The sequence below is a fragment of the Microcoleus sp. A003_D6 genome, from assembly GCF_036702825.1.
GTDB lineage: Bacteria > Cyanobacteriota > Cyanobacteriia > Cyanobacteriales > Microcoleaceae > Microcoleus.
Genome location: NZ_JAUBWA010000013.1, coordinates 1 through 57,671 on the forward strand (window position 1 = coordinate 1; position 57,671 = coordinate 57,671).

48 protein-coding genes and 1 tRNA gene (1 of these 49 running past the window's edge) are annotated in these 57,671 nt (G+C 46.3%); 29 read left to right on the top strand and 20 right to left on the bottom strand.

Features of this window, described 5'->3' with window-relative positions; all coding sequences use genetic code 11:
* Nucleotides 1–128 (top strand): IS4 family transposase (locus tag QUB70_RS06035; protein ID WP_332979069.1); only part of this gene is annotated, 128 nt, incomplete at its 5' end.
* A 362-nt stretch (nt 129–490) separates the two neighbouring features.
* Here QUB70_RS06035 and QUB70_RS06040 read toward each other — a convergent pair.
* Together QUB70_RS06040 and QUB70_RS06045 are read right to left on the bottom strand one after the other, a co-directional pair.
* Nucleotides 491–1,102 carry a hypothetical protein gene (locus QUB70_RS06040; protein ID WP_332978984.1) on the bottom strand — a complete coding sequence of 204 codons (612 nt, stop codon included), beginning with the start codon at nt 1,100–1,102 and terminating at the stop codon, nt 491–493.
* Nucleotides 1,103–1,310: 208 nt separating this feature from the next.
* Nucleotides 1,311–2,390: a M23 family metallopeptidase gene (locus tag QUB70_RS06045; RefSeq protein WP_332978985.1), complete on the bottom strand. Its 1,080-nt coding sequence runs from the start codon at nt 2,388–2,390 to the stop codon at nt 1,311–1,313.
* 161 nt (nt 2,391–2,551) lie between these two features.
* Here QUB70_RS06045 and QUB70_RS06050 point away from each other — a divergent pair, with 161 nt between their 5' ends.
* Nucleotides 2,552–3,256 carry a phosphatase PAP2 family protein gene (locus QUB70_RS06050; RefSeq protein ID WP_332978987.1) on the top strand — a complete coding sequence of 235 codons (705 nt, stop codon included), beginning with the start codon at nt 2,552–2,554 and terminating at the stop codon, nt 3,254–3,256.
* A 161-nt stretch (nt 3,257–3,417) separates the two neighbouring features.
* Here QUB70_RS06050 and QUB70_RS06055 read toward each other — a convergent pair whose 3' ends face one another.
* Nucleotides 3,418–4,302: an aspartoacylase gene (locus QUB70_RS06055; RefSeq protein WP_332978988.1), complete on the bottom strand. Its 885-nt coding sequence runs from the start codon at nt 4,300–4,302 to the stop codon at nt 3,418–3,420.
* 184 nt (nt 4,303–4,486) lie between these two features.
* Here QUB70_RS06055 and QUB70_RS06060 point away from each other — a divergent pair, with 184 nt between their 5' ends.
* From QUB70_RS06060 to QUB70_RS06090, 7 genes are all read left to right on the top strand, one after another.
* Nucleotides 4,487–4,855 (top strand): DUF433 domain-containing protein, encoded by a 369-nt coding sequence (locus QUB70_RS06060; protein ID WP_442927718.1) that lies wholly within the window; start codon nt 4,487–4,489, stop codon nt 4,853–4,855.
* Between the two features lie 3 nt (nt 4,856–4,858).
* Nucleotides 4,859–5,221: a DUF5615 family PIN-like protein gene (locus QUB70_RS06065; protein ID WP_332978989.1), complete on the top strand. Its 363-nt coding sequence runs from the start codon at nt 4,859–4,861 to the stop codon at nt 5,219–5,221.
* A gap of 335 nt (nt 5,222–5,556) precedes the next feature.
* Nucleotides 5,557–9,054: a leucine-rich repeat domain-containing protein gene (locus QUB70_RS06070; protein WP_332978990.1), complete on the top strand. Its 3,498-nt coding sequence runs from the start codon at nt 5,557–5,559 to the stop codon at nt 9,052–9,054.
* Nucleotides 9,055–9,120: 66 nt separating this feature from the next.
* Nucleotides 9,121–9,633, top strand: coding sequence for a dihydrofolate reductase family protein (locus QUB70_RS06075; protein WP_332978991.1), 513 nt, complete (start codon nt 9,121–9,123; stop codon nt 9,631–9,633).
* Nucleotides 9,634–9,700: 67 nt separating this feature from the next.
* Nucleotides 9,701–10,117 carry a XisH family protein gene (locus QUB70_RS06080; RefSeq protein ID WP_332978992.1) on the top strand — a complete coding sequence of 139 codons (417 nt, stop codon included), beginning with the start codon at nt 9,701–9,703 and terminating at the stop codon, nt 10,115–10,117.
* Entirely contained in the window at nt 10,105–10,440 is a 336-nt protein-coding gene (locus QUB70_RS06085) for a XisI protein (RefSeq protein WP_332978993.1), read from the top strand. Before QUB70_RS06080 ends, QUB70_RS06085 begins: the two co-directional genes overlap by 13 nt.
* A gap of 41 nt (nt 10,441–10,481) precedes the next feature.
* Nucleotides 10,482–10,751, top strand: coding sequence for a hypothetical protein (locus tag QUB70_RS06090; protein ID WP_332978994.1), 270 nt, complete (start codon nt 10,482–10,484; stop codon nt 10,749–10,751).
* A gap of 116 nt (nt 10,752–10,867) precedes the next feature.
* Here QUB70_RS06090 and ileS read toward each other — a convergent pair whose 3' ends face one another.
* The 5 genes from ileS to QUB70_RS06115 all read right to left on the bottom strand — a co-directional run bounded on the left by ileS (nt 10,868) and on the right by QUB70_RS06115 (nt 17,432).
* A complete protein-coding gene (ileS, locus tag QUB70_RS06095) occupies nt 10,868–14,449 on the bottom strand; it encodes an isoleucine--tRNA ligase (protein ID WP_332978995.1) in 3,582 nt (1,193 codons plus the stop codon).
* 290 nt (nt 14,450–14,739) lie between these two features.
* Entirely contained in the window at nt 14,740–14,880 is a 141-nt protein-coding gene (locus QUB70_RS06100; RefSeq protein ID WP_332978996.1) for a hypothetical protein, read from the bottom strand.
* A 155-nt stretch (nt 14,881–15,035) separates the two neighbouring features.
* On the bottom strand, nt 15,036–15,446 hold the full coding sequence (locus QUB70_RS06105) for an Npun_F0494 family protein (RefSeq protein ID WP_332978998.1): 411 nt from the start codon (nt 15,444–15,446) through the stop codon (nt 15,036–15,038).
* A 72-nt stretch (nt 15,447–15,518) separates the two neighbouring features.
* The gene (locus QUB70_RS06110; RefSeq protein ID WP_332978999.1) at nt 15,519–16,229 is read right to left on the bottom strand and encodes a DUF4276 family protein; all 711 of its coding nucleotides are present in this window, start codon (nt 16,227–16,229) and stop codon (nt 15,519–15,521) included.
* 3 nt (nt 16,230–16,232) lie between these two features.
* A complete protein-coding gene (locus QUB70_RS06115; protein ID WP_332979000.1) occupies nt 16,233–17,432 on the bottom strand; it encodes an AAA family ATPase in 1,200 nt (399 codons plus the stop codon).
* 154 nt (nt 17,433–17,586) lie between these two features.
* Between QUB70_RS06115 and QUB70_RS06120 the strand changes: the two genes are divergently transcribed.
* The 5 genes from QUB70_RS06120 (at nt 17,587) to QUB70_RS06140 (ending at nt 23,238) form a co-directional block, all read left to right on the top strand.
* Entirely contained in the window at nt 17,587–19,074 is a 1,488-nt protein-coding gene (locus QUB70_RS06120) for a catalase (protein WP_332979002.1), read from the top strand.
* 82 nt (nt 19,075–19,156) lie between these two features.
* Entirely contained in the window at nt 19,157–19,438 is a 282-nt protein-coding gene (locus QUB70_RS06125) for a hypothetical protein (RefSeq protein WP_332979003.1), read from the top strand.
* 125 nt (nt 19,439–19,563) lie between these two features.
* Complete coding sequence (locus QUB70_RS06130) at nt 19,564–20,004, top strand: peroxiredoxin (protein ID WP_332979004.1); 441 nt, start codon at nt 19,564–19,566, stop codon at nt 20,002–20,004.
* 295 nt (nt 20,005–20,299) lie between these two features.
* Entirely contained in the window at nt 20,300–22,954 is a 2,655-nt protein-coding gene (locus QUB70_RS06135) for a C39 family peptidase (RefSeq protein WP_332979006.1), read from the top strand.
* An 86-nt stretch (nt 22,955–23,040) separates the two neighbouring features.
* Nucleotides 23,041–23,238: a hypothetical protein gene (locus QUB70_RS06140; protein ID WP_332979008.1), complete on the top strand. Its 198-nt coding sequence runs from the start codon at nt 23,041–23,043 to the stop codon at nt 23,236–23,238.
* On the opposite strand, the gene QUB70_RS06145 is transcribed toward QUB70_RS06140, so the two are convergent.
* Together QUB70_RS06145 and QUB70_RS06150 are read right to left on the bottom strand one after the other, a co-directional pair.
* On the bottom strand, nt 23,219–24,121 hold the full coding sequence (locus QUB70_RS06145) for a PEP-CTERM sorting domain-containing protein (protein WP_332979009.1): 903 nt from the start codon (nt 24,119–24,121) through the stop codon (nt 23,219–23,221). The genes QUB70_RS06140 and QUB70_RS06145 overlap by 20 nt on opposite strands.
* Before the next feature lie 666 nt (nt 24,122–24,787).
* Nucleotides 24,788–25,003, bottom strand: coding sequence for a hypothetical protein (locus tag QUB70_RS06150; RefSeq protein WP_332979010.1), 216 nt, complete (start codon nt 25,001–25,003; stop codon nt 24,788–24,790).
* A 563-nt stretch (nt 25,004–25,566) separates the two neighbouring features.
* Between QUB70_RS06150 and QUB70_RS06155 the strand changes: the two genes are divergently transcribed.
* The 8 genes from QUB70_RS06155 (at nt 25,567) to QUB70_RS06195 (ending at nt 38,206) form a co-directional block, all read left to right on the top strand.
* Complete coding sequence (locus QUB70_RS06155) at nt 25,567–27,495, top strand: ferredoxin--nitrite reductase (protein ID WP_442927719.1); 1,929 nt, start codon at nt 25,567–25,569, stop codon at nt 27,493–27,495.
* A gap of 115 nt (nt 27,496–27,610) precedes the next feature.
* The gene (locus tag QUB70_RS06165; RefSeq protein WP_332979012.1) at nt 27,611–28,933 is read left to right on the top strand and encodes a CmpA/NrtA family ABC transporter substrate-binding protein; all 1,323 of its coding nucleotides are present in this window, start codon (nt 27,611–27,613) and stop codon (nt 28,931–28,933) included.
* 158 nt (nt 28,934–29,091) lie between these two features.
* On the top strand, nt 29,092–29,961 hold the full coding sequence (gene ntrB / locus QUB70_RS06170; protein ID WP_332979013.1) for a nitrate ABC transporter permease: 870 nt from the start codon (nt 29,092–29,094) through the stop codon (nt 29,959–29,961).
* Between the two features lie 102 nt (nt 29,962–30,063).
* On the top strand, nt 30,064–32,088 hold the full coding sequence (locus QUB70_RS06175; protein WP_332979015.1) for an ABC transporter ATP-binding/substrate-binding protein: 2,025 nt from the start codon (nt 30,064–30,066) through the stop codon (nt 32,086–32,088).
* A gap of 104 nt (nt 32,089–32,192) precedes the next feature.
* The gene (locus tag QUB70_RS06180) at nt 32,193–33,917 is read left to right on the top strand and encodes a nitrate ABC transporter ATP-binding protein (RefSeq protein ID WP_332979016.1); all 1,725 of its coding nucleotides are present in this window, start codon (nt 32,193–32,195) and stop codon (nt 33,915–33,917) included.
* A gap of 363 nt (nt 33,918–34,280) precedes the next feature.
* Entirely contained in the window at nt 34,281–36,488 is a 2,208-nt protein-coding gene (locus tag QUB70_RS06185; RefSeq protein WP_332979018.1) for a molybdopterin oxidoreductase family protein, read from the top strand.
* A 460-nt stretch (nt 36,489–36,948) separates the two neighbouring features.
* Nucleotides 36,949–37,257: an RNA recognition motif domain-containing protein gene (locus tag QUB70_RS06190; RefSeq protein WP_332979020.1), complete on the top strand. Its 309-nt coding sequence runs from the start codon at nt 36,949–36,951 to the stop codon at nt 37,255–37,257.
* 490 nt (nt 37,258–37,747) lie between these two features.
* Entirely contained in the window at nt 37,748–38,206 is a 459-nt protein-coding gene (locus QUB70_RS06195) for a phosphate-starvation-inducible PsiE family protein (protein WP_332979021.1), read from the top strand.
* Between the two features lie 76 nt (nt 38,207–38,282).
* Here QUB70_RS06195 and rimM read toward each other — a convergent pair whose 3' ends face one another.
* From rimM to QUB70_RS06210, 3 genes are all read right to left on the bottom strand, one after another.
* Nucleotides 38,283–38,924 carry a ribosome maturation factor RimM gene (rimM, locus tag QUB70_RS06200; protein WP_332979022.1) on the bottom strand — a complete coding sequence of 214 codons (642 nt, stop codon included), beginning with the start codon at nt 38,922–38,924 and terminating at the stop codon, nt 38,283–38,285.
* A 190-nt stretch (nt 38,925–39,114) separates the two neighbouring features.
* Nucleotides 39,115–39,747, bottom strand: a complete 633-nt coding sequence (locus QUB70_RS06205; RefSeq protein ID WP_006632834.1) for a response regulator — start codon at nt 39,745–39,747, stop codon at nt 39,115–39,117.
* Between the two features lie 181 nt (nt 39,748–39,928).
* Nucleotides 39,929–41,203 carry a molybdopterin molybdotransferase MoeA gene (locus QUB70_RS06210; RefSeq protein WP_332979025.1) on the bottom strand — a complete coding sequence of 425 codons (1,275 nt, stop codon included), beginning with the start codon at nt 41,201–41,203 and terminating at the stop codon, nt 39,929–39,931.
* A 112-nt stretch (nt 41,204–41,315) separates the two neighbouring features.
* Here QUB70_RS06210 and QUB70_RS06215 point away from each other — a divergent pair, with 112 nt between their 5' ends.
* The 4 genes from QUB70_RS06215 to cobO all read left to right on the top strand — a co-directional run bounded on the left by QUB70_RS06215 (nt 41,316) and on the right by cobO (nt 43,989).
* Nucleotides 41,316–41,951 (top strand): hypothetical protein, encoded by a 636-nt coding sequence (locus QUB70_RS06215; RefSeq protein WP_332979026.1) that lies wholly within the window; start codon nt 41,316–41,318, stop codon nt 41,949–41,951.
* A gap of 129 nt (nt 41,952–42,080) precedes the next feature.
* Entirely contained in the window at nt 42,081–42,659 is a 579-nt protein-coding gene (locus QUB70_RS06220; protein WP_332979027.1) for a Uma2 family endonuclease, read from the top strand.
* Between the two features lie 68 nt (nt 42,660–42,727).
* Nucleotides 42,728–43,306 (top strand): Uma2 family endonuclease, encoded by a 579-nt coding sequence (locus QUB70_RS06225; RefSeq protein ID WP_332979028.1) that lies wholly within the window; start codon nt 42,728–42,730, stop codon nt 43,304–43,306.
* 59 nt (nt 43,307–43,365) lie between these two features.
* Complete coding sequence (gene cobO / locus QUB70_RS06230) at nt 43,366–43,989, top strand: cob(I)yrinic acid a,c-diamide adenosyltransferase (protein ID WP_332979030.1); 624 nt, start codon at nt 43,366–43,368, stop codon at nt 43,987–43,989.
* A gap of 247 nt (nt 43,990–44,236) precedes the next feature.
* Here cobO and QUB70_RS06235 read toward each other — a convergent pair whose 3' ends face one another.
* The 6 genes from QUB70_RS06235 to ribBA form a co-directional block, all read right to left on the bottom strand.
* Complete coding sequence (locus tag QUB70_RS06235; protein WP_332979031.1) at nt 44,237–46,885, bottom strand: CHASE4 domain-containing protein; 2,649 nt, start codon at nt 46,883–46,885, stop codon at nt 44,237–44,239.
* Nucleotides 46,873–47,370 carry a hypothetical protein gene (locus QUB70_RS06240; protein WP_332979073.1) on the bottom strand — a complete coding sequence of 166 codons (498 nt, stop codon included), beginning with the start codon at nt 47,368–47,370 and terminating at the stop codon, nt 46,873–46,875. Before QUB70_RS06240 ends, QUB70_RS06235 begins: the two co-directional genes overlap by 13 nt.
* 750 nt (nt 47,371–48,120) lie before the next feature.
* Nucleotides 48,121–49,125, bottom strand: coding sequence for an RNA polymerase sigma factor, RpoD/SigA family (locus QUB70_RS06245; RefSeq protein ID WP_332979033.1), 1,005 nt, complete (start codon nt 49,123–49,125; stop codon nt 48,121–48,123).
* Nucleotides 49,126–50,149: 1,024 nt separating this feature from the next.
* Nucleotides 50,150–51,886, bottom strand: coding sequence for an ATP-binding protein (locus QUB70_RS06250; protein ID WP_332979035.1), 1,737 nt, complete (start codon nt 51,884–51,886; stop codon nt 50,150–50,152).
* Between the two features lie 245 nt (nt 51,887–52,131).
* The gene (locus QUB70_RS06255) at nt 52,132–53,565 is read right to left on the bottom strand and encodes a pentapeptide repeat-containing protein (protein ID WP_332979036.1); all 1,434 of its coding nucleotides are present in this window, start codon (nt 53,563–53,565) and stop codon (nt 52,132–52,134) included.
* A 47-nt stretch (nt 53,566–53,612) separates the two neighbouring features.
* A complete protein-coding gene (gene ribBA / locus QUB70_RS06260) occupies nt 53,613–55,367 on the bottom strand; it encodes a bifunctional 3,4-dihydroxy-2-butanone-4-phosphate synthase/GTP cyclohydrolase II (protein WP_332979037.1) in 1,755 nt (584 codons plus the stop codon).
* 170 nt (nt 55,368–55,537) lie between these two features.
* On the opposite strand from ribBA, the gene QUB70_RS06265 reads away from it, so the two are divergent.
* Complete coding sequence (locus QUB70_RS06265; RefSeq protein WP_332979038.1) at nt 55,538–56,116, top strand: DNA-methyltransferase; 579 nt, start codon at nt 55,538–55,540, stop codon at nt 56,114–56,116.
* A gap of 142 nt (nt 56,117–56,258) precedes the next feature.
* The gene (locus tag QUB70_RS06270) at nt 56,259–56,669 is read left to right on the top strand and encodes a ribbon-helix-helix domain-containing protein (RefSeq protein WP_332979039.1); all 411 of its coding nucleotides are present in this window, start codon (nt 56,259–56,261) and stop codon (nt 56,667–56,669) included.
* Between the two features lie 115 nt (nt 56,670–56,784).
* Here QUB70_RS06270 and QUB70_RS06275 read toward each other — a convergent pair.
* Nucleotides 56,785–56,857: transfer RNA gene (locus QUB70_RS06275), tRNA-Phe, on the bottom strand.
* A 134-nt stretch (nt 56,858–56,991) separates the two neighbouring features.
* On the opposite strand from QUB70_RS06275, the gene QUB70_RS06280 reads away from it, so the two are divergent.
* Nucleotides 56,992–57,671: the 5' portion of a glycosyltransferase family 39 protein gene (locus tag QUB70_RS06280; RefSeq protein ID WP_332979041.1), read on the top strand. The gene runs 1,960 nt beyond the window's last position; 680 of the gene's 2,640 nt are visible here — the first part of the coding sequence; its start codon is at nt 56,992–56,994; its stop codon lies beyond the right edge, outside the window.

Here is a 57,671-nt window from a genome sequence, read left to right on the forward strand (position 1 = left end):
AATTGGGAGGTTTTTTGGGACGGAAACATGATGGTGTTCCAGGAGTTAAGACTTTGTGGCGTGGATTGAGAAGATTGAATGATATTACGATGGGTTGGCTGCTATTTAATCAACTAAAAACAACTTGAATTGGTATTTGTTCAGGGGGTAAAATAGCTGTGATGACAAATTGTGTTGATGAGATGAGTGATAATTTCGCTCGCGCTACCACCGTGAGCCAATAGCAGAAAAACATTTTATTCTGTTTGTCCAAAATGTGCGTTCACAGAAAAACCCCGATCGCGCTTGAGCAAATTCATTGAAACAGAGAGACATCAATGAACACTCTTTGCAGAAGAATTCGTATTTGATCGGAAGCGAGATTCCCAGTCGCTCTTACATAAGTAGTTACTTTTGTCAACTTTTTTGTTAAGAAAGATGTTTATAAAGCATAGCTTATTAAGGGGGCTAGGGGGAATCTGATTCTATGCAGCCTCATAAAAAATTGGTATCAGGGGTTCGCTGCATTTATTAAATATTTTAAAATGCCAATAATTTGACTAATATTATCAATGAAATAATCATTTAGATCGACTTCCATAATTTGATTGCTAAGTCGTAAAAATTTCCAATTTGTCCCTGTTGTGACCGCTCCATATATTTCGGAAATATTATTGTTTTTTCTTTCATTAAATATTTGAGCCGCAATCATTTCTGCCATACATTGTGGAAGGCCAGCTTGGATATTATCATTTTTAGCTTCTACTAAGGCGACAACAGGGGCTTTGATTAGCAGTTGTTCGGGAGAACGACTAATCATAAAATCACAGAAACCCGTTAATCCTTTTTCTAAATCTACATTAAACTCTTTTCCTGAAAACAAGCTAATTTGATACTTAAACTGCTTTCTCAATTCTACTAAAATAGGTGTGACAATTAATTCTGAGCGAGCTTTTTCGGTATTAATTGCTAAAGCCAAAGAAATATTTTCTTGCAGAGTTTGGCTGAGAAGGTCGCTATACTCGGATTCGGGTAAATTGGCAAAAATACCAACTTTGTCAGCAATGGTTATGCCAAAGTTGGTTTCAATCATTTCTAGGTTGGTGAATTGGCTGTATGACATTTTTAAGGTTTTGTGTATTTAGTTGTGATTTTTAGGGCGGGCTCGCGTGCCCACCCCACAAGAGTTGAAATTAACCGGGACTCACTTAAACGTCTCGCTTTCCTACCTTGAATACATCTGCGTTTATCTGTGTTTGTCTGCCTTACATCTGCGGTTTCTGTATCAATGAAAGATTTATGCAATTCAAGTCTATTGTAGAACTTAGCCACTACCGCAACTCAACTTCTCGCTTGACTTCTGCCAAAACTCGATCGCCCCGCGTCAACCGGTATTCGGCCCGCCAAACTCCGGGAGTCAGAGGAGAGTTTGTACTGTTTCTTTTGCCGACATAACCCAACCAAGTGCGGCTGGGGGCTTTAATTTCATTGGTCTGGTCAGCGATAGTTTGGCCGTTGGGGGCGAATAATTTGTATTGTTCCCGATCGCCCTTGAGCACTCCGTAACTTTGCACCCAAAACAACAAAGCTGGACTGTTTGCAGGCAGTTTAGTCTCGGAAAATTGTCCTGCCCAAACAGCGTTCTCGTCCGGCGGCTTATTGGCAAAACCTGCGCGAATTAAACCTGTGGAAATATAGTCTAGAGGCTTGTCCCAAATTGGATTGCGGGCGATGTTGCAGCCTACCTTCGCGTCGGGGCCGACAAAGGGATCTACGGGTTTGCCTTGATAGCGAAAAGTTACGTGTACGTGGGGGAAAGATGCCATCCCAGAGTTCCCCACCATGCCCAAAACTGTGCCTTTTTCTACCTGCATCCCCGGTTTGACGGCAACGCTGCCTTTGCGGAGGTGGCAGTATTGGGCTTCCCAGCCTGCGCCGTGGTCGATTACCATGCCGTTGCCGCATTCTGTGCCTGCGATGGTGGCTTTGTCTGTATCGTTTTGTAAACGCCGATCGACCACACCATCTCGCGATCGCAAAACTTTGCCCGCAGCGGAGGCAATAACTGGAACTCCTTTTGCCATTGCTTTGGCGTCGGGAATGGCAAAGTCTGTGCCGTCGTGGCCGTTGTAGGTTTGCCGCCCGCAGCCAAAATCGACGGCGGTGGGGCCGGGTTCTCGATCGAAATACAGCAGTACAAAACAGTCTTTGCCTAGGGTACAGGCGATCGGCTGACCGAATTGCGGGTTGTTCGGCTTTTGGGCGACGGCGGTGGAGACGAGACGCTGGGCGATCGTGTTGGCTTCGGCGATCGGGGCACTTACTCCGCTGTTACTAGCACAGCTAGAAAGACTTGTCAACCCTACGGTCAACAAAATTGCAGAAATGTGTTTTTTTGATAGTATAGTCATTCGCCGGTGGGATGTAAAAGCTGAGGTGGGTAGTGAAAAATCAATTAATGATTCAGAATAAAGTTGCTCAGGAATGTAGACGATCGGTAAGGCGTTTTCGTTTCCGATAATTGTTGTATTATTTTATGTTGAAACTTTTAAAACTTTAAATTACTTAAAAAATGCGTTCTAAAATTCGATCGCTCATTTCGATAATTCGGCTTAGCGGCCTTGCTGTTGCAGCTTTGGCGATGTGGGGATTTGCCACTATTGCCGAAGAGGTGTTGGAAAAAGAAAGTTACGCTTTCGATACCTCTATTTTACTAGCTCTGAGGAAATTGCACACTCCGTTGCGCGATCAAATAATGCTGGGTTTTACCTTTTTGGGCGAGCCGAAGTTGCTGCTAGTGATTTGTCTGAGCTTGGGTATTCTTTTGCTAACGCGCAATCACCGCTCGGAAGCGGCAACTATTGCGCTCGCGGGTGGGGGAGCGATCGCTTTAAACCTACTGTTAAAAAAACTGTTTGCCCGCGCTCGACCTCAACTTTGGGAACGCACGGTTGATGTGAGATTTTACAGTTTTCCTAGCGGACACGCAATGATTTCAATGGTTATTTACGGTTTGCTAGGATATTTCTTGGGTTCGCGCTTTCCCAAGCAGCGCTGGTTGATTTACAGTTTGACAGTTGTATTAGTTGCTGCTATTGGTTTCAGTCGGCTTTATCTAGGAGTCCACTGGCCTACCGATGTTATTGCCGGTTACGCAGCAGGTTTAATTTGGCTGATGGCGTGCATTTTCAGTTTGGAAGTCTGGAAGCAGTTTCGCGCTTCTAGTGCTGTTCCTGAAGAGAATTTTTTGTCGCCCGATCGCTCAAATGACTGTTGAGTGATATTATGTCCGCTGGCATCAATATCTAGCGGGGACGGGTTTATTTATCCCTTGAGTTAGTTTCAAATATTTAGGGTTAAACCCGCCCCTACAGCTAAAACATTCTTCAAAGGAAGTTACCAAACAAGATATAATAACTGATGACTGATGACTGATGACTACTGACTAACAACTGTTTGCTTTTGAGTAAAACACATGGCAATTCCTTTTTCGTAGTAAGCCGCCTCGTTAATGAAAATTGGATAAACGGTCGATTTACCTTCATACAAGACCGACTCGCCGTCAAAGGTCAAAAACATCGGATCGCCGGGATTGAGGGCTTGATAATCTCTGGATTGAAGCTGAGGATGAATCATTGCCTGAATTTCTCCCTGCTCGTTTCTGGGATAGTCGATCGCCCGAATGCTTTGATAAACAGTCAGGGGATTCTTTGCAGCAGGCATCGTGCCTTGATTGTAGGCTTCTACGCAGTCTAAAATTGTGCCGATAACTTGCTCGGTTTGCTGAAATAAAGACGCATCCAATACGCCTTGCGGCACTGCACCAACTTCCAGCGTACCGCCTAATTCGGAAAGCGATCGCAGCAAAGGACTATCATGATTCTTGGTTGCCGAAGCCAGTAGCTTCAGGTGGGGATACACAGAGGTTAAATAAGCTGCTAGTTGCAGGTTAAATGGATGATGGCTGGCGAGAATAAATGTTAGCCCCATGTTGGATGTGGTGCTGTGCAAATCGATAATTAAGTTGGGCTGATGAGTGTTTTTTGAGCTAAAAATGCCGTAGATTTCTTTCGCCCGCTGCGATTCATAGCTGGAGAGATGGGGATTTTCTAAATCTTGCTTTCTAAAGCAGCGGTTGAGGTCGATATCGACGTAGCGTGTCCCGATTTCGCAGGCTTTGGGATTGGCTAGCAGGGCGATTGTTTCAAAAGTCGATCGCCCAATTAACTCTGGCGCGCGATCGAATTTCTTCACGAGGTAAATTCCTGTGAGTTCGTTTCCGTGGGTTCCTCCCACTATGGCAACACGTTTAATTTGGTTCATAAAGAAATAACTTCCTATGCCAAGCGTAGCACCCTTTGTCATCTCTTGGTAACGTAAATCGCAGAAACCGGGTTTCTCTCTGTATTTCTCGTCACCCAACCAAAAACTCGTAGAAACCCGGTTTCTCGCCCATCCCTAGTTTCTTAGCTCATGCCTACGATCGCTATTCCAGATCGTGAGTATAATGGTAGATGGTAAAAGAGGGATTGTAGATATGGAACTGAATGAGTATTTTGATTTTTTATCGCTTGATGATATTCGCATCAAAGGACATCGCATCGGGATTGAGACGGTACTGTATGAGTATCTGTATCGGGAACGCACCGCCGAAGAAATTCAGCAACTATACCCATCTCTAACTTTGGCAGAAGTTTATACGACTATTTTGTATTATTTACTTAACAAAGAATCAGTAAGTCGATATTTACAAGATTGGTTAGATTGGTCGCATCAGCAGCGAAAGATGCAAGCAGCAAATCCCCATCCTGCTGCGGAAAGATTGCGAAAATTGAAAGCTGAACGGGAAAGACAATCTGTTATACAGGGTGTTTAAGGAATGGCGCTTAAATATTTGATGGACGAGAATGTTACGCCTATTTATGCTACACAACTTCGGCGAAAACGCCCTGATTTAGTAGTTTGGGCAGTGGGTGAAATTGGTACACCCCCAAAAAGCACTCTCGATCCGGAGATTTTGGTGTGGTGTGAGGAGCATAGCTTTATTTTGGTGACAAACAATCGCAAGTCAATGCCCGTACATTTGGTAGATCATCTGGCTCAAGGTGGTCATATTCCAGGGATTTTCGTTTTGAATCAGGATTTAAGTATTGGGCAAAATATTGAGGAATTGATTTTGATTGTTGATGGTTCATTTGATAACGAATACCAAGACCGAATCATTCATCTGCCTTTAACATAAACAGGACTAATGGACGGGTGACCAGAAACCGGGTTTTTGCGAGAATTATTGGTGACAAGCGTAGAAACTCAAAAAAACCCGGTTTCTTAGATTGTCGCGCGGGTGGCGAGAAACCGGGTTTTTGCGAGCATTCTTGGTGACAGGCGTAGAAACCCGAAAAAACCCGGTTTCTTAGATTGTCGCGGGTGGCCAGAAACCGGGTTTTTGCGAGAATTGTTGGTGACAGCGTAGAAACTCAAAAAAACCCGGTTTCTTAGATTGCGATGCGCGTACAACTCCCCACTAACCAAAAATTCCTGTCACAATAAAATGAATCCTACCGAGAGACAAAGGGCATGACGCGAGAGGAAGCAGTGCGGCGAATTCACCGGGCGGCCGAGGAAAAATTGACGGAACTGGATTTGTCGGGGCTGGAGTTGGAGGAATTGCCGCCGGAGATTGGCAAGTGCACGCAGCTTGAGACGTTGGTGTTGGGGAAGGTGGAGAAAGGGGAATGGATTGATGGTAAATTGACTCCGAAACTAATCACCAATCACTTAATCGCACTGCCAGAGGAATTGCGATCGCTCGTAAATTTGCGATCGATCGACCTCAGTGGCAATCCATTCGGAAAAATGCCAGAATTGCTGCTGAGAATGAAGCAATTAGAGAGTTTAAATTTAAACAGCATTGGTTTAAAAGAAATTCCACAAGAGATCGGCCAACTGTCCAATCTTACAGAGCTTAACTTCCGTTACAATCAAATAATACAAATCCCAGAAGTGCTTGGCCAACTGTCGAACCTGACAGTGCTTCACCTCTTTAACAATCAGATCGCTCAAATCCCACAAGCGCTCGCTCAATTATCCAATCTGACAGAGCTTTACCTCAGCAGCAATCAGATTGCCCAAATCCCCAAAGCGCTCGCCCAACTATCGAATCTGACAGTGCTTCACCTCTGGCACAATCAGATTACCCAAATCCCAGAAGCGCTCGCCCAACTATCGAATCTGACAGAGCTTGTCCTCTGGCACAATCAGATTACCCAAATCCCAGAAGCGCTCGCCCAACTATCGAATCTGACAGAGCTTGTCCTCAGTCACAATCAAATAACACAAATCCCAGAGGCGCTCGGTCAACTGTCGAATCTGACAGAGCTTGTCCTCAATCACAATCAAATAACACAAATCCCAGAGGCGCTCGGTCAACTGTCGAATCTGACACAGCTTAACCTCAGTCACAATCAAATAACACAAATTCCAGAGGCGCTCGGCAAACTGTCGAATCTGACACAACTTGTCCTCCATAACAATCAGATCGCCCAAATTCCAGAAGCGATCGCCAAACTATCCAATCTGACACAGCTTTACCTCAGCAGTAATCAGATCGCCCAACTCCCAGATGCGATCGGTCAACTGTCTAATCTGACACAGCTTTACCTCTTTAACAATCAAATAACACAACTCCCAGATGCGATGGGTCAACTGTCCAATCTGACACAGCTTGACCTCAGAAGTAATCAGATCGCCCAAATTCCAGATGCGATCGGTCAACTGTCGAATCTGACACAGCTTGATCTTAGAAGAAATCAGATCGCCCAAATTCCAGATGCGATCGGTCAACTGTCCAATCTGACACACCTTGACCTCAACAACAATCAGATTGCAGCCATCCCAGAGGCGATCCGCAGCATGGAGAAGCTGGAAAAACTGGATTTGCGGGGTAATCCGATGCCAATTCCACGGGAAATCATGGGCGGAAGCCGATTCGGAGATCCTGGTGATTTGCGTACCATTCTCGACTTCTACTTCCAAACCCGCGATCCCAACGATACCGAAGAACTCAACGAAGCCAAACTTTTGATTGTCGGCGAAGGCGAAGCGGGAAAAACCAGCCTAGCCAAAAAACTCCTCAACCCCGACTACGAACTCGAAAAACAAGAACCCAGCACCGAAGGCATCAATGTAATCCGCTGGGAATTCCCACAAGCCAACGGTAAACCTTTCCGCATCAACCTCTGGGACTTTGGCGGACAGGAAATCTACCACGCCACGCACCAATTCTTCCTCACCGAACGTTCCCTCTACATCCTCCTCGTCGATAACCGCCGCGAAAACCCCAACCTCTGCTACTGGTTGAATATCATCGAACTCCTCAGCAACAAGAGCCCCGTTTTCCTCGTCCAGAACGAAAAACAAGACCGCCGCTGCGAAATCAACGTTTCCCAACTGCGCCGTGACTTTGACAACCTCATAGAAAAACCCGTCCCCATCAACCTCGCCGACAATCGCGGACTCGCAGCCCTCCAACGCGCCCTACAAAACCGCATCGTCACCCTCGACCACATCAGCACGCCCATCCCCAAACGCTGGGCAAACGTCCGCCACATTTTGGAAAACTATTCCCAACGCCAAACCCACATCGAAATCAGTGAATTTTACAATATCTGCATCGGTCAAGGCTTCAACAAGTCGGATAAACCCGCCATGCTGAGTCTCAGCAAATACCTCCACGACTTGGGTATTATCCTCCACTTCCAAAAAGACCCCATCCTCAAAAACATAGTCATCCTGCGTCCAGAATTAGCAACCAACGCTGTTTACAAAGTCATCAGCAAGAAAGAAATTACTGACGAAAAAGAAGTCGCCGACAACGCGGAAGTCATCGCCAACTGCGGGTATTTTACCCAGAAAAACCTCAAGCAAATCTGGTGCGAAAGAGAATACCAAGACTTGCACGACGAACTACTCCACTTAATGAAACATTTCAAACTGTGTTACGAAATCCCCGGCCAACCCGGACAATACATCGCCCCGCAACTTCTCCCCCTCGCAACACCCAATTACACCTGGGACGACATCGATAACCTGATTTTGCGCTACGAATACGACTTTATGCCCAAGGGCATCATTACCCGCTTCATCGTAGAAATGCACCTGTTAATCTACCGCCCTCAATCTTTCTTACCAAAGGGTAGGGGGGATATCGTGTGGCGCGATGGGGTCATCCTTACCGATGGTTATGGCAAAGCCGAAGTCATCGAGGATTATCACAAACGAGAAATCCGCATTCGAGTTTCTGGGAAACAGAAAAAATCTATTTTAGAGCGCATCCGCCACGAATTGTGGAAGATTCATAATACTTATGACGATCGTCTAAAATACAAAGAATTAATCCCCTGCAACTGTCGCGAATGCAAAGGCAGCCTAAACTCCCACCTCTACGATTTTGATGCTTTGCGTCGCCGTTTGGAGAAGGGCAAGTACGAGGTTGAATGCGAAATATCTTATGAAAAGGTCAACGTGCGCGGCTTAATTGAGGATTTCCCGGATTACTCGCAACAACCGGAAAAAGAGCGAGTTTCGGGAATCGATCCACCCGATCCTGTAGATGCTTCTGGTTCTCAGCAAATTGTCTACAACGTTCACTTAGGTAATAACAAAATGACTCAAGATTCTTCCCAAACAAACAATTTACAAGGTGCTAATCTTTCCGGGATTAACGCCACCCAATTCAAAGATAATGCCCAAGTTAAAGATACCACATTCATTCAAAACAATAACGCGAATACCGCCGAACTACTAAAACTAATTTCATCGATGCGTGAAACCGCCACGCAGTTCCCAGAAGACATCCGCGAGGGAGTAATTATCGATATTGAAGATGTCGAAGCGGAAGTCAGGAAACCGGAAAACGAATGGAGTAAAGCCAGATTAAAGAAAAGCTTAACAGCTCTTGTCGCGGTGGCTGGTATTCTCGGCACTGGTGTGGGAGGCGCGCTTGATATTGCTAATAATGCGATCGACCTCGGTCAAAAAGTGGGTATCGAGCTCCACCTACCGTCAGGACGCTAAATCCTTTAAAATTAAGGTGACTGGGGCGATCGTCGCCCCAATAGCCCCAAAAACCTCGGTGTTGCCATGCGAAAAATTGTACTATACATTGCATCTAGCTTGGACGGTTATATCGCGCGATCGAATGGCGATATTGACTGGCTGTTTACAGACCAAAATTACGGCTACACTAAATTCTTAGATAGCATCGATACGGTTCTCATGGGTCGCAAAACTTACGAACAAGTTCTAACTTTTGGGGAGTATCCGTACCAGGAAAAAAAGAGTTATGTTTTTACGAAAAATCTAGATTTTCAAGCCACTTCTGATGTCGAAGTGGTAACACAGTTTGATAGTTTTGTCAATGATTTGCGCTTGCTTGAGGGCAAAAATATTTGGTTGGTGGGAGGTGCTCTGCTGATTCGCGATTTCCTGAATCAAAACTTTGTCAACGAAGTGATTCTCTCGGTTCACCCGCTTATTTTGGGCGATGGAATTCCTTTATTTGCTAATCCCATAAATACTACAGCTTTGCAGCTAACTGGATGTCAGACATACAGTTCTGGTATGGTTCAGCTATCTTATGATGTCGCGACTTGAGGGCGATCGCAGCAGCTTGCGCGCTTTGGCTGCTATAAGATAGATATAGAAGCTGTATGAGGGAGAAATGGCTGCTAGAGATTTATTTCATGATGCTGTAAAAAAAGCGCTTCAGAAGGAGGAGTGGGAAATCACCGCAGATCCGCTGATCGTCAAAATTCAGGGTGTTAAGTTTCAGATTGATTTAGCCACAGAGAAGATTTTGGCTGCGGAAAAATTAGGGCAAAAAATTGCTGTTGAAATTAAAAGCTTTCTCAACAACTCTGCAATTACTGACTTTCATCTTGCCTTGGGTCAATTTTTGAATTATCGGCTTGCCTTACAAATCAAAGAACCGGACAGAACACTGTATCTAGCAGTACCATTTGATACTTTTGACTCGTTTTTTCAAGAGCCATTTATACAAGAAGCGGTCAATGTATATCAACTTAAACTCGTCGTTTACGATCCGCAAAAGGAGGTAATTTTGGAATGGAAAGAGTAGAGCATTACCGCCAGTGTATCCGCAAATTTCTAACTCAACAAGCAAGGATAGAAAAGCCTAATTTAGACGTTGAATGCCAACTTGTTTTTGATTGGGAACATGACCACTATCAGTTACTAGATGTTGGCTGGGAGGGGCTAAAGCGGATATACAACTGTTTCATTCATTTGGATATTAAGGATAGCAAAATTTGGATTCAGCGCAATATGACAGAAGTGGATATTGCACGGGAATTTGTCGAGATGGGCGTGTCGGAGGATGATATTGTGTTGGGGTTGCATCCACCTTACAAGCGTCCGCATACTGGGTTCGGGGTAGCGTAAAGGAAAATGCGATCGCTGTGATAAAATGTGTTTGCTACTTTTTGTTATTAATATCTTTTTTCGGGGTGGCCCTTCCTGCTGAGGCCTCTGTATGCCGCAATTATCAAGGGCGCGAAATTTGCATTGTCGATATCAAACGCAGTGCAAAAAATTATTGGGAATACAGGGTAATTCTGAGTGTTGATGGAGTTAAACAGCCTCTAGAAGTCTACAACTGCCGCGATCGCACTACAGTTAAGAAAGATGGAACAGTTTTGGCGTTTGGACAAAACAACCCTGGTGAAATCGTCTGCCGTTTTTTTAATAAATAGCATATTGGGGACGGGCTAGAAGCCCATCCCACAAGAGTTGGAGACGGTGGTTGGAGACGGCGGTTGAAACCGCGTCTACACAAACGAAACCCGCCTCCGCGGGTTGAAGACGACGGTTAGAATTTGCCGTCTACTGCTGAAACGCAGCGTTCGCAAATTAGCGGATGTTCGATCGACTCTCCGACATGAGTAGAGTAGTTCCAGCAACGATCGCACTTTTGGCCGTCTGCTTTGACTACACCAATCGCCAAATCGGGAGACTGATAACTGTACGGCAATTCCTGGATAACTGCATTCGATTCTATCAGTTCCACTTCCGAAGTAATGAACAAATACCGCAGTTCGTCTACACCGTTACCAGTCATTGTAGAATCGTGTCTGGCAGCTATTTCAGCAGGAATTTCTGATTGAGGTTCGATCGCAATTAATTCTGCTTTCGGGATTTGGGGTGTTTCTACAAGCGCCATCTCGACAGGGGCTGTTTGCGCGATCGCCTGTGTTTCTACAAGCGCTGTCTCTAAGGGGGGTGCGAGGACGATCGACTTTGTTTCTGCAAGTACAAGCGCTGTACTCCGGCCCACCACATCTGCTGTCAGGGAATCAATTTGTTGTGCAATTTCTTGACGGTTGGCCGCAAACAGCAAGTGACGGAAAGCAAACCAGATTGTAAATAAGATGCCGATGACTTCAAAGAGGCCTCCCAACATCGGAATTTGGTTCATCGTATCCAAAATCGCCAGCGTTACTCTGCCCGTTACCAACACAGAAGCTAACAGCCCAAGTGTTACCAGCACGTTTTGGTATTCTGTAAAAAAGTTGCCCGCGTATTCAGGCAAATCAGCGACAAACTGGGCGCTGCGATCTAACATTTGCTGCCAATCTGAAGCCGACGGTTCAGGTGCCGAATACTGTACGATCTCAGAAGATCGATCGCCCTTTTCTATCGTTTCCGCCTCAACATGAATTGTATTTTCTGTCAAGACTTTGGCAACTTTTGCCGCTTGTTCTTCCTGCCGATCTTGTGCTGCTTTTGCTTTCTCCTCTGCCGCTAACTCGATGACTGAATTTTGCGATCGCACATAATCCAACAATTCTTCGCTGCTGGGATTCAAAGCTTGCAATTGCTGCCTTTTCTCAACATCGGGAACGTACAATAAAACCTTAGCTTCCAAAGAAGAACCGATCGCCTTTTCAATCCGGGCTTGTTCCAAAACCTTGTTAACTTCGCCGCGCACTTGTCGCAAATACTGCCAGCGCGCAGCCAATTCTGGATTGTGCCACGAAGCATCAATTTGCACCCAGCCGGCTTCAAATACGGACTTGTAAGGAGTCTGATAGGGAAGGTACTGCCAAATATCCTCAGCCATGTGACACAACACAGGTGCGATCGCCCTTGCTAAATTCTCCACAGCGATCGCAATCACCGTCTGACAACTGCGGCGGCGGCGCGCATCTGTCGCGCTGATGTAAAGTCTGTCTTTGGCAATATCCAAGTAAAAATTCGACAAATCCACCGTACAGAAATTCTGCACTGTTTGGAAAAATCGGGAAAATTGGAAGCTTTCAAAAGCATCTTGGACTTCCGCAAAAACTTCGCCCATTCTGTGCAGCATATAGCGGTCTAGTTCCGGCAATTCCTCGTAAGCAACGGCATCTTTTGCCGGATCGAAGTCGTGCAAATTCCCCAGCAAAAACTTAGCTGTATTGCGAATTTTCCGGTAAACATCCGATTGCTGTTTGAGAATATTTTTGCCCAAAGGCACGTCTGCGGAGTAGTCTACCGAAGACACCCACAACCGCAAAACATCAGCGCCGTATTCCTTAATTACGACGGCCGGATCGACGACATTTCCTTCAGATTTGCTCATCTTGCGGCCTTTTTCATCGAGCACAAAACCGTGAGTCAAAACTGTTTTGTAAGGAGCAACGCCGTTAGTTGCTACACTGGTCAGCAAACTCAATTGAAACCAGCCGCGGTGTTGGTCTGAACCTTCCAAATACATATCGGCTGGATATTTCAATTCCGATCGCCCTTTCGCCACAGCCGCCCAAGAAGAACCCGAGTCAAACCACACATCCATCGTGTCGGTTCCCTTGCGGTAAGTGCGGCCGTTATTGCGGTAAGATTCCGGCAGCAATTCGGCGATCGACAATTCCCACCAAGCATCGGAACCCTTCTCGGCAAAGATAGCTTGTACGTGGGCGATCGTTTCTTCATTTAACAGCGGTTCGTTGGTTTCTTCGTCATAAAACACGGGAATGGGAACGCCCCAAGTCCGCTGGCGAGAAATACACCAATCCGATCGATCGCCCACCATTGCAGTAATCCGATTTTCCCCTTGGGCGGGAATCCAATTCACACCGGCGATCGCTTTTAGGGCTTCATCTCGGAACCCTTCAACCGAGGCAAACCACTGTTCCGTCGCCCGAAAAATAGTCGGCTTTTTCGTGCGCCAATCGTAAGGATAAGAGTGAGCGTAACTTTCCTCTTTAATCAAACAATTTGCTTCCGCAAGGGCATCAATCACCGCGCTATTGCCGTTTCCGAGGACATTTAAACCTGCAAACTGTCCGGCTTCTGCGGTGAAATTTCCGTTCTCGTCTACGGGCGTTAAAACTGGCAAACCGCAGCGTTTCCCGACGATAAAATCTTCTTGTCCGTGGCCCGGCGCGGTGTGCACCAATCCGGTTCCTGAGTCAGCAGTAATGTAGTCGCCGCCGGCAACAATTGGACTTTCGCGATCGAACAGCGGGTGTTTGTAGGTGCAGCCTTCTAATTCTTTACCGGGGAAGGTAGCCAGGATTTTTAATTCTGTGTTGAAAGTTGCCGACAGTCGATCGACCGCATCGACAGCTACTAACATAAATTGTTGTGCGATGTGGGAATTTGCCGGCGGTTCCACCACTGCATACATCAGTTCTGGATTGACGGCGATCGCCAAGTTAGCCGGAATCGTCCAGGGGGTAGTCGTCCAAATCGCCGCCCAGAGACTCGGCATATAGCGCTTGAGCTTCGTTTGCAAAGATTTCGACAAGTTTCTGACATGAAAGCCGACGTAGATGCTGCGCGACGTGTGGCCTTCGGGATATTCCAATTCCGCTTCGGCGAGGGCTGTTTTCGAGCTCGGACTCCAGTGAACAGGTTTGAAGCCGCGGTAGATGTAGCCTTTGAGCACCATTTGACCGAAAACGCCGATTTGGGCAGCTTCGTATTCGGGTTTGAGAGTTAAATACGGGTGTTTCCAGTCGCCCCAAACGCCGTAGCGCTGGAAGGATTCGCGCTGCTGTTCCATTGTTTGCTGCGCGAAGGCGGAGGCTTTGCGGCGGAGTTCGATCGGGGTAAGATTTAGCCGCTCCTCCGATTTCATGTTCTGCAATACTTTAAGTTCGATCGGCAATCCGTGACAATCCCAACCGGGCACGTAGCGAACTTTTTTGCCGCGCAGCATTTGGTAGCGGTTGATAAAGTCTTTGAGGATTTTGTTGAGGGCGTGGCCGATGTGGAGTTGTCCGTTGGCGTAGGGTGGCCCGTCGTGGAGGACGAACAAATCACCTGGGTTATTTTCCGAGAGGCGATCGTAGATGTGTTCGTCAGCCCAAAACTGTTGCAATTCTGGTTCCCGTTTGGTGGCGTTGGCGCGCATATCAAACTTGGTTTTGGGCAGATTTACCGTGTCTTTGTAAGATTTAGCTTCCATTTTTGAGAAACGTTTTCTGTAGTTAGTTGTTAGTAATTAGCGGTTAATTGAGAGTTGATATCAAGTCCGGTTAAATAATCATAATTAAGTTTGTAGTGACAACTTCAGTCATCTCTCGTCCTTGAAGAGCTGACAACCAGATATTCTAGTATAAGCGATCGACCGCACATTAGATCGAACCAAATCCGTAGAGAGCTCTCTCTTCTCTTCCTCCGCGCCCTCTGCGCCCTCTGCGGTAAAAAAATCCTTCATAAATCCAGGTTACGCTACTGGGTCAGCCAACTGAACATTTAACCAACAGTCAGATTCAAGCATTCAGCAAAGGCGGGAACGGGGATACGATCGCCCGGTTCTTCAAAAACTGCTATGGTGCGATCGCGGTCTAACTCGTTTGACGGCGAGTCCGACAGGGATTGAAATCCCTGTCTCATAGCGCAAGTCCTCTGCAAGAGGACTGAGGAGGTTGATTGACGTGCAATGCAAAACTCAACATCGAGTTAAATTGAGACTTGCAGTCGGTTTTAACCGACTTTAGCTATGAGACAGGGAATTCATTCCCTGTCGGACTGTAGCAAGCGAGAAAAGGTCATAGAAATAGTCCCAACCCGCGGCTGACGGCATTACCAATACGATCGCACAATGATGCGGCCGGCACTTTGTCTCCTTCCCCTTCCCATTTTTCCACGAGTTGGCGGCCCAGCGGCGTGAGGCGAAAACTGTCGGTAATCCCTTGTCCGTCAACTTCGCGCCGCAGTACGCCGACTTGGATCAGCCACAGCAGGGAATTTTCGGCTGCGAGTTCGGATACGGGCGATCGGGTGTAGCCGCTTTCGACACCTGTATTTGAGGCGATCGCACTTAGGAAAACACTGTTATCGCGGATGGTCTGGAAGAAGTGTAATTGAAAAGGGGAACAGCGGACGGCGCGATCGGCTCTTTTGACTGTGCCGGTGGGATAACTAATAGATTTAAACGCTTCGGATGGGATAAAAGTCATGGAGAGAACATCTGAACAGGTACTATATTTTTAATTGTTACCGATTATATGGTAAGTTTGGCGGTTGATTTACTAAACCAAGAAACTATCTATCTCATCAATAAACCTTTTGAGTTGGTTAACACTGTTAACCAAGTGCAAATACAAAAGTTCATAATCAAGATTATTTATAATCTCTTGCGATGTCTTTTCACTTTTATCATAATTTCTACTTACTACTCTATAAATTTCATCTAAATCTTGACTAGGACGTGATCTTTGTTCAGTATCGATAATTCTTAGGTCTAAACCACATTTTTGGACGATAAAATCACAGGTTAAACGATTATCTATTTTAGCAAAATAATTCCATTCTGCTAAAAACCATGCTTCAATTTCCATTACAGCTAAAATTACAGAAATTGGAACTCCTATTTTTTGCAAAGGTTTCAAAAATCCTCTGATTCCTGTTTCTATTTCTTCTTTTTTCCCTAAAGGTATTGGGTATAAATCTCTCAGCCCTAAAATTTTTTCATAACCATTCTCGATCAAGCTCTGATGCTGTTTTCTGATATCAGAAACTACATGAGCATCATTACCACAATCATATAAAAGGACAAAAAAAGGAGCATTTTTTATGGTACTTAATTTAAGTGGTTGAATTATACGATTAGCTTTGCCACCTTGAAATTTATAAGTTTCAATAGATATTTTTTTATAACCCGCAATTTCCTGAAATAACCTTTCAACAAATATCTGTTCTGTTTGTCCTTCAACAAAACAAGCAATTTTCTTTGGTGTCATAATTTATGCTGCCTCTTCATCACCTTCTTTTTGTAACAGAAACTCACTCGTGAACAAATCAAAGTTATTAAGTCCAATAAACTTAAACTCCTCAATCTTCTCCCGTGAATTATAAATATTATGTAATTTTGCACTCCCAGGAGTCCGTTCAATTAATGACCAATATTCTATCGGAACACCATTCATAATAAACTCATCATTGGTAGTCATAATAAGTTGAATTAATCCTGTTTGAGCTTTGTCTATTAGAATTTTAATTATAGAGGAAGAGCGTTGATAATCTAACCCTTCTCCAATATCATCAATCACAATACAACTAGGTTTACTCGCTAGTAAAGAGTAGTTAATTTGAATAAACAATGATAAAGCTCGAAACATTCCTTGTGACATTTCTAATTGTTCTGTCACGGAATTTAAATCGGCTTCCTTAATGTATAGAGATTGTGGTACTTCCTCTGAGCTATCAGCAGCAGAAATATCGGAATTGATGAAAGATGGCACTTTTATTCCAACTTCTGATAACTGATAACCAATTTTCGTCATATCAGATATAATTGCTTCTATAAACCGCTCGCCAATTTCCTGTTTTCCCAGTACAAATATACCGACAACAGACCTAGCATCTTTGACCTTTATCTCATTTTTTGATAATTTTTGGTCTCGGGGAAAGGGAGGAAGCCACATAAAATTCTTACCTAGTTCTGTTCCAAACTCATAAAATCTTAGGGAACTAGACCATTGATATAAATCCTCTAAAAATGGATGCTGAATAGAATCTCTACGCTTAACAACTGCGAGTTCTGTTGGGTCAGTTTGAAACCGAATATCTTGGTCAAGTTCTGTAGCAAAGATAGTACCTTTGCCTGATTCATCCCTATCTAAAAGTGGCTTATTGCTTTTACTGCCTATAATTAATTTTTCTTTAATTACAACACCTTTCTCTATTTTCAATATATATTCTGTTTTTTCTTCGGGTCGATCAATATCAAACAAAAAATGCCATTCAGAGCTTTTGGCTTGTGGAAGAAGAGACCTACTGTTTGATAGTAACTCTGACAGAGTATATATGGTTCTCACAATTTTTGATTTACCACTAGCATTTTTACCCACAATTAAATTTGTTTGGCTTAATCGACATTTTTCGACTCGCCATTCACCAGGTAAACCTTTATTATACACATACTCAAAAATATCTAGCTTCATAAATTTCTTACGTTGATTACAAAATTTTTATAACAATAGGATCGAACACTAATAATTTAACACAGAATCGCCAATCTGACAATTACCTCCGCAGAAACACCTCGGCCCCAGAAAGGTATAGAATACTGAGGATGCAGCAATCTATTTACTGACTATGACAGACCAAAAGACATTGACAACGGCTGACGGAATTCCGGTTGCAGATAACCAGAATTCCTTGACTGCGGGTGAACGCGGGCCTATCCTCATGCAGGATTTTTACCTAATGGAAAAACTGGCTCACTTCAACCGGGAACGCATTCCCGAGCGCGTTGTCCATGCAAAAGGAGCCGCTGCATTTGGCACGTTCACCGTCACCCATGACATTACTCGCTACACCAAAGCTCAGCTATTCTCAGAAGTGGGCAAACAAACTCAGGTTCTCCTCCGCTTCTCTACCGTAGGCGGCGAACAAGGTTCAGCGGATGCCGAACGCGACCCCAGAGGTTTTTCGATGAAGTTCTACACCGAAGAAGGCAACTGGGATTTAGTAGGCAATAACACGCCTGTTTTCTTCATCCGCGATCCGCTCAAATTTCCTGATTTTATCCACACGCAAAAGCGCCACCCGCAAACTCATCTCAAAGATCCTAATGCTAAGTGGGATTTCTGGTCGCTGAGTCCAGAAGCTTTGCATCAGGTGACAATCCTGTTTTCCGATCGCGGTACGCCGAAAAACCACCGCCACATGGACGGTTTTGGCAGCCATACCTTCAGCCTAATCAACGATCGAGGAGAACGGGTTTGGTGCAAATTCCACTTCAAAACCATGCAAGGTATTGACAATTTCACCGCCGAAGAAGCGACGCAGATCAAAGGCGAAGACCCAGATCATGCGACTCGCGATTTGTTTGAGTCGATCGACCAAGGTAATTATCCCAAGTGGCGCTTTTGCATTCAAGTAATGACCGAAGCGCAGGCCGCAGAATATCGCGAAAGCCCCTTTGACTTGACAAAAGTGTGGAAGCATTCAGAGTTTCCGTTAATTGACGTGGGAATTCTGGAACTCAATCGCAATCCACAAAACTTTTTTGCTGAAGTGGAACAGGCGGCATTTTCTCCTTCTAATGTCGTTCCAGGTATTAGCTTCTCTCCAGACAAAGTGCTGCAATCTCGCATCATGTCTTATCCAGATGCTCAACGCTACCGTCTCGGTGCAAACTATCAGCAATTGCCCGTCAATCAACCAAAGTGCCCGGTGATGCACTACCAACGGGATGGCGCAATGACACCGGGTAACAACGGTGGTAGCGGGCCGAACTACGAACCCAACAGCCACGAGGATGCGCCGAAGCAAAACAGTGTCTATGCTGACCCAGCTTGGGACTTAGGAAATGTCAAAGTCGATCGCTACGATCACCGTAAGGGAAATGACGATTATACCCAAGCAGGAGACCTCTATCGCTTGATGAAACCCGACGCACAGCAGCGGCTTGTAGCTAACATTGTGGAAAGTTTGAGTGCAGCAAAACCGGAGATTCAGATGCGCCAACTGTGCCATTTCTTCCGCGCCGATCCGAATTACGGCCGCCAAGTTGCAGAAGGTTTAGGAATTGCGATCGATCCGTCTACGATGGCCGCTGCTCAACCGGTTGGTGTGTAGAACCTGCGAACATTCAATAGATATCTGCTTTTTAGCAGATGTCTATTCTCACATCTTGCACTTTTCTCGCTGAACAGGCAAGATGCCTGTTCCACAAGAAAATCTACTCTTTGTGGAACAGGCATCTTGCCTGTTCAAAAAAGGATTATTGACAATGGTGCAATATCTCAGTATTGAAACTATGTGCAAGATGCCTGTTCCACAAGAAAATCTACTCTTTGTGGAACAGGCATCTTGCCTGTTCAAACCAGGATTATTGACAATGGTGCAATATCTCTGTATTGAAACTATGCGTGTAACAGGCACTCTTAGCCCGCGTCTTAGGTGCAAGTTAAATGCAGTAAAACTTAACGTCATTAAGTAGGGGGCGATTCCCTGCGGGATAGCTTCGCCGCGCGTGGTTTTTAGCAATTGTCTCTTGAAAAGGCACAGAACCAAGTAAAATAACTTAAGGAACTGCAAGAAAAACCAAACAAGAGAAACCAAACTATGACATTACCAATTGGCTGTGCCGCTCCTCAATTTACCGCCAAAGACACCAACGGCAACACCGTCTCACTCTCCGACTTCGCCGGTAAAACCGTAATCTTGTATTTCTACCCCAAAGACGACACCCCCGGCTGCACCAGACAAGCCCAAAGCTTCAAAGCAGCCCATGAAGAATACAAGGGCAAAGATATAGTAGTTCTCGGTGTCAGCCGAGACAACGAAGAATCGCACCAAAAGTTCACAGAAAAATACGGTTTGCCTTTCCAGCTATTAGCAGATGTTGATGGCACGATTACCAAAGCTTACGATGTTGAAAAAGGCGATTATGCCAAGCGCGTTACTTTCGTCATCGACGGTACCGGCAAAATCATTCAAGTTTATGAGGGCGAAACCATGAAAGTTGACACTCACGCTCAAGATATTCTTGTCACCATAGTTTAGTGAGGGGTCACGGGTGCGGGGGTTAACAACCTACTCTAACTAAATTTGTTCCCCCAAAACTGGCACGACAAATCCGCTCAACCAGCCTAGATTATTGTCAGGTGCGCGGTGCACACCCTACAGTTAGATTTCGGGCTAAAATCCCGCCAACAATTAAAATTCCTGCTTTAAAAGGCACTTACCGCCCTTAGACTGAATCTAGGGGCGGTTTTATTAGGGATCGATCGTTGTGTTTGATAAAATCAGAAGTTATCCTTGCTTTAGCTGAATAATTCATTAGGTAGAGGGATATATAATGACAAACAGCAACATTATTTTGAGTTACTTAGGCCCACAAGAAATTGAGGCTAATAGAGCCACTGTCTTAGTTGGCAGTTTTGACAAAAATCTAGTGGCGGCGATTTCAGCGACAGAAGGCTCAAATGCCCTGAATGTCGGGATAAATCTATCTAGAGGCTTTTGGAACATCAGTTTAGAAAAAGGATTCGATAGCGCAGGAACTCGCGCAGTGCAGGTGAGGGCAACTGATAAGACCGGCAAAGTTATCGGCCAAAAAACAGTTAACATCAAAGTTAATCCTGCTTCTAAGTCACCCGCTCAATTTTTCACGTTAATTACTCTCACAGATACCGTATTCAAAGCCGGAACACTGCCCGCGAGCAATCTCAACAACCTGCAAAAAGCGGACATACCAGCAGGGAAAATTTATCAAATTAGCGACTACGAGTTAGAAGACGGACACCTGAACATTCAACTAAATAATGCAATTTCTCCGGTGGGAAAGTCCGGCTTTTTCTACGAAAAACACGTAGTCATAACGAAAGGTGCAAAAATTCTCATATTCGATCGCGCCGAGTTGCCCGCCCCGCCGCCTGGAATGCAGTTGCTGTGGGCGATCAAAAAGACCTGGTTAAAGCTCAACCCCACAGATTCTGCTACTTTAGGAACAACTCAGAAATTACAATTTAACCCGGGAGAAACTTTCAATATTCTCGGCTACGCTTGCGTGGAAAACCATTTCCGAGTCGCTTTCGATCGGGCAGTTCCTAACTTAGGAACTTCGGGATTTCTGTACTGGCAGCACGTCCAAATTTTGCGAGACGGGAGGGGAATTGAGTATGATAGAAATGCAGTTACGATGACAATCATCAAAACGACTGTGTTTAAAAAGCGGCCGATAAATGCCGCTAGCCTGCCACCCCAAGAAAAAATTACCTTGCCGGCGGGAATGATTTACGGAATTGCCGGATTCTCGATCGAACAAAGCCACATTAAAGTCTCGCTGACCGAGAATTTGCCGCAATTTGGCAATACAGGTTTCATTTATCCCGATTTTGTGCAATTCAGCCGCAGTGGCATATCTTTCAATCCCGCTGTGAATTTAACTTATCAAGGGCCGTCAGAAGTTTTAGTAAATCAGCCGATCGTCCTTCGGGGTACTTTTGACCGGCAACAAGCCGCAAAAGTTGAGGTGATAGCTGAGGATAAATTTCCGCTAAGCGTCACGCTAAGCCAACAAGCCGGCACTTGGCAAGTGAATTTGGCTAAAGGATTTAACATAGCGGGAGCTCGGTGGCTCAGGTTGCGGGCAACTGACAGCAAAGGCAACGTTACTGGCAGCCAAATAATTTACATTACCGTAAGTTCCGATCCGCTAACTGTCGGACGAGGTTTGACCTTAAAGATAGTTTCTGACACTTTGTTTAAGGTAGCTCCGCTTGATTCTTCCCGGCTCAATAATCAGCAAAAAGTTTTTGTCAAAGCAGGCCAGACTTTGACGGTTAGTAGATACGGATTTATTGACGGGCATCTCAAGGTGGTTGTAGATTCAGCAATTTCACCGATCGGCACTTTTGGCTATTTTTACGAACCCGACGTTCAGTTGGCCAAAGGTACTCAAATCCTAAAATTTAACCTGGCTGACGTACCGAATAGCAAGGTCAGCGCTCAACTGTTGGTAACTCAAACAACTCAGATTAAAGCTCAACCAGAAGATTCATCAAAACTGCCGGCAAATCAAGTGGCTGACCTACTTTTAGGTAGCACCTATGCCATCACTGGTTATGCCTGCATTTTGGGGCATTTCCGAGTAACTCTCGCCGAATCTATTCCCGGTTTCGGCAATATCGGATTTATTTATTGGCAGGACGTTAAAATTAAAAAAGATGGCAAAGAAGTTCCCTATGACCCTGCTGCTTTGACGATGACAATCCTGCAAGCAACTGTGTTTAAAAAACGGCCGGTAGATTCTGCTAGCCTGAGCAGTACCGAGAAAACTACGCTGCCTTTAGGTCGAGTTTACGGCGTGAACAGCTACGGTGCGGAAGGATCTCACCTGAAAGTTTCCCTGACGGAAGAACTGCCAAATTTGGGCAATACAGGTTATGTTTTTCCTAGTTTTGTTCAGTTCAAGCGGGGAGATAAAATTTTCGATCCGGTTCCGAACAATGTGGAATTGAACGTGCCGTATTTTTCGCAGCGGGACAATCCGCGTTTTGACTGGTCTACTTGCAATGTAACTTCGATCGCGATGGTACTTTATTATTACGGCGTTCGTTCTGAGTGGGGCGGACAGTTGGAGGATGAGTTGTTGCAGTGGTGTTTCGACTATGCCGGCCAGGGTTCTCAAACCGATCACAGCGTGCTTTCGGCACTGATTCAGGCTTACGGGTTTAAGACGAGTTTTAGTACGACTCGTATGTGGGCCGATGTGCGATCGGAATTGCTAAATCGGCGACCAGTAGTTTTAGCCGGAGATTTTACTGCGGCCGGTCACATTCTTACTGTAATTGGCTACAATTCTCAAGGTTATATCGTGCAAGATCCTTGGGGAAATGCACTCACCGGTTACAGCGATACTGAGGGGAGAAAGTTGATGTATCCCTACGGTTACGTCAATCAAGTTGCTGGGCCAGATGGGAATGTTTGGGCGCATTTTATCTCTCGATAAGGTTTTTAGGTGCGCGAGGTGTTTAGGAACAGGCAAGATGCCTGTTCCACTAGAACATTTAGTTTTTGTGGAATGGAACAGGCAAGATGCCTGTTCCACTAGAACATTTAGTTTTTGTGGAATGGAACAGGCAAGATGCCTGTTCCACTAGAACATTTAGTTTTTTGTGGAATGGAACAGGCAAGATGCCCGTTCCACTAGAACATTTAGTTTTTTGTGGAACGGGCATCTTGCCCGTTCTTCAGAATGCTACAATCGATCGCCTCAAGCAATCTTGCGCTTAATTTTGCGTTTCGCTCCACCAATGCCTAGAATGCCAAATCCGGCTAAAGTACCGAAGATAGTAGCAGGTTCTGGTACTGGTTCAGCAGAGCCTTGTTCAAAAGAGCCTTTAATGGCGATCGCATCGTTAGCGCACTCGGCAAAAAAGTTAGCAATATAGTTCCCCGAAGGCATTGAGGATTTGTTAAAACTGAATCCGATTGTTTGAGAACCTACTGCATTAAACTGAGCGAAATTAAGACCGAGGGCGCTCAAATTTCCTGACGTTAAAAAATTGATTTCTCCTACTTTTGTTCCCGCAGCTATTGAGTTGAGAACCGTCCAGTTACCTGTTTGTTCAAAATAGGGATCTGTGGCAGCTAAATCGCCCATTGATGGGGTTCCGCCTTGAGATGCAACTACGGTGTTGAATTGATTTAAATTGGCAAAGCCAGAGTTAGTTTGGGTGACGTTTTTAGCGGTAACATTGCTGTAAACACCTGTTGCCGCCACGCCTGAGTCATTTCCGGTGGCAAAGCGAACGGCAAATAAGTTACTATTTGTGTTCGCTGTGTTGAAGTTTTGACCGGAAAAATTGAAGAATAAATCGCCGTAGTTGATGTTGCCTCTTTGAGCGGCGCTGTCTGCATATCCTGCTAAACTTAGATTGGAGTTAATGGCAATGAAAGCTGTATCTGATGTTTCTTTGATGGCGATGCCGTAAAATTCAAATTCGCCCCCGCCAATTTGGGGCCCTGTCACGCCGTCGCTGAAGGAATCGATCGCATAATTCCAGCCGTTAGATAGCGTTGCTGCTGTAGCTTTTTGTTGCTGTAGTGCGATAATTGCACAGAAAACAGTCGCTGAGTAAGTCCAGCGGATGCCCTTTTTAGCAATGGAATTCATAAAATGCTGCCTGGGTAATGAGTGTTAAAGTATCATGTTTGGTCGATCGACTATTTTTAATTTTCAGTAAATCATACATTCCGACCGAATTTATTAAAGTTTCGGTAAAGATTTTGTCCGGCGATCGCATCACATCAACGAGATTGGTTAAAAAAACCAACCAATGCCACTAGCTAAATACAGGACTGACGCAGGCACAGTATTTAGTAGACCTCTTGCAAAAATAGCTGGGACGGGCAAGATGCCCATCCCACAAAAAGTTTTTTTCTTGTGGAACGGGCATCTTGCCCGTTCCAAAATTTGATTAAAAGGACTTTTGCAAGATGTCTAATAATTATAATTACGTTTGTTGTGAGGACTGAAGTCCTCAAAGTCCTAAAATGCCGATCGCCCACAATTTTACTAATTTTACTATAAGCGATCGACCCAATAAGCTCGCTCGTCGATCGTCAAAACACTGAATCAGCACTTTTTCGGGAAGTGCCGCACTTGCGAGAATTGGAGAATCAAAAAAATTTCATAGGGCGATGCGCGATCGCACGTTTTTATAACAGTCGATAAACTTCCTGCAATATATCACAGCAGGCATCGCGGGTTCACTGTAACTCGGGCGGTAGTTTCTGCACTCTTCTGCGGTGCATAAATCAATCGAATTTTTAAATGCTGTTAAGATCTCGCCGACAGTTCGTTGACTATCTTGACTCTTCCCTTGAGCACAGAACGCAGCAGGCGGTTGATCGAATGTCTGCATTCATCGTCGAGAGAGTCGTCTAAAACAGCAGCCATCAAACCGTAGCGATCGGCTAAAGTCAAACAACCCGTATCGGTAACAGAGACAAGCATTTCGGAAATAGCGCCGGGGATAAGTTGAACTAAAAACATGAGACGTTCTCTGAATTCGATACTTATATCATCTCTCGTTCTCCGAAAATCGAGAGTGACGCTGGCCTAACAAAGAAGGTGATGTTTTGAGCCAAATCATGTGACAGCGACCGCTCTAATTATGTGACGAGCTGCGTTTTAAGTCTGCGATCGCAGTCACAATATTAATCTTATATATTTGTCTATTTCCCCTTCTCCCCTCCCAAATCTAAAGATTTACACAGGTTTTTCTGCCATGTGGGTGTCTTTACGCATGACCCATGTATAAGACGCATCGCCCCTATGCGAAATGTTCATAAATCTCAACATTTTGTAAAAATAGCTACGAATATTTACTGTGGTGCGCTTTACATTCATTCATAACAAAGGTGCATCGAAATGCAGCGATCGACCGAACCCTCGGTAGCAACTATAACCATACATAGTTTTGTGCAGTTCGAGGCAGCGCCCGGTCAAGCTCAAATGTACAGAAGACCAACCATGCTTAAAAGAAATTAGATCGAGTAACTAAATATACAGTTTTAAATCCATACGCTCACTAAGGTTAGCAGGAAACACACTTTATGCTCCAAGTCAATACCTCCACCGAAAAAGCCAGCAGCGAGGGTAAGCCGATGACCCAAACAGTAGAACCCAAAGCCAGCCAGAACAAATTTGAAAAACTCAAAGCCGAAAAAGATGGCTTAGCACTAAAAGCAGAACTCGACCACTTCGCCGAAATCGGCTGGGAAGCAATGGACGAAACCGATCGCGAGCACCGCCTCAAATGGCTCGGCATCTTTTTTCGACCAGTAACTCCCGGCAAATTCATGATGCGGCTGCGCTTGCCCAACGGCATCATTACCAGCAATCAAACCAGAACTCTAGCAGAAATCGTCCAACGCTACGGCGACGACGGCAGCGCCGACATCACCACCAGGCAAAACCTGCAACTGCGCGGAATTCGCATCGAAGACGTGCCCGACATCTTCCGCCGCCTCAAAGAAGCGGGCATGACCAGCATCCAGTCTGGCATGGACAACGTACGCAACATCACGGGTTCCCCAGTCGCTGGCCTGGACGCGGACGAACTGATTGATACGCGGGAACTGGCGAACCAAGTCCAAGACATGATTACGAACAGCGGCGAAGGTAATCCCGCGTTTTCAAATTTGCCGAGAAAGTTTAATATTGCGATCGCAGGCTGCCGCGACAACTCAGTCCACGCAGAAATCAACGACATCGCCTTCGTACCCGCTTACAAAGACGGCAATATCGGCTTTAACGTTTTAGTCGGCGGTTTCTTCTCCGCCAAACGCTGCGAGGCAGCAGTTCCCCTCAACGCCTGGGCAAGTCCCAGCGACGTTGTAGATTTGTGCGAAGCCATTTTAAGTGTGTATCGCGATCGAGGCCCGAGAGCAAACCGCCAAAAATCGCGCTTGATGTGGCTGATTGACGAACTCGGAATCGAACAATTCCGCGCCGCAGTCGAACAAGAATTAGGCCGCACATTGCCCCCCGCCGCCCTCAAAGATGAAATCGTCTGGGAAAAACGCGACCACATCGGCATCTACGACCAACAACAAGCAGGGCTAAAGTATGTAGGGCTGCACGTTCCCGTCGGACGGTTGCAGGCATCGGATTTGTTCGATTTGGCCAGAATTGCCGAGGTTTACGGCAGCGGCGAACTCAGGCTCACCGTCGAAGAAAACGTCATTGTTCCCAACGTTCCCGAATCGCGGATTGAATCGCTACTCAAAGAACCGCTGTTGCAGCGTTTTTCGATCGACCCCGCACCCCTGACGCGAGCATTGGTTTCCTGCACCGGCTCGAAGTTTTGCAACTTCGCCCTCATCGAAACCAAAAGCCGCGCTGTGGCAATGATTGAGGAACTCGAAACCGAACTTTCAGTTCCCAAACCGATCAGAATTCACTGGACGGGTTGCCCCAATTCCTGCGGTCAACCCCAAGTAGCAGATATCGGTTTGATGGGCACAAAAGTTCGCAAGAACGGCAAAACCCTCGAAGGTGTAGACATTTACATGGGAGGTACTGTCGGTAAAGACGCTCACTTGGGAAAATGCGTCCAAAAAGGCATCCCTTGCGAAGACCTCAAACCGGTGCTGCATCAACTGTTAGTCGAGCAGTTTGGGGCCGTTCCCAAAGAGATTGCAGGGGATGTAGCTGTGCTGAACCGGCAACTGCAATTGACGGTTGAGGAGGGCGAAGCGGCAGTCCCGGCAGCCAAACCTCAGACATCTACTGTCATTTTCGCTCGATCGGGCAAAGAAGTTGCTTGCAGCGAAGATGAGTACATTCTCGACGTTGCCGATCGCGCTGGCATTGAACTCGATAGCAGTTGCCGATCGGGAACCTGCGGCACTTGCAAGCAGCAACTCCTAGAAGGCAAAACAGTCTACGACAGCCAACCCGACGCGGCCGCCAACTTAGAACCAGGGTTCATTTTAACTTGCAGCGCGCGGGCGATCGGCAAAGTGTCGATCGACGCCTAAACTCACAATGTCAGATGCGAGATAAACAAACAGAATTCTGTCATTGCCAAGATCGCGAAGTAATCTCACATCTGACATTTCCACCATCTCAAAGTACAACAACAATTCAAGACAAATGAGCAACCTTTCCAGAAGAAAATTCATCATCACCGCCGGAGCAACAGCAGCCGGCACCCTCCTAGCCCACGGTTGCAGTTCCGGTTCCACCACATCTAGCGCAACTCCCAGCGGCGCCACACCCAGCGCCGCCCCAGCAGTCAACATCAACCCCGCCGACGCCCCAGAAGTTACCGCAGCCAAACTCGGATTCATCGCCCTCACCGACGCAGCACCCTTAATCATCGCCCAAGAAAAAGGGTTATTTGCCAAGTACGGCATGAAAGACGTACAAGTTACCAAACAAGCATCTTGGCCAGTTACTCGCGACAACTTAGAACTCGGTTCCGAAAAAGGCGGCATTGACGGAGCCCACATCTTATCTCCGATGCCTTACCAAATGACATTAGGCACAATTACCAAAGGCAATCAGCCAGTGCCGATGTACATTCTCGCCCGGTTAAATACTAACGGCCAGGCAATTTCCCTTAGCAAAAAATACCTAGATTTAAAAGTAGGTACAGACAGCGCACCCCTGAAAGCAGCTTTTGGCAACCAAAACCTTCCTGTTGCTATCACTTTTCCCGGTGGCACCCACGACTTGTGGATGCGCTACTGGCTAGCAGCCGGCGGTATTAATCCAGATACAGATGTTTCCGTGATTCCCATACCGCCGCCGCAAATGGTAGCGAACATGAAATCTGGCAGCATGGAAGCCTTTTGCGTAGGCGAACCTTGGAATGCTCAGCTAGTTACTCAAAAGGTAGGATACACGGCCTTAATAACTGGAGAAATGTGGAAAGATCATCCTGAAAAAGCTTTAGGTTTAAGAGGAGATTGGGTTGACAAAAACCCCAAAGCTGCAAAAGCAATTACAATGGCTGTCCTGGAAGCCCAGCAGTGGTGCGACAAGCCAGAAAATCACGATGAGATGTGCCAAATCATCTCTCAAGATAAGTGGTTAAAAGTTCCATTCGCAGATATTATCGGTCGCTCTAAAGGTCAAATTGACTACGGTACCGGCCGCATTGAAGCTGCCAGCCCAGTGGCGATGAAATTCTGGGCGGACAATGCTTCCTATCCCTACAAGAGTCACGATGCTTGGTTCTTAGCTGAAAATATTCGCTGGGGTTATATCCCGGCAACTACCGACATCAAAGCAACGGTTGATAAAGTTAACCGCGAGGACATTTGGAAAGCAGCAGCGACAGCACTTAGCGTTCCCGCAGCCCAAATTCCTGCTACCACTTCTCGCGGTGTCGAAACCTTCTTTGACGGCGTGAAGTTTGACCCAGAAAAACCAGAAGAATATCTGAAGGGTCTGGCAATCAAAAAAGCATAATTGGTGAACAGTTGACAGTTGACAGTTGACCAATTTTAAAATTGAGTGGAGTTGGGTGGAGTGAAACGGAGGGTTCCTAACTCAACCCACCCCAGACACGGTTATCCCTTCAAAGTATCTAGAAATAATCGATTATTCACAATACTGCAAAAACAAAAATGGCAACAAACCTCGCTGTTACTAAAAGCAAAAATCCAGTAAATTTCGTTCTGGATCGGGTTCAAAAAAACCGCCGCAAAATCATCCGCCCGCTAGTGGCGATCGCAGTTCTGCTGATAATCTGGCAAATCCTTTGCAGCAGTCCAGAGTCCACCTTGCCCGGCCCGATAAAAGCCGTCCAAGAAAGCTGGAATCTGATTGTCAATCCGTTCTTCGACAACGGCGGCACGGACAAAGGCTTATTTTGGCAACTGGCGGCAAGCTTGCAGCGGGTGGCGATCGGCTTTACTTTGGCAGCAGTTCTCGGCATTGGTTTAGGAATATTGATCGGCACAAACTCTTTAATGTTCGATGCTTTAGACCCGCTGTTTCAAGTATTCAGAACTATCCCGCCCCTGGCTTGGCTGCCGATCGCCCTGGCGGTATTTCAACAGTTCAATCCCTTTGAAGGTCTGGGCGTAAAAGCTAACGAAGTTTCAGCGCTTTTTGTAATCTTAATTACAGCAATTTGGCCGATTCTAATTAACACCACAGTAGGCGTCCAACAAATACCCCAAGACTACAGAAACGTCGCCCGCGTCTTGCGCCTTCCCAACCAAAAATACTTCTGGAAAATCCTGCTACCCTCTTCAGTTCCTTACATCTTCACAGGCTTGAGAATTGGTATCGGTTTGTCTTGGCTGGCGATCGTAGCTGCGGAAATGTTAGTCGGCGGCGTCGGCATCGGCTTCTTCATCTGGGACGCTTACAACAGTTCTCGACTCAGCGCCGTGATTTTGGCAGTGCTTTATGTAGGAATCGTCGGTTTGATTTTAGACAGAATCGTTGGTTTCATCGCTTCCAAAGTTGTTCCCGAAGAACAAAAATAGAATTTGGATAACAGTTAACAATACAAGGTGCGCGCGGCGCACCTTACAGCCAACAAGTTACAGAGACTTAATTTACAAATTACAAACTAACCTAAAATTGCCATGTCAGTATTTGTTGAAGTAGACCACGTTGACCGCGTATTTAACTTGCCCAATGGAGAGCAATACATCGCTCTTAAAAATATCGAACTTAAAATAAAAAAGGGAGAATTCATCACCTTAATCGGACACTCGGGCTGCGGCAAATCTACACTGCTAAATATCATCGCAGGCCTCGACAACGCAACTCAGGGCGGGATTACTTTAGAAGGGCGCGAAGTCCGCGATCCAGGCCCGGACAGAATGGTGGTGTTTCAAAATTACTCGCTGCTACCTTGGCTGACGGTGCGCGAAAATATCGCCCTAGCAGTAAATGAAATTTACAGCGGTAACTCTAAAGAAGATCGCGAGTTGGTGATCGAACACCACATTAAATTAGTCGGACTCGGACAGGCGGCTAACAAACGCCCCAGCGAAATTTCTGGGGGGATGAAACAACGAGTTGCGATCGCCCGCGCCTTGGCGATTCGACCGAAATTGCTGCTGCTAGACGAACCCTTCGGAGCCCTCGACGCTTTAACTCGCGGCGGTTTGCAAGAACAGTTGATGAAAATTTGCGAGGAAAGCAAAGTCACCAGCGTGATGGTAACTCACGACGTGGACGAAGCTTTATTACTCAGCGATCGCATTGTGATGCTCACCAACGGCCCGGAAGCGCAAATCGGACAAATTCTCGAAGTGAACATTCCCCGCCCCCGCAAGCGCATGGAAGTTGTCAACCATCCGAGTTACTACGCGCTGCGCAACGAAATGGTTTACTTTCTCAACCAGCAAAAGCGCGTCAAACAGCGCAAGGCCACACAACAACCGCCTGCGATCGCCCGCAACGGCCTAGAAAAAATCAACCTCGACATCGGCTTTATTCCCCTCACCGACTGCGCGCCCTTAGTCGTAGCCAAAGAAAAAGGATTCTTCAAAGCCCACGGCTTAGAAGAAGTCACCCTCGTGCGCGAACCTAGCTGGAAAGAAATTGCCAAAGGCCTCGCCGAAGGACGGCTGGACGCGGCGCAAATGGTCGCAGGGATGCCGCTCGCCATGCTGTTGGGCATGGATGGTCAAGCCCCTGTGCCCGTCTGTAGCGCCCTCACTCTGTCTCGCAATGGCAATTCGATTGTTTTCGGCAAACACCTTTACAAACAAGGCATTCGGACATTAGAGGATTTCAAAGCTGCGATCGCCAGCACCCCGGATAAAGTTCACACCTTGGGCACGGTACACTCCGCCTCGATGCACAATCTGCTGTTCCGCTACTGGCTGGCCGCCGGCGGCATCGACCCCGACCTCGACGTGGCCTTGACCGTGATTCCGCCCCCGCAGATGGTATCGAATTTAAAAGCAGGCAACATTGACGGTTACTGTTCGGGCGACCCCTGGAATTCCCACGCAGTCAACAGCGGTACGGGTTTTATCATGGCCCGTTCCCTCGACATACTGCCCGGACACATCGAAAAAGTTCTCGGTGTTACCGAAGATTGGGCTCAGAAATATCCTCAAACCCACGTCGCCCTCGTCAAAGCTCTTTTGGAAGCCTGCGAATACTGCGACGACCGCCGCAACCGCGAAGAAATCCTAGAATTGATTTGCCAAGAAGAATACATCGGTGCAGACCCCAAAGACATCCGTCCGGGGTTCCTCGATCCGTACAATTTCGGTACGGAGGCAGAACCCGAAATGCTCTACAACTTCAATCAGTTCTACGTTGACCAAACCAATTGTCCAGACCGCCTAGAAATGGTGTGGGTGATGGCGCAGATGGCTCGCTGGGGACTGATTCCGTTTCCGAAAAACTGGGTGGAAGTGGTCGATCGAGTTTTGCGGCCCGATGTTTTCGGTCAAGCAGTTCGCGAATTGGGTTTGCCGGATATTTCCAGAGTTCGCCGGACGATCGAACTATTTGACGGCACTGTCTTTAATCTAGACGACCCGATCGACTATCTTCACAATGTCAAAATCAAGCGCGACGTCCGCATTGAAGAAATTTTAATTGAACAAATAGGCAGTCAGTGTTCCATCAAACTGCCAGCATAACCAGCAAATAGGAAGAGGGAATGAGGAGCAAGAAATCAGGAAACCAGACTCCAAATCTCCCGCTTCCTAACTTCCTAATTTCAAATTATCAATCCTAAGCTGTCATGTCTAATTCCTCAACCCAAAATCTCAATCCTGAAAATATGCAAACTCTCAAAACCCCCCAAACAACCAAAATTCAAACGGAAAAGCCAGGGTTTCTAACGATTAAAGACGTATCGAAAGTCTACGATAATCTGAAAGAGCCTGAAAAACCTTTTGTGATTCTCGACGGTGTAAACCTGACTATTCATGAAGGCGAATTTATTTGTTTGATCGGTCACTCGGGCTGTGGCAAATCTACTTTGCTGAACATGATCGCCGGATTCAACGGGCCGACAAACGGAGAAGTTGCTCTCGAAGGTTCGCGGATTACTGAACCGGGCCCCGATCGCATGGTGGTGTTTCAAAACTACTCGCTGCTGCCGTGGTTGACTGCTACTGAAAACATCCACCTCGGCGTTGAAAATGTTTACCCGGACAAGTCCGCAGACGAACACAATACGATCGTCAAGGAACACTTGGAATTAGTGGGGCTGACCGAAGCTGCTAACAAAAGACCGGGCCAATTGTCCGGGGGAATGAAACAGCGGGTGGCGATCGCCCGAGCTCTGGCAACTCGCCCCAAACTGTTGATTTTGGACGAACCTTTCGGAGCTCTAGACCCGATTACCCGCGAAGAGTTGCAGGAAGAATTGCTCAAAATCTGGCGCGAGCACAAAATTACCGTCATCATGATTACTCACGATATTGATGAAGCTTTGTTTTTGGCCGATCGTATCGTAATGATGACTAACGGCCCAGCGGCTTCGATCGGCGAAGATATGCACATTCCCTTCAGCCGTCCCCGCAACCGGACTCGGGTAATGGAAGACCCCAGATATTACGAACTGCGGAACTTTGCTTTAGAGTTCCTGTTTTCTCGCTACGCCCACCACGAAGAAGATGAAGCAACGGACTCGGAAACAGAAGCCGTCGCGATACCCCTACCAGTACCTGCTGGTAAAAAGCGTGCGGTTGCTGACAGGCAGATCGCACCTGCACCTTTTGTGCATGATACTGCCGAGCCCCCAGAAGCTTCGCCGATCAAACGCGGCATCTTGGCAGCCTCGTGGTTCGTAGGAATGGTTACTTTAGCTGCCGTAAGTATCTCTGTTGTTTCCAGCCAGCTAAAGCAAGCGAAACTAGCAGAAACTGCACCGCAGGCGCCTGCGGCGGTTGTGAGTTCTCCCCCCAGCCCGCAAATCGCAGCAAGTTCGATCGCGCCGAATGCCAGTCCTGCACCCATCGCTAGCCCTGCACCAATTGCAGCAAGTTCTGCACCAATCGCTAGCCCTGCACCAATCGCTAGCCCTGCACCAATTGCAGCAAGTTCTGCACCAATTGCAGCAAGTTCTGCACCGATCGCTACTGGAAGCCCTGCACCAATTGCAGCAAGTTCTGCCACCGCGCCCAATGCAGCAACCAGTGCCGCCCCAGGGATTTCTGACCAAGCCGAACTCGATGCGATCGGAAACCAGTTATATGCACAAATTGACCAAAATTGGAAAACAACTCCGACATTTACCGAAAGTTTAACTTATCGGGTCAAAGTGAAACAAAACGGCGATATCTTACAGTTCGAGCCGACCAATAAAGCAGCTAAAGATTTCGTCAAAGAAACTCCTCTGCCGACTTTGCAAACTCCTGCCGATGCCGCATCAGGCGCTCAAAAAACTGCTGAATTCCAAGTAACTTTTAGCCCCACCAACGGCGGCGGCGGCGTATTAGAAGTTAAAGCAGGGAAGTAGGCAAATTACTCCGGCACTAAATCTCAGAGTGGTATCAACAACCAGGTCAAAATTAGTATCGGCTCGCTGTTTGAGTCCTGCAAAAATTTATCCTAGCCCCTATCCTTGGGGTGAAAATAGTTAGGTCTGAAGTCCTCTATTTGAGGGATATTTAGGAGCAGTGAGCCACTGGCTACAAGCGAAATCGCGAGTTTTAGTCAGATAGCGGTTAATTTTAAATCAGGGTATTGTCCGCTTCTGTGAAGCATTTTTGCGGTGATTGAGTTGATTGATACGTTATTTGCAGGAGCCATCAGTTCCGACTATAATGACGAATTACGAATTACCCATTAGCTTTCAAAAATTAGCATCTAAAATCACCAGATGGAAACTATAAAAACTCTTTGTCCTTATTGCGGTGTAGGTTGCGGTCTAGAAGTTGTTCCAGACAAAAACAAAGGTTGGAAAGTCCGGGGCGATCGCAATCACCCATCGAGTCAGGGTATGGTTTGTATTAAGGGAGCAACGGTAGCAGAGTCCATTCGGAGCGATCGGCTACTTTATCCGATGATGCGAGATACTCTCGACCAACCGTTCCGCCGCGCTAGCTGGGACGAAGCTCTGGATGCAATTGTTAGCCGCATCCAAACAATTCGCAGCACCAGCGGCCCCGATGCTTTGTGCGTTTACGGTTCGGGTCAATGCGCAACAGAAGACTATTATGTTGCCCAGAAACTGGTTAAGGGTTGTCTGGGAACTAATAATTTTGATGCCAATTCTCGATTGTGTATGTCTTCAGCAGTTTCGGGATACGTTCAAAGTTTTGGTTCGGACGGGCCGCCTTGCTGTTACGACGATTTAGAATTAACAGATTGCGCTTTTATTATTGGTAGCAACACCGCAGAATGCCATCCAATTATTTTCAACCGATTGGCAAAATACCACAAAAAGAATGCAAATGTCAAGATGATTGTGGTAGATCCGAGGCGGACTCCGACTGCTGAAGCGGCGGATTTGCACTTAGCAATTAAACCGGGAACGGATATAGATTTGCTTAACGGAATTGCATATTTGCTGTTGCGCCGGCAAGCAATAGATCCTGATTTTATTCAGGAATGCACGGCGAATTTTTCAGCTTTTGCTGAAGTTGTTAGCAGCTACACGCCGGAGTTTGTAGCCTCGCGCTGCGGCATTACTGTCAGCGAGTTAGAAACGGCGGCAAACTACTGGGAACAGTCGCAGCGCGTTTTGTCGCTGTGGTCGATGGGCATCAACCAGTCGTCGGAAGGCACGGCAAAGGTGCGATCGCTGATTAATTTGCACTTGATGACCGGTCAAATCGGCAAACCGGGATGCGGCCCGTTTTCCCTCACCGGCCAGCCAAACGCGATGGGAGGGCGGGAAGCCGGAGGACTCTCTCACTTGCTCCCTGGCTACCGATTTGTGAAAAATGCCGAACACAGAACCCAAGTCGAGGAGTTTTGGGGCATCGCACCGGGAAGCATTTCCCCGAATCCGGGCCGCACTGCTTGGGACATGATTACCGGTTTGGAAACTGGCGATATTGAGTTCCTGTGGATTGCAGCTACCAATCCGGTGGTGAGTATGCCGGATTTGGAACGCACAAAAGCCGCTTTGCTGCGATCGCCCTTTACTATTTATCAAGAAGCTTACTATCCTACTGAAACCTCAGCCTACGCTCACATCCTGCTGCCGGCAACGCAGTGGAGCGAAAAAACCGGAGTGATGACGAATTCCGAACGCCGGATTACGCTTTGTCCCGGTTTCGACACTCCCTCCGGGGAAGCCCGCGACGACTGGAGCATTTTCGCCGACGTGGGCCGCCGGTTGGGTTTTGCCGAACTCTTTGCTTTCGACAGCGTTGCTGACGTATTCAAAGAGTTCGTGCAGTTGACGCAGGGCCAGCCTTGCGACATCACAGGCCTCAGCCACGAATATTTGCGCACAGAAGGCCCCCAGCAGTGGCCTTGTCCCGAAAACGAGCCTCCGCATCCAGCAAACGAAGCGAAACGGCTGTATACTGACAAGCGTTTTCACACTCCCGACGCGCGGGCGAGATTTTCGGCCTATCACTCTCGGGGACTGGCAGAACCTCCAGATCCAGACTATCCGTTTGTGTTGACGACAGGGAGAGTTTACGGACACTGGCACACGATGACTCGCACGGGTAGAACTGAGAAAATCAATCAGTTGCACCCCGATCCGTTTTTGGAAATTCACCCCCGCGATGCTGCTAAATTGCAGATTAAGGAGGGGGATTTGCTGGAAGTTCGATCGCGCCGCGGCAAGGCTCGGTTTCCGGCAAAAGTCACCAAGGCGATCGCCCCTGGTACGCTATTTGTACCGATGCACTGGGGTTCTCTGTGGGCCGAAGGCGCTGAAGCCAATGCCATGACTCATGCTGTAAGCTGTCCAGATTCCAAACAGCCGGAATTAAAAGCTTGTGCGGTGCAGTTGGTGCTGGTTGGGGCAGAAACTGGGACGGAAGTTACCTCCGAAGTCGCCTCCGAAGTCGCCTCGGAAGTTGGGGAATTTAATTGGGCAAAATCCACCGTCGCCGTCACTTCTTGAGCTCCCGTCCAATTTTGGGATGTTACAACTCACATCGCCCCACTAATCTCATCACCTTGGTTTCTTGCCACAGGCTCACGTAAAATCGTAGTTTTTTGTTAAGAAACCGGGTTTTTGGGCCGTTGCTGAGGCACAATCGCAGGGTGCTTTACAGTCGTCAAAACCTCTCTCGACCGAGCAATTTTGAGCTATTACGAACCCTGCAAGCAGCGTTTCCCCGGCAGAGCCCGGGGACAAAGAAAAATTAAATTTAATCTGAGTTTTTCCTTCTCGATTCGGGGTTTTTCCTTCTGACGAATGCCTTCTGCCTTCTTTTTAATTAATCGAGTCAGACAATTGCAGCTTACGCCGGTATGTGCTATGATTGTTTTACAAGGCTTTATTTTCGGCAGTACAGTTCGTTCGATCGGCGTTCCTCCGGATTTAAATCTCTACACCCTCTGATTCTGGAGAATGTTCAATGTCAATCTATGTCGGCAATTTATCCTACGAAGTAACGCAGGAGCACCTCAACCAAACTTTTGGAGAGTACGGTACAGTAAAGCGCGTTCAGTTGCCTGCTGACCGGGAAACAGGTCGGATGCGGGGCTTCGCTTTTGTAGAAATGTCTACTGAAGCAGAAGAAGCCGCAGCCATTGAGGCTCTTGACGGTGCTGAGTGGATGGGTCGCGACCTCAAGGTCAATAAGGCAAAACCCCGCGAAGAACGCGGTTCTTCCAGCGGTAACTGGGGCAACAACGATCGCGGTGGCAATTCTCGTCGCTACTAAACCACCCGAGCTAAATTTTTAGCTCTCTTGTGTGTTCGGCCGGAGCGAGCACGGAGTTAACCATCATTCTTTGTTGAGAATAGTTAATTCTGCGACCGCACCGCCTCTTAAAGTCCTCAAAGTATTGCTAGGCAATAGTTTGAGGATTTTTAATTGCAAATTTTTTTATTAATTACGAGTTCGCTCGCGTGCGATCGATTCCTGTCTGACATGAAAAACTGTAAAATATAACCGGCAGGTATAGCCTCCGCAGCCACCTTCCCCACAGCCTCGTGACCCAGTGAAACCAAGCAATCGCAGAGTTTTGCGCTTGCAAAGTGTACCGAACAATGGCAAAATCATCAATAGACCTCTTGCAAAAATCCTTTTAATCAAATTCTGGAACGGGCAAGATGCCCATTCCACAAGAAAAAAATTTTGTGGGATGGGCATCTTGCCCGTCCTAGTTATTTTTGCAAGAGGTCTAATGAATGATGACTAAATTACTGGTATGCTAAAAAAAATATTTAGGCAAATTTCCAAGTTAGGCAGTGATGAACACTTTCTGCATTTTACAGAAAGTGTAGAAGTAATAATCTCGAAAATTTTATCAATGGCGATGATTTTGGTAATTATCGTCAGCGTTTGCGATTTGCTAGTTTTTTTAGCCAAAGAATTGATAAACAACCAGCAGAATTTGTTAAAAGACACGTTGTTTGTCATATTTGGGTTATTTTTAAATGTTTTAATTGCTCTGGAAATCTTGGAAAATATTACAGCTTATCTGAAAAAGCACGTAATTCAAGTAGAGCTAGTTATTGTAACTTCTTTGATAGCAGTATCTAGAAAAATCATCATTCTTGACCTGGAAAAGAAAACCGCAGCCGACTTGATTGGTTTGGCGATTGCAATTTTCGCGCTTTCCATCAGTTACTTGATAGTGCGGTACACAAATAGAGAAAATGATTAATATTGGGAATTGGGAATTCGGGATTTGGAATTGTTAATAACTAATATCATGTCCGGTCGAGCGACCGGACATGATATTATTCCAACAAACCAGGAGGAGGCACAATTTCAATTCGACCTTGTTCTAAGTCAACAATTGGCACAATCTCTTCCACAAAAGGAATCAATATTTTTGTCGATTTAGGCTCTTTAACGCGAATTTTCCGTGGTTTGCGGGTATTTCTAGGGTCAGCGTTTGCTTTGGGAGTTTCAGGCTGTTTTGGCTTTTCTAATTCTGCGACGACAGTTTCCGACGCCGTTAGATTCGTTTCTACTTCTAAAAGGTCGTTACCTGCGGGAATAATATCACTTACCTTACCTAAAATTTCCCCGGTTAACTGGTTAAAAACTTCCATACCGATCAAATCTTGGACGTAAAACTCATCAGGTTCGAGGTAAGGTCGATCGGTCTTTTCAACAAACAACTTGCAGTCCCGCAGCGCCTCAGCACCGTGGCGGTCTTCCACACCCTCTATCTCTACAGAATACAGTCCTTTGCCAGGAATGTAGCGACCGCCCAAAAACTCGATCGGTTCCGGTTCAGTTTTGTTAGGGCGCAAAAGCCACCGCTTCCCCGGTTCGATAAACCTTTCCGGGAAATCCGAATCGGGATAGACTCGCACTTCCCCGTCCAAACCTTGAGCTGCTACAATTGTACCGATTTCTATCCATTCAGACATAAACTTTTTGGGAATTAGGAATTAGGAATTGAGAATTAGGAATTGAGAATTAGGAATTGGGAATTGGGCCGAAAAGCATCTTCGCAGAAAAGCATTGGTAGCAAACAACAAATAACTACTGACTACTGACTACTGACTACTGACTACTGACTACTGACTACTGACTACTGACTACTGACTACTGACTTCTTTAAACCAACCCTGTTCTCAGCGCTACAACTGCTGCTTGCACGCGGTCATCCACTGCCAACTTATTCATAATACCGCGAACGTGAGTTTTAATAGTATTTGGACTCAAGTAAAGGGCCGCTGCAATTTCGGGATTGCTATTACCTTCCACCATTAATTTTAACACCTCCAATTCCCGCTGCGACAACTGACCAAAAGTAGTTGTAGAGGCAGGTATCGGGGGTTTGAGGTGCTCGATGACAGTGCGGGCAATTTGAGGGTCGAGGTATGTAGCCCCCTCTGCTGCGGCTGCAATCGCTGCTAACAGTCTGTCTACGGAAGCACCTTTAATGCAATAAGCATCAGCCCCGCTAGAAAGAGCAGCAATAATTTCAGTTTCTGCCGTGTGAGAAGTTAACATTACCACTCGAACTTCCGGCAGTTGTGCTTTAATTTGCTGCGTCGCTGCTATGCCGTCGAGCCGCGGCAAACCGATATCCATCACAATAATATCAGGTTTGAGTTTCAGTGCGGCTGCTACACCTAAATAGCCGTCTTCTGCTTGTCCTACTATTTCTATTTCTGGGGAATCGGCTAAAACTTGCTCTAATCCCAGTTGCATCATCGGATCGTCTTCAACAATTAAAATTCTCATAATACGAAGAAAGAAGGAAGGAAGAGGGAAGAGGGAAGAAGAAGGAAGGAAGAGGGAAGAAGGAAGAAGGAAGAGGGAATAAAAAAAGAGTACCGATTATGAAACTAATGACTAATGACCAATGACTAATGACCAATGACTAATGACCAATGACCAATGACTAATGACCAATGACTAATGACTAATGACTAACTTTTAAAACTTCAACAAATTCGCCGGGCCAAATCCAAGTTTCTGCTGCGGGCAAAACTGCTAAACCACTTGTATTGGCGAGGTTAATTAAATTCGCTGAATTTTGGCTGCCGCTAGCAGGTTCAAATTCCCAAACTCCCGCAACTAAATACAGTTTACCCCAAACATAAGTTTCGCGCCGGCCGTGCGATCGCAATTCAACATGACACCGAGCTTTTACGAACTCCGGCCCCCAAGCATCCAGCCCAAGTCCAGAAATCTTTCTCAAAGCAGGTACGACAAACCTCCAACAGCACACTAACGCTGAAACAGGATTTCCAGGCAAACCAAAATACAGACAATCCGAACTCGCAATCGGCGAATCAGATTTTTTTTCATCTCGTTTAAACTGAGCAACAGTTAAAGGTTTTCCCGGTTTAATCGCCACAGAACTAATGTGAATCTTACCTTCCAAATCCGCCAATATTTTCTCAATATAATCGTAGTCTCCTACCGAGACACCGCCTGTAGAAAGCACCGCATCGGCTGTCGAGACAGCTTTGGCGATCGCCTTTTTTAGCGCATCTTCATTGTCAGGAATTATCCCCAATCTTATCACTTCAAATCCCATTTGCGCCAACAAAACGGTCAAAGCATACTGATTCGAGTCTACCAGTTTACCCGGTGCCAAAGGTTGGTCTGGCGATACCAATTCGTCACCTGTCGAAAAAATTGCCACCCGCAGCCGCCGGTAAACCGGGACTTGAATGCACTGTGCAGTTGCTAACACCGCCATTTCTGGGGCGTTGATAACTGTACCCGGACTTAGCAAAGTTGTTCCTGCTTGATAAAAAGCGCCTTTGTGCCTGACAAATGCTTGCGGCTTTTCAGGAGAAACTAAGATAAAAATACGATCGCCCTCTCGCCTGGTTTCTTCCTGCATTACCACCGTATCAGCACCCGCAGGCATCACAGCACCCGTAAAAATTCGCGCCGCTTGCCCGGATTGCACCGTATTTCCAGGCTGATATCCCGCTGGAATTTCTTCGACTACTTCGAGTACCGCTGGTTTTTCGGCGCTACAGTTTTCCACATCAGCAAACCGCACCGCGTACCCATCCATAGCCGAATTGTCCCAATAAGGAAAATCGAGGGAACCGGTGACGGGTGCCGCCAAAATGCGCCCCGATGCTGCCAACAAGTCTACAGTTTCTACATCCCGCTGACTGTCGAGGGGTTGCGCCAAATTTAGAACGATAGATTCTGCTTCTTGTACTGACAGCATGACTGCCCCCCAGTTTGACAATACTCTTCTTAGTTTAGCAAAGTAGCAGCTATAGTGGAGAAGGATTTTTTTATTCGTCTGCGGTAAACTTTCCTTTTCTTGTCCCTCACTTATGACTGTTTCTCGTTCGGTTTTTAAACTCAATGGTTTATCTGTCTTGCTGGTGGCAATCCTGGTTATCTTTACTCAAATGTCAGGTTTACAAGTTAGCGATTTATTCTTTCACCCTTTTTTCGCCCGCACTCCAAATGTTGCCTTGTTAACTCGCACCTTTCAACTATTATGTTCTGTGCCAGTCATTGTTTGTACTTTTAGCTATGGATTGGCTAAAACTATTCAACCGCGCCATTCAGAAAATCGATTTATTCTCTTCTCGGCTTTGTTGACAGGTGGATTTTTACTAAATGAAATTTACAGAATTCATATATATATGGTAGCAGCGGGAATTCCCAAGCTAGGAGTAAGTCTTTTGTACGCCCTTGTTTTGTCCTCCTACGGATGGTTTTTTTGGCGAGAACTACAGTTGACTCCCTACCAAATATTGTTGGCTGGGTTGGGCTTGTTGTTTTTGGCGATCGGCGTGGATTCACTGCATTTAAAAAACAAGATAATTTCCAGTTTACTAGAAGGAGTACCTAAGTTGTTTAGCGAAATCAATATTGCCTTTTATTATTGGTATGTCTGCAAATCTTTTATCGAAAAAGCTTTTCATGAATCATCAAAACCTCCTGATAGCTTTGTGATATAATGCTAGCATAAATACCGCCTCAAAATTTACCCTTTCCAAAACTGCCCTCCCACATTAGGATTTACACCACCTGCATCGCTCGGTCTTCATCGGCGGTTAAGACACTTTAAATGCAGCCTCTAAAATACCATGATAGCAGTCACCATCAACTTTAATGCGATCGCCCAAATAACCGACGACCAATTTTATCAACTGTGTCGCCAAAACCCCGATGTCAAATTTGAACGCAACGCCCAAGGAGAAATAATCGTCATGTCACCCACAGGAGGAGAAACCGGAAATTATAATTTTGAAATAGCTACTGATTTTGGAATTTGGAACAGACAAACTAAACTGGGAATTTGTTTCGATTCTTCAACTTGCTTCAAACTGCCCAGCGGTGCAAATCGTTCTCCCGATGTCTCTTGGATAAAAAAAGAAAGATGGGACGCACTAACTCCCGAACAAAAACAAAAGTTTCCTCCGATAGCCCCAGATTTTGTCTTAGAATTAATGTCGCCGACAGACAGTTTAAAAGATACTCAAGACAAAATGCAAGAATACATGAACAACCACGTAAAACTCGGCTGGTTAATCAACCGTAAAACGCGCCGAGTTGAAATTTATCGCCAAGGGCAAGAAGCAGAAATACTGGAATCTCCAAGAGAACTATCAGGAGAAGATATTTTGCCCGGTTTCGTGCTAAACTTGCAGCTTTTCTGGCAATAACTAAAAATTCTGCATCCATCGACCTTTATCTGCAATTAAAATATTTTAAATGCAGCCTCTAAAATACCATGATAGCAGTCACCATCAACTTTAATTCGATCGCCCAAATAACCGACGACCAATTTTATCAACTCTGTCGCCAAAACCCCGATGTCAAATTTGAACGCAACGGCCAAGGAGAAATAATCGTTATGTCACCCACAGGAGGAGAAACCGGAAATTACAATTCAGAAATCAATGCCGATTTTGTAATTTGGAACAGACAAACTAAACTGGGAATTTGTTTCGATTCTTCAACTTGCTTCAAACTGCCCAGCGGTGCAAATCGTTCTCCTGATGTTTCTTGGATAAAAAAGGAAAGATGGGACGCACTAACTGCCGAACAAAAACAAAAGTTTCCTCCGATAGCCCCAGATTTTGTTTTAGAATTAATGTCGCCGACAGACAGTTTAAAAGATACTCAAGACAAAATGCAAGAATACATGAATAACCAAGTAAAATTAGGCTGGTTAATCAACCGCAAAACGCGCCGAGTTGAAATCTATCGCCAAGGGCGAGAAGTAGAAATACTGGAATCTCCAAGAGAACTATCAGGAGAAGATGTTTTGCCAGGTTTCGTGCTAAACTTGCAGCTTGTCTGGCAATAATCAGACATCCTGCATCTATCAGCGTTTATTTGCGTTCATCTGCGGTTCAAAAAAATCCTATGGAAACTAAAGAAACAACTTCCCTAACAGCCGAACAGCACAAACAGAAAATGCAGCGCCGCCAAGAAGTACAGGCGCAGCGAATCGCCGGCGCTTCCAAAGACAAAGGTTTAATAATTGTCAATACTGGTAACGGTAAAGGCAAAACTACGGCCGCTTTGGGAATGGTTGTGCGATCGCTCGGTCACGGCTACCGCGTCGCCATAGTACAATTTATCAAAGGAGCTTGGGAACCCGCAGAGAAAGCCGTTTTTCAACTCTGGGAAAAACAGCTAGAATTTCATGCAATGGGAGAAGGTTTTACCTGGGACACGCAAGACAGAGACAGAGATATCGAAACAGCTCAAAAAGCCTGGGGAAAAGCTATAACTTTTATCTGCAATCCCGAATTTAAATTAGTGCTTTTAGATGAAGTTAATATAGCATTAAAGCTAGGTTATTTGCAAGTAGAACAAGTCCTAGCAGGGTTAGACCAAAAACCTGAAGAAACTCACGTTATTTTAACAGGTAGAGGCGCGCCACCTGCACTAATTGAACGCGCTGACTTGGTGACAGAAATGACTTTAGTCAAGCATCCATTCCGGGAACAAGGCATTAAAGCTCAGCCAGGTATTGAGTATTAATCTTGTTTGCAGTCAGGACGAAAAGTCTTAATTGGCTTAAAGCTGATTTGGAGAGGACTAAAGTCCTCGCTACAAACCGTATTTATGTTGTTTGCAGTCAGGACTTTTTCCCCAATCTAATACCAATTTTAAAAAAGAATGCAACAGTATTCTTGTTCCCCCCCTTAGCAAGGGGGGGCTAGGGGGGGTCGAAGAGTGTTGCACGATTTTAGAGAAATGGTATAAAATCTAAAATTTCAAATATATCCTAGGCTGGCAACATCAGAGTAAAAGTTGACCCCTTGCCAAACTCGCTACTCACCGTAATTTCTCCCCCCAGCATCTGAGAATATTTCTGCGCTATTGCCAAACCCAAACCCGTACCTCCGTACTTGCGGGTAGTCGAAGCATCGGCTTGCGTAAAAGGTTGAAATAACTTTTGTAGCTGTTGGGGAGTTATCCCAATTCCCGTATCAGTACACTTAAAAATTAACTGTTCATCGTCCCAGCTATTCTCGTGATTTTTAATTCTTTCAACGCTGAGTGTAATTGTCCCTTTATTAGTAAACTTAGCTGCATTGCTGAGCAAGTTAAACAAAATTTGAGTAAGCTTAATTTTATCGGAATGCAATTCGCCAATATTATTAGGACACTCAACATTCAGGCGATTGGTGTTTCGCAAAAATAGCGGTTGAACAGTTTTCGCTACATATTGAACTGCCTCCGACAGGTCAAAAGTTGTTAAGTCAAGTTCGGCGTGACCTGCTTCGATCTTCGACAAATCGAGAATATCATTAATTAATGTTAGTAAATGCTGGCCTGAATTGTGAATTCTCTCCAAATCCGACACAAAATCTTCTTCGCCCAAATCTAAAGCTTCTTCTTGCAGGATCTCGCTGTAACCGATAATCGCATTCAGAGGAGTTCGCAGTTCGTGGCTCATGTTAGCCAAAAACTGACTTTTAGCCAAATTAGCAGCTTCTGCTGCTTCTTTTGCTTTGTACAGTTCTGCCTCGGCTTGCAAGCGGTCGGTCACGTCGTGAGCCAGCACTAATTCAGCATTTCTGCTATCAAATAGCATGGCATAAGAAGTAATTTCTACATCAATAATTGTGCCGTTTTTTTTCTGGTGCTGCCACACACCGGCAAAATCAATACCGACATCTACTGGGGATATATTTTTTAACAATCTCGGCTGCTCTTGGGGGGGACGAATGTCTGCAACGGTCATGTTGAGAAATTCGTCGCGAGTGTAGCCGTAGTGGTGGATAGCAGCCTGATTGACGGCTATAAATTCTAGAGTTGCTAAATCGTAAACCCACATTGGATGGGGGTTATTTTTAAACAAAAGTCTGTAGCGTTCTTCCGAGGCTCGCAGTTCGGCTTCGGCTTGCTTGCGCTCGGTAATGTCGCGGACAACAGTGCAAATAATCTCGCGGCCGCCGTAGGAAATTACGCTGGCGCTTACTTCCACGTCCACGCAGGAACCGTCTCGTCGCAGGTAGAGAACTTCGCCAATTCTAAATTTTTTGTCGGCCAGCAGCAACTCGATATTGTTGTCAATTAGGTCTTTAGAGTAAGCGATGATATCGTAAACAGTCAGTTGGGAAATCGCATCAAGACTGTAATCGAGCAAGTTTCTAAACGCTGTATTGGCTTCCAAAAGGCGTTTGGTTTGAGCGTCCCACAGGAAAATGCAGTCTGTAGCTTGCTCGACTACGGCTGCGTACCGGGCTTTTTCCTCAAGTTGTTCGTTTTCGGCGATCGCGATCGCACTGAGCATTCCGTTGATAGTATGGGCAAGGTCGGACAACTCGTCTTCGCCCGTCACCGGCAGCCGCATCGAGAGGTCTTGGCTGCTGCTAACGCCGTTCACTGCTTTCGCCAAACCGCTCAGCGGAGACAGCACTAGATGCTCTAGCAGCAGCAAAGTGCAGCCGACAAACCCAATTCCCGCTAACGTTACAGACACCAGCAAGTACAGCAAACTAATTTGACCTTGCCGATATATTTCTCTGGGGATATCCACCCGCAATAGCAGCGCAGGTCGATCGTAAATATCGCGGATCGTAGCGTAACCCGCGATCGAATCTTCGCTTAAAGGACGCACCAAAATCGGTTGTTTTGCCGACAGTTTATCCCGTACTTTCTGAAAATCAGCAGGCAATTCAGGCTCATTAATGCTGTGTACAATCAGCGGCAAGCGAGTAATTTTAGACATCCGCTCAATACCAGCAGCATCTAAATTGCGCCCGAATATCAGCGTACCTCGGATCGGGCCGGTGCTTTTAGTAGTGAGAATTGGCCGGGAAGTAATCAGTATCGGCCCTGACGGCAGCAGCAGGATGCCAGCGAGGCTGCTTTTGGCATTGGGGTGCTGCAACAGCGGGTCGCTCAGAGAAATGCGCTGTTTTAATGCTTCTGGAACAGGCGTTAGTTTCAGCTTTTGGCTGTCTAAACCCGTACCGTAAACTATTTTGCCAGAAGTATTGACAAATACGGCTATATTAACTCTTATATTAGCGAGTCCTTCTGGAATTAAATTGGAGTCAATGTATTCTGAGTTGCGGTTTTGGATGAAAGCGTAGGTGTCGTCCCAGGCCGACCAGTCGGCAAAGCGCGAATTGAAGTCATCTGCGGTTTGCCCGAACACGCTGAGCACTCCCTTGACAACCTGTGTGGCTTCTTGTTCTTCTGCTTTGGCAAGGCTGCCCAAGAGGATGCTTGAGGAGGTGGCATACAGAATGCCAGTCAGTCCCGCGATAGTAATGCCAACGATTGATAGTGTTTTCCGACGCAGTTTCATCTTGCCGTGTGTGTGGTGTCCGTCCGAAATTCTCAACTCAGGAGCAATTTTACTGCTGTTTCCTGAACCCTGAATGCTGGGGCGGCGCCAGTCTTCTGCTACTTTCCCCACACCTGTTGTTTGTGAGCTTCCTTGCAAATACCCAAGATGCGGCGATCGTTCTCGCTGATGGCAGAAATGGGGTAATACTGTTGCAGGTTTACGGAGTAGGGAGAGTGACTGCCGTCGTAACTGTCCACTACTGTTAAATTTAACTGAGTTCGATCGCCCGTGCCGTAAAAACAGTAAAAAGCAGACCGAGGCAGGTAAAAAGCGCCGACTACCTTACTCTGCCACATTTCAAACACAAAATATTCTTTTTTAATTTCATCGGGCTGGCTCGACTGGCCGTAGAGGTAAATTCCTTCTGCTAAACCTGTGCTAGCCGTATCGGGCGCAGGATTTGGGGGAGATTGCGAGTCCAAAACGCCGGATTTGATGTCCGAGTGCTGTGTCCCGCGTGCCGGGAATCCGATGCCGAAGTTACCGGGCGAGAGAGCAAGCACGATCGCGAGTGCTTCTAAACTGCCTGTCAATATCAAATAAGTCAAAACCACTCCAGAACCTAAAATTTTAACTAATGCGAACGGGAAGTCCCGCACTCTATCTGTTTACAGGATGAGTGACGGGATGAAAGTGAGGTGAGAAAATAAATTGAGTGATAACGAATCAATGATATGATAGGTGTATCTTGACCATTATCTCCCAATGCAAAAACCAAGCTGAACGGGACGTGTTGCAAGAAAAAATATGGGTCTTAGGAACTAGGACGACCGCCTGTGGAGGGACGGTAAGACTACTTATCTTGGGGGAGATAAAAGCACATCCCGATGAATCAGGAAGCCAGTGCTGTATGCGGAGCATTTCTAGTCTGGTAGTTCACATAGCTGCCTCGAAGCACCTCTTGCCTCTTGTATTAGTTTCAAAAAGCTCGTAGAGAAACCGGGTATCTGGCTTAACGCTGGCTATTCACTTGAACGAACGATCGCCCGCCCGGTTCCTGAACTTATACCATTTAGAAAAAATGTTGCAACAATAAAATTGTTGGGTTTGTTTCGTTCACCCAATGTGTAAGGTGCGTCGCTATTAGATTTGCACTCTTTTTTAGAGATTGTCGATGGCGACACACCCTACATATACTGTTGCATTAATTTAGAAAATTGGTATTAAATTTAAGATTAGTTTTGACAAATTTTGCCTCCGCCCCGATCGCGAGATCGACCACTCAAATAAAAGTATCCTTAAGAGCAGCGCCAACACGAAAAAAAAAGTTGAGATTTTGGGAAAAATCTCAACTTTTTTAGTGACTAACTAGCCAAGTATTCTCGGACTTGAGATTGGCGGCGCCGCAGGTGGGCGAGGGCTTGATGTTCTAGCTGCCGCACCCGTTCGCGACTGAGATTGAGGCGTTCTCCGACTTTCGCCAGAGACATTTCGGTGCCGTCTTCCAAACCGAAGCGCAGAATTATTACATCTCGCTGCTGGGGGGTAAGTTCTGATATCAAAGTATCGAGGTCTTGCCGCAGCAATTCCGAGGTAATGTAGTTATCTGGAGATGCAGTTTCGTCTTCTAAGAGTTCTTGCAGTTCGGTATCTTGGTTGTCTCCTACCCGCAAGTCCAAAGAAACTGGATGTCTTGCCATCAGCAGGTATTCTCGAATTTGGGAAGGTTGCAGTTCCAAGGCGGAGGCAATTTCCCCTGGTGTGGGAGATCGGCCCAACTGCTGCGTGAGTTCCCGCTGCACTTTTTTGATTTTATTCAGTTTTTCGGTAATGTGAATTGGCAATCGAATGGTGCGGGCGTGTTGGGCGATCGCGCGGGTAATTGCTTGCCGAATCCACCAGTAGGCATAGGTAGAAAATTTGTATCCCCGCATCGGGTCAAATTTTTCGACTCCTCGTTCTAAACCGAGGGTGCCTTCTTGAATTAAATCCAAGAATTCCATATTGCGTTTCTGGTATTTTTTGGCGATCGCCACTACTAGCCGCAAATTCGCTTCAATCATCTTTTGCTTGGCGCGCCGGCCTAACTGCAATATCCGGTTCAGTTCGGCTTCGGTCAACTCCATTTCGGCAGCCCACTCTTGATTCGTCAGATCCCGCTGCGATTCTTTAGCAAGTGCTTGTTTTGCTTCGATTAATTTCATCATTTGCTGCACTTGCTTCCCGAAAACAATTTCTTCTTCTCGGGTTAGCAGGGGTACTCGACCGATCTCGTGCAGATAGGTACGAACCGTATCCGTTGAGGAGTATGGCCGGCTGCCCATGCGATCGGCTTTCACTGTCTTGTTTTTGGGGGTGGTGGTGGACATGGGTGAGTATTGCACTCCTTGTAACAACAGATAAAAAGTTGGTGATACCCTGTCCCACTTTTGCAAGTGGGATGAAGACTGCGACAGGGGGGATGTTTCCCCTCCTGTTTATCGGTGACGATCGGTAGAAGCTTGTGGTTTGGGATTACTTTTGTGCTGGATTTTCCAGTAATCCCCGTCGATTTTCCGTAGATCGCTAGCTTTAACGGCTAGTTCAAGGCGAAGTGAATTTAAGTTTACTTTGCTCAATATTATTCCAAATTTTGAGGATCGTAAAGGGTAAAAACCTCTGTCTTAAGGTCAAGATTCTACATTTTTCCTTAAGGTTTTAAATTCCCTGCTAGTTTTAACTGCAACTCAACTTCACAATTCTCATGCAAACAGACTCATGCAAACAGACTCATGCAATTTGAGGGCTTTGTTTTGCTCTCTGTTCCATCATCGCTTGAAATTTTCTTGCTGCCTAGATGCTGCGATGCGAGATAACCGAACTCCATCGCCGTATTAGCTACGACTTAGGCTTTAAAATATATATTGACATTTTTCTTAGAATATGATAAGGCAACTCGGCTGTGAGCAAGTAAAGGTGTATCAAGGCTGGCTGTTGGGCTGTTTAAGTTGAATTATGCCGCGATGCTCAACCAGATTTAAGCTTATGCAGATTTTGTGAAGTTAGGGATGAGGGGTGAGGGGGGGAAAGGGGAAAAGCTTTTGACTGAAAGCTGGGGGCTAATTTTTGGGAAGTTCGATCGTAATTTTGCGTTTATATTTGCGTTTATAACTGAGGACAAAAATCTGATATTTCTGTCATTGCCAGCGATCGTCAATTGTTCGCCAAGACTAATTTACAGTAACATTTGCCTAAGTTCTTTCATTCAGTTGACAGTTGACAGTTGACCTGGGATAGCGACCTCTACCTGGAAGTCCGAGGATTGGAGTAATGAATAGTCTTTTTTTAATTTCTCCCTACAAGGGAGAGGCTTTAAACCAATTCTTTCTGGTAATGAATCTAGCAGTTGTCAATCTAAAATCCTAAATCCATTTTAGCAGCTTCTGATTCGGCAAATACTTGTTCGTCGGGCATTTCTTGCCAGTCAATATCTCCGATTTCCCTGTAGAATTGCTCGTCGTAGGGGCGAGTTTGCACGACTACGGGCATGGGTACGGCGTGTCCCAAAACTAATGCTTGCTGTTTGGAGTCGAGTTTTGCCAAAACCGATCGCAAACTCTGCCCTCCTGAAACGCCGGTAAAAATAGCATCAATGTCTTTATCGTCGTTTAGCAAAGCTGTAATGCGCGTTCCTACTTGCGACATGACTTCGGCGTCGATTCCTGACGGGCGCTGGTCTACAATCAACAGAGTTACGAAGTATTTTCGCATTTCTCTGGCAATTGTACCGAAAATAGTCGATCGCACGATCGCCGGATCGAGAAAGCGGTGGGCTTCCTCAATGGTAATCACCAACGGCTGCGGCTTGTCGCACGGATTTTTACTCTGCAAAAACTTGTCTGCTTTCTTCACGTAAGCTTCGTGAATGCGGCGAGTAATCACATTTGCTGCTAACATATACGACAGCAAATCCGAATGCGAACCAAACTCAATTACTACATTTTTCCCAGCATCCAAACACTGCAAAACCTCAGTTACATAATTTTTCGGACAGCGTTGGCGAATGTATTTCAAATCCTTTAACCGCTCTAATTTTCGCTGCAAAGCCATAATCGAAGATTTATTTCCCCGCTTTTCTTCGCAAAACATTTGAATATCTTCGTTGGTCATTTCCAGCAACTTATTAATCCAACCGCTACCCAATTCGTTTCGCAAAATAATCGCATTTTCGATACTAGCTTCCGACAGATTTAACTCTCTCTGTACGAGGGAAATATCTTCCACTTCAATTTGATCGAAGCTCAAAAACAATTCTTGAGCGTCGCGGACTCCCCGGCGTTTTGTAGACTCTGGATCGAGGGTATAAATCTGAATTTGACCGGGAAACAACTGCCGCAAACCTTTGACAGTGCTAAATTGTTTCCCTTCCGAAACAGCTTCCCACCCGTACTCCGAGTGCATATCAAAAATTAAATTAACAGCAGCTTGCTTGCGAATAATTCCCGATAGAAGCAAGCGCGTCAGAAAAGATTTTCCCGTTCCCGACTTGCCAAAAACTCCGTTGCTGCGTTCCACAAATCGGTCTAAATCCAAGCATACAGCAACGTCCATGTCAATCGGTTTGCCGATCGCAAAATTGCGGCGGTACGGGTCATCTTCCCAGCCAAAAACTGCCCGAAAATCGGTTTCTTTGGCATCAAACACCTGGGAAAAGTGACTGGGAATCGTTTTAACCGGCAGCAGTTCCATATCCGCACCACTTTGTGCCTCAAAAGAACCCAAATTGCCTAATGCCAACTTTTTATCGGGGACTCCGTTACCTGTTGGATTGAAGATTGCTTGAGATTTTTCTTTTTCCGCAGTCAGCATCAACATGGGCGAAAGCTCGATCGTACCGTAGGTGCTGCTACCGGCGAGCACTGCTAGGAGAAAATCGTCGTTGGGGTTGGGAGGGTTGGATAAAATGCGAGCGCTGGATGTTCCGAGAGACACGTCGGTGAGCATACAGAAAAAGTGCGATCGCACCCCCCGCACTACTAAAAATTTCCCCACCCTCATATCTTCTACCGAAACGTCGGCGTGCAGTCGCACTTCTAATCCCTTGCTCAGGGAACCTTGAATAACAGAGCCTAACGGTTTGTCATTAGTCATTAGTCAGTTGTCAGTTGGCTTGGCAGTTGGCAGTTGTTCAGTTGGCAGTTGTTCAGTTGTCAGTTGCTAGTTGTCAGCTTGCCCGCGAGCGGGCCGTTGGGTCGTTGGGTTGTCAGTTGTTTGTGTTGATTTGTTATTCGGTAATTATTAGCAACTGTCAACTAGCAACTGTCAACTAGCAACTAGCAACTAGCAACTGTCAACTAGCAACTGCCAACTGCCAACTGTCAACTGACTAATTACCATTACGATTCTAGCGGTAGTTCAAAGAAACTCAGACTCAGATTTATATCGGTCAAATCCGTTTCGCTCAAATAAGCGTCGGTCAAAGATACCCCTTTTAAACTTGCGCCTTTAAGGTTAGCACCTTTAAGGTTAGCACCTCTGAGATTAACCCGGAATAAATGAGCATCGCTCAAGTCTACCTCAGTTAAATCTGCTCCCTCCAAATTTACTCTCATCAAATCTGCTTTTCTAAGGTCAGCTTCGTTTAACTTAGCGCCGCTGAGGTCAGCTTTTGTCAAGTCTACACCTCTCAAGTCTGCCCCGCTCAAGTTAGCTCGCACCAAAGTAGCTCCGGTGAAATCTGTCTCCCTCAAATCGGCATCGCTTAAATTAGCGCCGCTGAGGTCGGCCCTTGTTAAGTCTACACCCCGGAGGTCAGCAGAACTCAAGTTTACTTGGTGCAAAATTGCGCCGCTTAAATCGGCTCCTCTCAAATCTGTTCCTTCCAAGTTTGCACCTTTGAGGTAAGCTTTTTTTAAGCTGGCTCTGCTGAGGTCTACATTTTTGAGATTGACCGAACTTAAGTTAGAACCGCTCAAATTAGCTCCGCTTAAATCTGACCCGTTTAAGTCGGCTCCGGTTAAGTTTACCCCTTGCAGCGATACATTGGGAGCAATTAAATAAGCTCCGCCCAGGCTGGGGTCAATGCCTTCTGAAAACAATGTTTTGTTGCTGTAAACAGCTTTTTCTAAAATGGTGCCGCTCAAACTGGCTTCCCTCAAGTCCGCTCCGCTGAGGTTGGCTCCTGCTAAGTTTGCCCGATCGAGTTTTGCGCCAAATAAATTAGCTTTGTATAAGTTTGTCCGCCGCAAATCAGCTCCTTTTAAATCGGCTTCGGTCAAATCTACCACAGCCAGATTTAAGCCCGGGAGCGAAGCATTGGGAGCTAGCAAAAATGCTCCCATTGCGCCCGGGTCAATATCCTCGGGAAAGATAGTCCGGTTGTTGTAGACGGCTTTGTCTAAAATGGCGTCGCTCAACTGAGAACCGCGCAAATCGGCTCCGCTGAGGTTGGCTCTGGTTAAGTTGGCGAACTGGAGATTTGCTCCAACTAAATTAGCCTTGATCAAACTTGCTTGTTGGAGGTTGGCTTGACGGAGTTCAGCTCCTACGAGAGTAGCTTCTCGGAGGAGAGCACCGGTCAAATCGGCTCCGGTGAGGTTGGCTAAATTCAGAAATGACTCAGCTAAATCCGCGCCGGCGAGATTGGCGCCGGTGAGGTCGGCTTCGATCAGGTCTGCATACCTGAGAATAGCCTCGCTGAGGTTGGTTTCTCGGAGGTCTGTTCCTCTGAGGTTGGCTCCCCGGAGTTCCGCACCGCCGAGGTTGGTGCCTTTAAGCGCTTGTCCTCTGAGGTCGAGTCGGTGCAGAAAGTCACCAACGTTCATGTCCATGTAGATTTGCCTCTTGATTCTTGACCCTAGCTTGACATTCCGAGGGCTTAATCGGAAATAGGGCAAAAACTATAGATGGTTTGAGGTTGAAGCCTCGCGCACACGGACGGCACTTGTCCGAGGGGGAAGGTCTCGCGATCGAGCTGGACTTGCAAGGTTTTGAGCGGATCGGCACCGGAGGAAACCATCAATTCTAATGTTTGCAAATCCGACCAGGTGGCGATTTCGCCGAGAATTTCCCCGATCGCCTTGACGTAAGGATGATTTACCTCCGAATACCAGTCGGGGGCTGCGAGTCCGGCTTGGTCGAAGCCGAGGTGAACGATCAGAGAGCCTTCTCCGAACAGGGCTATTCCCACCGGCCGCGCTTCTTCTTGCAGCAATAAATCGCGGCTTGCCGCCAAATGCCGCAGTTTTTCGAGATGTTCGTACCGATTGGCAATTGGAGAGTGAAGTGCCTGCCCTAAAATTTCTTCTCCTTCTTCCTTCTTCCTTCTTCCTTCTTCCTTCTTCCTTCTTCCTTCTGCCTTCGTTTCGTTCCACTGAATCGCTACTGTTACTAGATAAGTTTGCAGCAGCAGATGACCGAGTTTTTGAGCTTTTGTTGCCAGATAGATCGAGTTGTAATCTGTGGCTTCAATTAGTAAGGGGACGCGATCGGCTACTTCTATTCCGTAACCTTTCAAACCGGCAATTTTGCGCGGGTTGTTGGTAATCAACCGAATTTTTTGAACTCCCAAATCGTTGAGCATTTGCGCTCCGACGCCGTAGTTGCGCAAATCAGCGGGAAAGCCCAACCGCTCGTTGGCTTCGACTGTATCGTATCCCAAATCTTGCAGCGAGTAAGCTTTTAGTTTATTTACCAATCCAATGCCCCGACCTTCTTGGCGCAAGTAAACTATGACGCCAGAACCGACATTTTCGATCATTTTCAGTGCCGCTTGCAGTTGCATCCGGCAGTCGCAGCGCAAGGAACCCAAAGCATCGCCGGTCAGGCATTCGGAATGCACCCGCACCATGACGGGTTTGTCTTTAAATTCGGCCGGATCGCCCTTGACAATAGCAACGTGTTCTGAGTTGTCTTGGGTGTCGCGGTAAGCGTAGATAGTAAACTCGCCGAATTGAGTCGGCAATTTAGCGATTGTTTCGCGGCGGACGAATCGATCGTGCTTCAGTCGGTAGCTAATTAAGTCGGCAATGCTGATGATTTTGAGGTTGTGGGTTTTGCCGTACTCGATTAATTCCGGCAACCTCGACATCGAACCGTCGGGGTTTTGAATTTCGCAGATGACGCCGGCGGGATACAAGCCGGCGAGTCTGGCGAGGTCAACTGAGGCCTCGGTGTGACCGGCGCGTTTGAGGACGCCGCCGTCGATCGCCCGCAGGGGGAAAATGTGACCGGGACGGCGCAAGTCTTGAGGTTTGGTGTCCGGGTGGATGGCTACTTGGATGGTGCGGGCTCTGTCTTCGGCGGAGATGCCGGTACTGACGCCGTTGACTGCATCGATGCTGACGGTGAAGGCTGTTTGGTTGTTGTCGGTGTTTTTGCTGACCATGAGGGGCAATTCGAGCCGATCGAGCCTTTCGCCGCTCAAGGCCAGACAAATCAAACCCCGCGCGTTCACGGCCATAAAATTGATATTGTCCGGCGTGGCGAATTGGGCGGCACAAATCACGTCGCCTTCGTTTTCGCGGTTTTCGTCATCGACTACTACCACCATGTGACCTGCTTTGAGGTCTGCGAGGGCGCTGTCAATTGAGTCAAATTGAAAGGATTGAGCTGAGGTGTTGTTATTTGGCACTGAGAATTTCAAGCTATAAACAGTAAAGTTATCGAAATAGAATCTATTTTTGATTGTAACCTTTTGTTTCCGGCAGGGGTATTTCCCAGTCCAGATGAGTTTGACAATATTTTTAAACTCACTTACTATGATTATTGCATTTTGTCAACAAAATATCTCCCAAATATTTCATGAGCTTGACTGAGATCGAGAATATTTTAGGTAAACCGTACTTCCAAGCTCCTAATTGCTTAATTTATCTGATTCAAGAAGTTGTCTGGAACTACGGCGCGGGAGTTGCGGGCAGCAAGTTCTTTTCACCCCGCAATGAAAAGTTTCTCTGGTATGTAAAAAATCAAGATAAGTATACATTTAATTTGGATGAAGTGCGCGATCCAAATGTGAAATATCCGAATCAGAAAAAGAACGGCAAGATTAAAGTAAACTTAAAAGGTAAAAATCCAACCGATGTTTGGCAATTCCCAAAAGTTACGTCGGGGAAAAACCGAGCTTCAAAAGAACGCACTGCTCACCCCGCTCAATTTCCTGTTGCTGTTGTCGATCGCATCATCAAGTCTGCATCGAATTTAAACGACATTGTTTTAGATCCGTTTATGGGTTCCGGTATTACAGCAATTGTGGCTCTGGGTTTGCAGCGACAAGCGATCGGATTTGAAATTAGGACGGATTACTGTGAGATTGCGGCTAATCGAGTTGATGATTTTTTGAGGCAAAAGGAACTTAGAGAAGCACAATTATCTTTATTTTAGAGTTGTAATTGCAGTAACTTAATTTAAATTGTCCCACAGCGGGCGATCGGTCTCATATCGTTTCCGGTTGCATCGGAATGATACCGAGGACCGGGCAGTGCCGTTTCCCTCCCCCGTTTAATTGTAGGTAAACGGCACTGCCGTGTCCTGGCTGTGGGTAATATTAATTCCGATGCTACCGGAGTTGATATCAAGCGATCGGCGCTTGCAGTCGATCGCACTTCCGGTGAAAGTAGCGCTATTCTTAGAAAAGGGATTTGTGTCAGCGAGACTCCTGGAGATTCTAATGAATATTACTTTGAGTCCTGAGCAAGTAAAATTGATCGAGGCGCAATTAGCGCTGGGGCAGTTTAGCTCGCCGGAAGAGGTGATTGCAAAAGCCCTCCAGACTTTGACGCAAACGCGGAAGCATTATTGGGAGTGGGTGGAGGAGGTGCGATCCTCAGTGGAGGAAGCGGAGGCGGAACTATCGCGGGGTGAGGGAATCCCGTTAGAGACTGCGATCGAGCAATTGCAAGAAAAGTTTCGCAAAGCAGTAGAGGTTCAGGGATGATATCAATTCCCGTTGCACGAGCGACATGATAGAGGACACGGCAGTGCCGTGTCCCTACCCCAAAAGAACAAAGTTTCCCAAATAAAAAGCCCTCAACTTTGTGAGGGCTTTGCGATGCCAAGACGGAGACTTGAACTCCGGACACGTGGATTTTCAGTCCACTGCTCTACCAACTGAGCTATCTCGGCTTGTTTTTTTACGCTTAACCAGCTTAACAGACACATAGGAAATTTAGCAAGCACTTTTGTAAAATAATTTTTAGATCGCCCGGAACCGCCCACCTGTAATGTAAAAGCTGCACGCCTAAAATCGAAAAATCGCAATGACACAGCAACATCGGGGCAATGGGGGCAAGAGTCTGTTTGTCCTGGGCACAATTTGGCTGCTGGGGGCAGTTAGCGATCGCCTCTGGTTTGCCCTCGATCGATCGATCCCCGCGTGGGATCAGGCAGAATACCTCACGAGTACGCTGAATTACTTGCAGGCGTTGCAGCAGCCTCAGTGGTTTTCCGGGGAGTGGTGGACGAACTTCTGGCTGCTTTCGACGAAAATTCCGCCCTTGGCGTACATCTTAACGGTTCCGTTTCTTCAGGTGTTTGGTGCGGAGGGCGATCGGGCAACCCTCGTTCATTTATTATTTAGTGGAATTCTGCTCGCCTCAGTCTACAGTCTGGGCGTCCAATTATTTAACAGGCAAGTGGGTTTGTGGGCCGCTGCTATTTGCGTTTTGTTGCCGGGACTTTATCGGTTCCGCTTGCAATTTTTACTCGACTTTCCCCTAACTGCTGCGATTACTTTTGCTTTCTATTGTTTGACAATGTGGAAGCAGGAAGGTTCGGCAGCGGATTTGGTAGCGGATTTAACGGAGAGAACCAAGTTGGAAGAAGGAACAAAGAAGAAGCATAAATTCTCCCCCTCCCCCACTCTCCCACTCTCCCAGTCATCTTTCTTTTGGGCGATCGCCTTTGGCATATCTCTCGGTTTATCAATATTAGTCAAACA

Excerpts from the sequence above, each read along its gene's own strand:
- QUB70_RS06040 (WP_332978984.1), bottom strand. The coding sequence starts at position 1,102 with ATGTCATACAGCCAATTCACCAACCTAGAAATGATTGAAACCAACTTT.
- QUB70_RS06045 (WP_332978985.1), bottom strand. The coding sequence starts at position 2,390 with ATGACTATACTATCAAAAAAACACATTTCTGCAATTTTGTTGACCGTA.
- QUB70_RS06050 (WP_332978987.1), top strand. The coding sequence starts at position 2,552 with ATGCGTTCTAAAATTCGATCGCTCATTTCGATAATTCGGCTTAGCGGC.
- QUB70_RS06055 (WP_332978988.1), bottom strand. The coding sequence starts at position 4,302 with ATGAACCAAATTAAACGTGTTGCCATAGTGGGAGGAACCCACGGAAAC.
- QUB70_RS06060 (WP_442927718.1), top strand. The coding sequence starts at position 4,487 with ATGGTAGATGGTAAAAGAGGGATTGTAGATATGGAACTGAATGAGTAT.
- QUB70_RS06065 (WP_332978989.1), top strand. The coding sequence starts at position 4,859 with ATGGCGCTTAAATATTTGATGGACGAGAATGTTACGCCTATTTATGCT.
- QUB70_RS06070 (WP_332978990.1), top strand. The coding sequence starts at position 5,557 with ATGACGCGAGAGGAAGCAGTGCGGCGAATTCACCGGGCGGCCGAGGAA.
- QUB70_RS06075 (WP_332978991.1), top strand. The coding sequence starts at position 9,121 with ATGCGAAAAATTGTACTATACATTGCATCTAGCTTGGACGGTTATATC.
- QUB70_RS06080 (WP_332978992.1), top strand. The coding sequence starts at position 9,701 with ATGGCTGCTAGAGATTTATTTCATGATGCTGTAAAAAAAGCGCTTCAG.
- QUB70_RS06085 (WP_332978993.1), top strand. The coding sequence starts at position 10,105 with ATGGAAAGAGTAGAGCATTACCGCCAGTGTATCCGCAAATTTCTAACT.
- ileS (WP_332978995.1), bottom strand. The coding sequence starts at position 14,449 with ATGGAAGCTAAATCTTACAAAGACACGGTAAATCTGCCCAAAACCAAG.
- QUB70_RS06100 (WP_332978996.1), bottom strand. The coding sequence starts at position 14,880 with ATGAGACAGGGATTTCAATCCCTGTCGGACTCGCCGTCAAACGAGTTA.
- QUB70_RS06105 (WP_332978998.1), bottom strand. The coding sequence starts at position 15,446 with ATGACTTTTATCCCATCCGAAGCGTTTAAATCTATTAGTTATCCCACC.
- QUB70_RS06110 (WP_332978999.1), bottom strand. The coding sequence starts at position 16,229 with ATGACACCAAAGAAAATTGCTTGTTTTGTTGAAGGACAAACAGAACAG.
- QUB70_RS06115 (WP_332979000.1), bottom strand. The coding sequence starts at position 17,432 with ATGAAGCTAGATATTTTTGAGTATGTGTATAATAAAGGTTTACCTGGT.
- QUB70_RS06120 (WP_332979002.1), top strand. The coding sequence starts at position 17,587 with ATGACAGACCAAAAGACATTGACAACGGCTGACGGAATTCCGGTTGCA.
- QUB70_RS06125 (WP_332979003.1), top strand. The coding sequence starts at position 19,157 with ATGCCTGTTCCACAAGAAAATCTACTCTTTGTGGAACAGGCATCTTGC.
- QUB70_RS06130 (WP_332979004.1), top strand. The coding sequence starts at position 19,564 with ATGACATTACCAATTGGCTGTGCCGCTCCTCAATTTACCGCCAAAGAC.
- QUB70_RS06135 (WP_332979006.1), top strand. The coding sequence starts at position 20,300 with ATGACAAACAGCAACATTATTTTGAGTTACTTAGGCCCACAAGAAATT.
- QUB70_RS06140 (WP_332979008.1), top strand. The coding sequence starts at position 23,041 with ATGCCTGTTCCACTAGAACATTTAGTTTTTGTGGAATGGAACAGGCAA.
- QUB70_RS06145 (WP_332979009.1), bottom strand. The coding sequence starts at position 24,121 with ATGAATTCCATTGCTAAAAAGGGCATCCGCTGGACTTACTCAGCGACT.
- QUB70_RS06150 (WP_332979010.1), bottom strand. The coding sequence starts at position 25,003 with ATGTTTTTAGTTCAACTTATCCCCGGCGCTATTTCCGAAATGCTTGTC.
- QUB70_RS06155 (WP_442927719.1), top strand. The coding sequence starts at position 25,567 with ATGCTCCAAGTCAATACCTCCACCGAAAAAGCCAGCAGCGAGGGTAAG.
- QUB70_RS06165 (WP_332979012.1), top strand. The coding sequence starts at position 27,611 with ATGAGCAACCTTTCCAGAAGAAAATTCATCATCACCGCCGGAGCAACA.
- ntrB (WP_332979013.1), top strand. The coding sequence starts at position 29,092 with ATGGCAACAAACCTCGCTGTTACTAAAAGCAAAAATCCAGTAAATTTC.
- QUB70_RS06175 (WP_332979015.1), top strand. The coding sequence starts at position 30,064 with ATGTCAGTATTTGTTGAAGTAGACCACGTTGACCGCGTATTTAACTTG.
- QUB70_RS06180 (WP_332979016.1), top strand. The coding sequence starts at position 32,193 with ATGTCTAATTCCTCAACCCAAAATCTCAATCCTGAAAATATGCAAACT.
- QUB70_RS06185 (WP_332979018.1), top strand. The coding sequence starts at position 34,281 with ATGGAAACTATAAAAACTCTTTGTCCTTATTGCGGTGTAGGTTGCGGT.
- QUB70_RS06190 (WP_332979020.1), top strand. The coding sequence starts at position 36,949 with ATGTCAATCTATGTCGGCAATTTATCCTACGAAGTAACGCAGGAGCAC.
- QUB70_RS06195 (WP_332979021.1), top strand. The coding sequence starts at position 37,748 with ATGCTAAAAAAAATATTTAGGCAAATTTCCAAGTTAGGCAGTGATGAA.
- rimM (WP_332979022.1), bottom strand. The coding sequence starts at position 38,924 with ATGTCTGAATGGATAGAAATCGGTACAATTGTAGCAGCTCAAGGTTTG.
- QUB70_RS06205 (WP_006632834.1), bottom strand. The coding sequence starts at position 39,747 with ATGAGAATTTTAATTGTTGAAGACGATCCGATGATGCAACTGGGATTA.
- QUB70_RS06210 (WP_332979025.1), bottom strand. The coding sequence starts at position 41,203 with ATGCTGTCAGTACAAGAAGCAGAATCTATCGTTCTAAATTTGGCGCAA.
- QUB70_RS06215 (WP_332979026.1), top strand. The coding sequence starts at position 41,316 with ATGACTGTTTCTCGTTCGGTTTTTAAACTCAATGGTTTATCTGTCTTG.
- QUB70_RS06220 (WP_332979027.1), top strand. The coding sequence starts at position 42,081 with ATGATAGCAGTCACCATCAACTTTAATGCGATCGCCCAAATAACCGAC.
- QUB70_RS06225 (WP_332979028.1), top strand. The coding sequence starts at position 42,728 with ATGATAGCAGTCACCATCAACTTTAATTCGATCGCCCAAATAACCGAC.
- cobO (WP_332979030.1), top strand. The coding sequence starts at position 43,366 with ATGGAAACTAAAGAAACAACTTCCCTAACAGCCGAACAGCACAAACAG.
- QUB70_RS06245 (WP_332979033.1), bottom strand. The coding sequence starts at position 49,125 with ATGTCCACCACCACCCCCAAAAACAAGACAGTGAAAGCCGATCGCATG.
- QUB70_RS06250 (WP_332979035.1), bottom strand. The coding sequence starts at position 51,886 with ATGACTAATGACAAACCGTTAGGCTCTGTTATTCAAGGTTCCCTGAGC.
- QUB70_RS06255 (WP_332979036.1), bottom strand. The coding sequence starts at position 53,565 with ATGGACATGAACGTTGGTGACTTTCTGCACCGACTCGACCTCAGAGGA.
- QUB70_RS06265 (WP_332979038.1), top strand. The coding sequence starts at position 55,538 with ATGAGCTTGACTGAGATCGAGAATATTTTAGGTAAACCGTACTTCCAA.